We start from the raw sequence: 57,671 nt of genomic DNA on the forward strand, positions 1-57,671 counted from the left end.
TGGTATTGAGTTTTATGCCAAGCGCATTTAATGGCATATTTAAAGATGTACGTATTGCATTTACCCATCCTCTCTCTGGCCTTATTATAGCGGCAGCAGGTTTAAAGGCGGCTAACTTACTATCCAATTGCCCAATGATCAATTCTCTTTTGCGTTTATCCATAAACTAATTTAAGCATATAAGTTTAAATATAAAAATTATTTTAAATATATATGTTTATATTTTTTTAATAAATTCAACATATATGTTTAATTTATGGTAAGTATATGTCCGTTTCCCAACTTGGATAGACTTAAATAAAGTAGGAAATTCCAACGACCTCGTTATTAATATCCAAATCACTGATTGATATTGATGTCGGTCAGTTGTGATACAAATATCTTTGTATAACGGCGTTGATGGGCCATAGATTTCGGAGCATTACGGCCTATTTACCTATGCTGAGCGGTTTTTTCAACGTCAGTTTATAACTCCACAGCTAAGCAATAATCAAATTATAAGCCGAATGGAGGAAATATTAATTGATTTTTTCAAAGGTGATGAATTACAATCCAAATGTATGCCCTCAGTGAGCTAATTTGTAGATGCGATGCATTTATCACCGAATTATCTAAGGCGTCTGCTTAAAACACTTACAGGATAGAGCACCAAAGATCTTATCATTAGGAGAGTTGTCGATATAGCCAAAGAAAAGTTATCGACCACAGATCTGACCATCAATGAAATTGCTTATGCTTTAGAGTTTGATCTCCCGCAATCATTCACTAAGATGTTTAAAAGCAAAGCCAATCTATCACCCGTAACTTTCAGAGAATCTTTCAATTAAAAGATATAATGTTCAGTTTGTTGAAGCCGCACCTTCCTACACTCACTGAAACAGGGGATTTGGATTTAGCCCATAGCTTTACATGGATGACCTATGATGACGGAGGGCAATTTAGCCAAATGAAACTTGTATACAGCAGGGAGGGATTGGGTTTGAAAAGCGTAATGTTGAAGCATAAAATATTATTAAAGAAATAATGTTTAAATGAGATTTTTGCAAGAGGTAAGATTAGTTAAAGACATTTTAATTAATCTTTGCTCAAGTTTATCAGTACTGTTGGCCAAGCAATGTACAGATTGTCACAAATGGTTAAAAAGGAAATCATTTATCTTTAGGGGCTTTAAATATTGATTATTATATGAATGTAGGGGCAGAAAGTGGTTTTAGTGTAGATATTAAAGCATTAAATACCATCGCGTTGATGGCTGGGGTGGTGATGAAGTCCAAATTTATATTCCCATTTAGATATATCTTAATCTAAGTGTTGATGTAAATGCAAGTATAGAGGAAATTGGTTCGGCTTCCGCCGATGCACGTATATAAAAAGAAAAACAGAATTTGAATCTTTGTAAGGTGTTATTTAGAAATAATCTTGGAAAAAACTGGAAATGGGTATCTAGATGGAAAATCCAATCTATTTGACCCAGTATCGCCAAAATTGTAATAGCAAGATAGTTACATATAGCTAACATAAAAAAATTGAATCACCAGTTACAAAAGTAACTGGCTGGCTGTTAAGAGTGATAAGCGTCGCTGGAAAAGATTAAGAATTTCGGCGAGATTATGTAACAAGTGGAAATGTTCCACTCCGAACATCATGCTGTATTTACTAATCAAGTAGTGTCCAGGTTTTGCGTGCCTGAACTTGTTGCACAACCTGTTGCTCGGCAACAACAATGTTTTCCTTGCGCTGGCCGATATATTCTAAGCTGCTTAGCTTATTCCAAAGTGCAACCAGTACGTTCATAAACTCGCTGGACATCATCATGCTGGTATTAATTTGCTTATGGTCGTAAACGAGTTCGATTGTTTTGGCTAGCAGTTCTTCGAAATTACCAGGAGTAACGTCTTTCCATTCATAAAAATATTTTAACAGTTCTTCACGCTCCCGGGGATCAATAAATTTAACCGCCGTAAAAAACACATGAGCCAAGCTGGAGAAATATCCTACCAGAACAGCCGGGGATTCACGGTGAGCTATGTTTCGGTAAGAATAAAACAATCCTGCGATGTAGTCTGCAATTTTTTCTGAAATGGAGCGTATGTTTTTTCCCAGAGGCGTGATGTTGTCACGGCCACCAGTTTTATCGATAATTTTAAATGCGGATAACTGTAGTTCGTTCAACAGGACACTAAAAGACTCGTAGTATCTTATCAACGAGGGGTGACTAGTTATCGTAGCGCTAGGAGGTATATAACTGTTATTAATGGTTAGCCTTCCATTTTCGTAATAAACTTGTCCAATTGTTAAAAAAAAGCTGTCGACGGTTTGTGAACCAAGTTCACTTTCTGGCAGAATTGAAATTGAATAAGATTTGGCAAGTTCGGGGTACCTAATCGGACTTTCGTCAGGATTCGGCGTGCCCGAAGGTATGCGATTGTACGGGTTAACAACAAGCAGAATAAGATAATTTCTGGGTTCCGACTGCCCAAAATAATGATTGTGCACCAACGAATCCATGTTATCGGATTGTTCAATATCTATATGGCAACCTTCAGGGGTAACGGCATTGCAATACCTTATTCGTACTTCGATATGATTGGTAGCCTTTTCTGTAATTTCAATATCGTGCGAACTTTTATAACCGGCGAACGGTGGTAGGAATCCATAATTATTAGCATTGATATTCAGCGATACCGCATTTCTAACAAAATCCTGTATGTACAGATCGCTAACTGTAAAATGGTCGCTGGAAAGCTTCATGCCATTCACCCAATTGATGGGCTTATATCTAAGTGGCTTGATCATGGTAGATGTTTTTTAGGTATGATTTAGATAAAGATAGCACTTTCCCCAACTTCGTTAGGCTTATTTACGTTTTCTGAAACGCGTTTGGCATAAATAGTCATTTTTTCAGTGATGCCATTTTCAATAATATCGAGATCCGGATCTATAAAGATATTACGCTTGAAAAAAGAAGTTTTAATAAAGAAAATCCACTTGTAATTGTCCTGATCACTTCCTTTAAACTCAACCGGGCTCTTGGAAAATTTCAGGTTGTAATCATCGATAAACTTATGGAACCAAATGCCAAAATTCATGTTTTCAACTGCCTTTACCTTCACCTTTAACGGTTCCGGATCGCTACTTTTTCTATACAGTTCCAATTCCAAAACAAGTAATCTGTTGAAATCAACATGATCCATGTTAATGTCTAGCGGTGTTTCAGGATACTTCCAGATCTTGAATATTTCTGAAGGTATACCAAGCAGCGCCACGTATGCCCACCAGAAAATCAAGGGTACAAAAAAACATATAATGCTGCCCGCACCGTACCATCCGAAATTAACAGAACTTAACCAATTGAACGCCAACTGAAATAAATATACCGCAAGGATTGTTGATACTAATGTAGAAAAAAAGATGAAAACCTTGCGTTCAAGTAAATCATTCGCATAATATTTAGTGAGTAGGAAAACAAATAAGCTACCCATTAACAAATAGAGAATACAACAAATTATGTAGCCCCAGGGCAGGAAATTGAAATTTAGAAAGCCCAGAAAGCCCGGGATAGCTAAAATCAGTCCGGTGAGCAAAACGCTTACTATCAATCTTTTGTTGCCTAGAATCTGATTCTTTTTATTTAGGATTGATAAAACTGCGGTAGATACCAGAATGATCAGTGGGAATAAGAGGTAGCGGATAAAAAATGATTGAACGTCCATTAATTTTGTTGATGTGTGATATTGCAAATATAGTATCTTTAATACTTGATTATATTCCTTATTTTGTTCGAAAAATAAAATTTTATCTACAACAAAAATGCAAGCTTAAAGTTTAAATGAAAAAAGAAACTTTGATTAATAACGAACTATTTACAGACTACAAGGCAATAGCTAAGGCGGCCGATTTGATAGAGCGCTCGATAGTTGATGCCGACCAGATAGAGGTGGTTCCAATTGGGGCCGATAAACGGGCATTTGCGAAAGATATTGAATCGTCTACGTTTTATTATTCGGAAAACAGAAGACACGAACGCATACGGATTACCACCAATCGCGAAAGCTTATATGACATGCTTCCTGAAGGCCTTTTCCACAGGCCGCCTACCGGAAGTGCCGGAATGGATGAGGAATCTATGATTGATGATATCAGGGAAAGGCGAGAAGAAGAAAAACATGCAAGATTGTTTTTTACTCCTTTTGATACCGAAATTAACCGTGTTCGGGTGATGACGGAGCTTTATGAAAATAAGCTCGATAAAAAGACTACCTATTCCGAATTAAGCCGCATCTTTGAGTTTGGATGGAACGAATTTAATCTCCTGAACAAAGAACAGAGCATCATCTGGATGCACCTGTTGCCCGAAATACAGCAAAAAAGAAACGATATCGATTTTGCCGCAAAAGTGCTGACAGCGTTATTTAACGTTCCCATCGCCGTTAACAACGCCACAGCACAACTCACAGGGATTGATGTTTCAGATGATATGCAGATTAAACTTGGAGTGGGCGCTCTGGGTATTGATACCATCATAGGCAACAGCTTTGCTCCAGACCACGAATGTTTTCAAATAAGTGTTGGACCAACTGCTCCAGATGAACTGGTTGCATTTATGCCCGGCCAAAAGAACCGGGAAATTCTCGATATGGCACTGAGTTACCTGATGCCCGTTGATGCTGAAGTGGATGTAGAACTGGTAACAGCGCCCGATTTTCAGGAAACCCTTCTAAGCGAAACAGGAAGCAGCGCTTATTTAGGTTATACCGTTTACATTTAAGGATTTTCCTTCAGGTCTGATAGGCATATTCCGCGGCGTTCTTCAAAAACATACGGTAGTGTACATTCATGGCACTTCGCAATTTTAGCTTGGAAAGGGTAATACCTAATAATTCTTCCCAATCAGACTTTGTTAGCCTCGCGACTTCTGAAGGTTCGATCACAATATCTGTTGTTTTGATGAAACCACCTTTTGGTTTATTATCCAGCATGATGCCCTTAACCAGTGTTATGCTTTTTAGTTTGGGTCCAAGTTCGTAGTGGCAGAAATTAATGACATCTGCTTTGGTGATCACCTTATCTCCTGTGGTTAAGCCGTATTTGTAAGCCTGTACTCTGTTGGCTGCATTAAGCTTCGAACGGCCGCCTTTCGATTGACTTAATAGAAAAACGCTCTCCGGGTTGACCCTGTTGTTGCCATAAACCACTAAACGGCTGCCCGCATTGATATGGTTGGCCTCTTCTGCCTGCGTAACCCAAATATCTAAAAATAGAATATCGGCCTCATCAATAGGCTTAATGATAACATAGCTTGGCAGCTCTTTAATGTCTTTTAATGCAGAGCGACTTTTTTGCTCGATCAAGGCCATGTTTTGTTCCAAATTTTTAAGTGCCGTGCTTAAAAAATCTGGCCCATATGCCGAAAAGGCCGCTTTCTCATCTCTTAAAAGTTCAAAAAGATATTCTACAAGCTCTTTGGCATTTCTGGTATCAAAACGCTCGGTGCCCCCATATCGGATTGAAAACGAGCCGTCGCCTTTTTCGTTTTCATTGGTATAGGGAATCTCATTATAGCTTTTACCTTTATTGTCCTTCAGGTTTTCAACGGTAAGCATCTGGTCAAATCCCTCAGTTTTTATCGGCACCACATTGTTCATCGTTTTGAGGCGGTGTTTTATTTGGCTCAGTTTTTTATTGACCACTGGAAACGCATTGATATGAACGTGAAGTTCGTTGAGCATATCCTGATTGATTGCAGCAGGCAACACAACTTTCAACCATTTTATTTCGCTACCGATCCTGTTCAACTCCGCCTGTTGAAAGAGGTTTGAAAAATCTGATGGCATTTCTCTAGTTTCTTCGATGTTAAAGTTGTTAAGATCGCCAAGCGTTAGAAACCTGTTGCTGTAAAACTGCAGTACATCAGATTTGATTAGGTTGAGCAACTGCTTGTGGTAAAATGGTGCCTGGGTTTTTCCGGTTACCGGCTCGTCCATAAACCGCTCTGTGTATGATGTGAGCTCATTACCTTTATAATACCATTTGCCCAGCGCTAAAAGGTCGTATGCATTTTCCGGTACAGCATAATTTTTCCAGTCGAAAAATAAATTTAGTTTATTAAAGTCCATCCAGTCCTTTATCCCGCTAAAGCCGATGTAAAGAACATTTTGGGGTATGGAGAAGCCAGGCAAGCTATTAACAGCAGGCTGTTTGTTAAAACCTTCCACACTAAAGATGGTATTACCCGTGGCCATATATTTTACCGAGGCATTGAGCAGTTTCACTGTATGCAAGGGGCTGAAAAAAATATCTGTCTTCTTTGTCTGATCAGTTTCCAGTTGCACATCTTTTTTGAAAGAAAACTGGTGGTAAGGAGAAACGAGATCTTCCAGATCATTTGGGCGGGCATGGAGAATCGCATGGGCTGGTAAGGAGGAGGTTAAATGGTCGGGCGCCAGGATTCTGCTTATCTTATCAAAGATTCTGTTTTCTAGATTTTTTACGTCGTTGGCAACATTAAATAACTCGTTGCTTAAAGCCTCAATTATCAGTTTAACCAGAGGATCAAAATCGTTGCTATCTTTTATGTTCCAAAAATCCTCTGCATTTTTTAATATTCGGTTACGGATCTCATCCTTTGATGAATAAAAAACTGGTTTCATATGTACGCTATTTGGGGCGGTTAATTAGGTAGATAAGGGACTGAGAAATAAAGCTGTATTAAAAAAATATTTTTCACCCGTCGCTTTTATTAGCGCTCTTACGCTAATATCTACTTTTTTTTTGATCTCTGTTATCTTACGCATAGGGTAAACGTTTTCTACCTCGGCTATGTGAATATCTACAGACATATTGTATATGCGAAGCTCGTGGTCAGTAATGGACTTAAGAAGCGATTTGCGGAACTTTTCTTCCCAAATACTCTCGCTCACGATGAGCTCGAAATCCAGGTCCCATATCTCGCAACCGAAGTTTTGCTGGTAACGGTGTTCGCCGTATCTGGTGAAAATTATCAGTTCTATGTGGTTAGAAATCGATTTTCCAAGGTCTGTAGATTGAATCCCATTGCCCGAAAATAAAGAACTCAATCTGAAAGGTTTGTTGAAAAATTTATCAGACATAGATGTTTGGCTTAAAGTTTGTTAAAAGTAATTTAAATAAATCGTTTAAATAACCAAACAACGAATATTAAAAATTGTTACTGTAAAATGTTGATTTGATAGTGATGTGATTTTGGGGAGAGTGGCGGGCAGGTGAGTGTAGAATTAATTATTAGACCAGTAATATGTGAAATCCATAACAACCTATGAAACCCATTAACGCCCTTGAAATTAGAAAAGCTTATATCAAGTTTATCTCAAATTTTGTCTTTTTAACCCTTTTCTCTATACTCTGCATCTTCCTTTTCTTTGTCGCGGCAGATTTTGAATACGCCCTCCTGGATAAGAAAGTAAAAGAAGCTGAAAAACTTTCGTATTTACGAAAAGACATCAATACCAACTTTGACCTTATTTTGGTCCGTTTCAAGGAACTCGCACAATACCGCGACTATAATGCCAACGAAATGAGCAAGCAAGGCATTCTGCTCAATGATATCCAAACTTCCAACAACAGAATTAAAGACCTGATTTCGAAAAAACCAGAAGCCAGTGCCAGTTTTGACTTGTATGAGAAAATCAATAATAATGTTGGCGCAATGGCAGATTTGCAAGACTCACTCCTAAAGTCCAGAGGTGATATCCAAAGGTATAAAGAACAGATAAACGATTGTCAGCGTGCAAATCAGTCTGCGGCTAACAAGATTAGAAATGGCAGATACGGCAGGTAATTAAACAACATGATAAAACTAAGTATAAAAGAAAGACGCGAACAGTTTTTGTTTTTCGCAGCGCTGTTTATTTTCACTGTTGGGCTGCTAAGCTTTGGGATTTTTTACAATGACAAGTCACGCTACGAAATTTCCAAATCAGAGCTCGAGGTGAAAATCAACGAAAATGACGCTTTCGAAAATATGGTTAAAGAAACCATGCCAACCGTAGACACTACTTTCAAGCAGATTACTCGCTACAACCCAAATGTACAGGCCGTGTTTTTAAAAAACGACATTCAGCTTTCGTTGGGCTCAATCAGAGCGGCATTTGACCGTAAAGCATCTGATTCTCGATACAAGATATTTGTGCAGACTGCACAACTTTACGACCGACTGTTTTACGACAGGCAGGAACAAAACAGAAATATTTCAGATATTGAACTGCATAAAAGACAACTTGACGACTGCATAACCAACAGGCGACAACTGCAGCAAACCATCTCATCAAGATAAAATACCAAAACCATCCTAAAACCATCAAAAACGCTTAATATGTCCGAAACCAACACGAAGCAGATCAGCTCTAATTCACAGGGATACGTTATACTTTACATCCTGCTGGCTGTATTACTCTTAACAGGGCTTATTTTTTTATTCAAAAGCTCTTTCTTCGACAAACGTAAAATTGACGCAAGGATTCTCAAAGATGAAATTTATTTAAATGAGAGTCTAGTATTTACAGACAACACACCCAAGGCATCAAAATGGCTGTGGGAATTTGGTAATGGTGCTAAGGCCACTACAAAAACCGGCTCCTATCACTACACCAAGCCAGACACCTATATTGTGCGGTTGACTGTTGATGGAGAACTCCGCCAGGAGTTTCCAGTTACCGTAAGGGATACGGTGAAAGCGGCAGTCGTAGATAGTGTTTTGACCATTAGCGGGCCAACAGCCGGCCTGGTAAACGAGGAGATCAGACTTGAGGGAGATGGCGATGGAAAGGATTTTGAATGGTCTTTTGGAGAAACCGGACGTGTAGATGTAAAAGGAAAAACCGCCCTGTACACGTATCGTGCACCGGGAAAATATGTTGTGCGCCTGCGGTCTGATAAAAGCCGAAAGCCTGCTTATCTAACCGTTTTAATTACTGATCCGAATGCAGAGATTGTTGAAGATTTAGTTGCGCCGGGAGATGGAGAACGAAAAACTATCGATGACATCAGAGCCCGGTTACAGGCTATCGCCAACGGTGCAGATTTCAATTCCAATTACTACTACCTCATTAAAAAGTATATGTGCGGCAATGAGAAGGTTACCGTGAACGTAGAAATGAACGGAAAGAAAAAACAGACCGATATTTACTCCTATTGTATGGGACTCACCTTTGGCGGTGAAATAGCAGTAGATGAGGCACAGCTTTCAATTAAACCGAATTCTACCTGTGCAAGCCTTTTAAACATAAAACAGCACTCTGGTACTACACAGCCTGCTGAGGCAACCCAGGCAGACGCTCCTGCAAAGACAAGATAGATCAATACTGTATCCTAACGCTTAAGCTCATCCTATTCAATATGAAAAAATATTATTTCTTAACCATCATCCTTTTAGGAATATCAATGGCTAATGCCCAATCCCCTGCGTCGTTTGGTAAAAAGGTTAAATATATGCCAAAATCTTACGAGCGGCCCGCCAAAACAATAAATATCAATGAAAATACTTCCGGTAGCAGCCTACCCTGGATAGTTTTCTCAGACCGCGAAGACAACTACACTACCACTGCACCCGGTGGAAGTCTGATTATGAAAAAGATCAGTTTTATGGAGCCTTTCTATGTATCCAAAGAAGAAAACGGGTACCTGAAACTCATAAAGTACAAGGCGGGGATGATCAGAGGCCGTAAGATCAATGATAAAAAAAGCGCAATAAGCTACGGATGGATATCCAAATCAAAGTTGCTTCTGTGGCAGCGTGCTTTTTCCAACCAAAAAACAGGCTATGCAGAAAAAGCTATTGGAATTGTCAATGGCAAAAATCCCCTTACCGAGCCAAAATTTTATTTCGATACTACGGACTCGATTCTTGTCTACAGCACGCCTGAACTCAAAGACCGCCGCACCAAGGTAAGGCTCCACGAAATTGCCTATATCTATAAAAAATCAGAGGATGAAAAGAAATACCTGATAGGTTCAGAGGATCAGTTGTTTGCAGATTCTGCACGCAAAAGTGTTTATGGCTGGGTTTCGGCGGAAGCCATGCACAGCTGGGGCGACAGGTTGTACATCAGTTCCACTAAACCTGGCGACTATAGTCTTGAAGACTCAACTGCAGCAGCCATTTCAGTGGGTATAAGTAATGGAACCCCATTTATGGCTGACCCCTTGCTACCTGCAGGAAATGTGATTCTAAAAGGCTTTCCTGTTATTTCAGAAAATGAGAGCAATTATACGGTTGGCATTGCAACAGATGTTTTCAATAAAACAGACAATAAAATATTGACCATTAACGGCTCTGCATTTTCTTATCGTGATTATGTTGCCCTTCGAAAAAATAAGACAAAAGTTAATGTTGTCTTTGTTGTAGATGGCGGAAGCTCGATGAGCAAATACCTCTCCGGGATGACCAATACCATTGCATCTTTTGAAGGTATTTTGGATAATTTTGGGAAAGGTACCCAGGTTAGTTATGGAGGTGTGGTTTATCGCGGAGAAGATGGCTGCCCCATAAATGGTCTATTAACCAGTCCCATCCAAAATGACTACAGGCAGCTTATGAGTTTCTTATCAAATGAAGCAAAGAATACGGAAAAGTGTAACAGCGCAATTTCTGAGTCGCCGGTTTTCAGCGCAATGAAAGCAGGCTTAAGCTTATTTAAGGGAAAAAAGAATGAAACCAATCTTATTGTTCTGGTAGGCAGCACCGGAAATTCCGGAGGCACAAACAATTACCTGATTAATGAACTAAGCGAGCAGGTTGCACTTGCCGACGCTAGGATTCTGGCTTTGCAGGTATACAGTGATTACAATTCTGTTTTTAATGATTTTGTAATTCAGTCTCGTAAATTGGTTTCCGAATCTGCTATCCGATCTGCAGAGTACAGGAAGAATACGATGGTAAGGGGTGAGGGGCTCAAGAGTTTCCAACCGTATAATACAAGCCTTCAGGATTCGATTTCCTATTACCTGGATTACCCGAAGAACAGCCTGATTCAGGGAGGAGTCGTCTTCCCAACCAAGGGAACTGTAAATTCAAACGAAAGTATGACCATTGCATTAAAACGTTTTGTGCAAGAAACCAATTCAGACATTTACAACCAGATAAGTTCTTTAGACAGCGCATTCCGTTTAACGGGCATAGCACGTAGGAATCTGTCGAAAAACGTTGAGGACTTGCTGCCTCCGCCTGTGGGAATAGAGGTGGCAGACCGGATGCCGCACAATGAATTTAAATATTACAGTACCGCAACCCTTCCTGCAGACTTCGTCAATAAAAATCATTCGGCACTGCAATACGCCATTGTGCTGAACAATATGGAGTATAGGCAGATAACAGATGTGTTTTCAATGATGTTGGGCCAAAATCTACAAGCCGATCAAAGCTCCTTTAGGAGTAAATTGGTGAAAAACTATGTAAAAATGCCCAAACAGCTTTTAGGAATTAAGGTATCTTCCAGTGAAATCAAAGCGATGAGCCTGGCCAGTTATTTAAAGCTGGTTACTGGTTTGCCACTGAATAATGAGTTTTTGAACCAGTACAAAATAGGTGATTTGAACAAAACCTCAAGTATGCCATTAGCCCAATTTGAAAATTATATCAGATTACTCAATGAATCGGTTCAGCAAATCAAAAGGGCTACCCAAATTGAGCAACAGTTTGTTTCGAATGGCAAATTATATTATTACATCACCGAAAAGAACTTTAATCCGGCAGTGATGCCAAAAACCAATTAGATAATGGCAATCACAAATTTTAGCGAATCGGTAAAAACCGCATTGCGTATCGCCCAGTCATTAGCAAAAGAATATGGCAACCCGACATTTTCAGCGGCGCATTTACTCAAAGGGTTAATGCACAAAGACGTCGGACTGAGGTCTTTCATCACTTCAATAGGGAAGGATGAAGAATACATTAGCGAGTGGGCGGAAGTGAGGATTGACGAACAACCAAAATCAGCTAGTTATAATGACGTGGTAACGGGTGCACCAGAAATTCCAATCATTTTTGAAGAGGCAGATAACGTACGCATAAAGCTTGGTCTTGATTTGATTACACCTGTCTGCGTATTAACTGCGTTGGCGAAACCTGGTGTTGGTTTTCAGGTAGACCAGCTTAAGTCCTTTCCAATTAAAGAGAAGGAAATATTGGAGCTATATGTAAAAGATGAAGAAATTGCCAGGGCAGTTGCACCAGATTCGAACGCTGACCACTCGGAAAAAAAACCTACTAATAATGCACTCTTGAAATACTGTGTAGACAGGTTACAAATGGTTAGGGATGGCAAAACTGATTCGATAATTGGCCGGGACCGGGAAACAAGAATGATGATGGAAATTCTTTGCCGGAGAACAAAGCCAAACGTCATTCTTACTGGTGATGCCGGTGTGGGCAAAACTGCACTTGTCGATGGTTTTGCGATTGATATTGTAAACCAGTCTGTACCTGAAAGTCTAAAATCAGTCCAGCTATATGAGCTTGATCTAGGCTCGCTCATTGCAGGAGCCTCTTACAAAGGTGAGATAGAGGATCGGCTAAAGAATATTATTAAAGAGATTAAACAGTTCGAAAAGGCAGTGCTTTTTATCGATGAAATTCATACCCTGTTGGATAGTAAAGGCCCATTGGGCGCTGGAATTGGCAATCTGCTGAAACCCGAGCTTGCGCGTGGCGAAATAACGGTAATAGGTGCAACCACAATCGATGAGTATCGGAAGATTATTGAGCCAGAACAGGCTTTCAGCAGGCGTTTTGAAGTACTTCAAGTGAATGAACCAAATGAGGAGAGCACAATAAAAATGCTCCAAAAGCTGGCAGTGAAATACGAAGAACACCATGGTTTAGGCATCGAGCCAGATGCAATGGAAGAATGTGTACGGTTAGCCAAGCGCTATATGAAAGATAGAAGGCTTCCGGATTCTGCTTTCGACTTGCTTGACCGCACAATGGCAGCCATGAAGATGATGAATGATACTTCTGAGCTGGTAATATCAACTTTGGAGCAAGATTTGGAAGACTTGAGGGCAGATGAGGGAGTGCAAAATAAATACAAGGACTACAAATGGCTTTACTCCCTTTTGCAAAATAAACTTAGCCCTGTTCTGTTGGGAAGGTTAACCGATGAAACGCAAACAGATGCCTTTGAAACTGCTGAGGAATATCAGCAATATATTCAAAAGAGCCTTGCTGAGCTTAAAACTTTTGCGCTGGAGAAAAGCGAACGCATCACCAAGCAAGACATTGCATCAATAGTTGCCTACAAAACAGGCATTCCAATGGGCAAGCTTCAGGCAGGCGAGAAGGAAAAACTGCTCAACATGGAACAGTACCTAAAAAAACGGGTTGTTGGTCAGGATCAAGCACTGAAAGCAGTTTCTGATGCTATTTTAGAATCACGAAGTGGATTAAATAAAAAGGGGCAGCCCATCGGATCTTTTTTTCTGTTGGGACCTACAGGAACCGGCAAAACCGAGCTTGCAAAATCAATTGCAGAATTTTTGTTTAATGATGAAAAGGCGATGATCAGGTTTGACATGTCGGAGTTTAAAGAAGAACACAGCGCAGCGCTTTTGTACGGAGCCCCCCCGGGCTATGTCGGATATGAAGAAGGCGGACTTCTGGTGAACAAAATCAGGCAACAGCCATATTCGGTGTTGTTGTTTGATGAAATTGAAAAAGCACATCCATCAGTGTTCGATACTTTTCTGCAGATCCTTGATGAAGGCCACATGCATGACCGGTTAGGAAAGGAAGGTGATTTTAGCAACTCACTTATTCTTTTTACCTCGAACATTGGCAGTGAGTGGATCGCAGAACAGATAGGAAAAGGAATTATTCCTGCTTCAAATCAACTAATGGAGGTAATGGCAGGTCATTTCCGGCCAGAATTTTTGGCCAGAATCTCAGAAATTGTTCCATTCGCCCCGATAGATGAAAGTAACGTGGTACGGATCTTTGAAATCCAGCTGAACAGTTTGATCCAGTCTCTGAACAAACTTGGTATTGAATTTGAAATTTCAGAGGATGCTAAAAAGATGATTGCGCTTGACGGCTTTACACCGAAATACGGTGCAAGGCAGCTATCGGCCGTCATCAGAAATCTATTGAGAAGGCCAATATCCAAATACATAATTGCAGGCGAATTGAAGAAAGGTGCTACTGTAAAAGTAAGCAAACAACCTGCTGATAATCAGCTGATATGGGAAATTATCGAGCCTGAGATTGTATCAGCAGAACAAAAATTGAGTTAATGCGTTAAACTACTATATTTACAATAAAAAATAAATCATAACCCTAAATCGACATATTATGTTTAATTATGAAATTGGTGGAAATGAGCGAAAAATTGATACCTCAGAAGCTTTCGCAGAAATCGCCCACAACAAAACACTCTTCGTACAGAAGCTGACCGATAATGAGCCCATCAAACCGGAAAAGGTTGAGGGTTTGAAAACAGTAAAAGATGTATTCGAACATTACAAACCTAATGTAAAGGTTGCCTTCGAAAAGGATGATGGTTCTACCGTTGCGGAAACCATTAGCTTTAATGACCTGAGTGATTTTGGTGTTAAAAATATCATTGGTCAAAGCAATTACCTGACTAATGTAAACATTGAAAGGGAGATGTCGCTTAATGTTATTAAGCAACTTAAATCAAACAAAACTTTAAAAGCTACACTGGATGATGAAGAAACCAAGTCTGCATTCATCAGCGCCCTTAAGAATTTTGTAGACGAATTGGAGCAAAATAAATAATTAAACGCCTAGAAAAGATGTCAAACCCTCAAGAACTACAATCAGAACAAAATAATTCCTCAGCTGGCTTTAAACCGGCAGAGGGTAAAGCCATAGAAAAAACATCCCTGAAGGATAATCTGGAAAAGCTGGCAAGAGTTGGAGGTTTCGATTTGCTCGAATCCACCGTAGACGGCCTCCAAAACCTTAACCCGGAAAGAAAAGCCAGAAAGCAAATTTTTCTGACAGGTGATGAGAAAAAGAAGGACCGCGAAGAACTGAAAAAGAAAATTCAGCTTTGGATTGATGTACTGGAAGCTTCAACATCTGTTGCCGATATGGTGGAAAAAAGTACGCAAAAACTGAATTCTGCTGAAGAAAATCTGAACAAGAATATCGGTACTGCCTTGGAAAGAACCAGAGAACTTGAGCAGGCTTATCGCTCTGTACACTTGTTTTACAAGAACACAGAATCTGATAAGCTTAAAAACGTTGTGCTTTTGAACGCCTCTATGGATCAGATAAAGGATTTAGACAATCCGCGCTTTATTGAGTACGTGGATGATGAGCTGAAACAAAATTATGACCGTCTGGATCTTCGTAACAACTATTCCTTAATGGTTGTGCCGGGTTATATGGGATCAAACAAAGTGTTAGAGAGATGGGGTAAAATTGCGCACAGCAACAAAGCGATGCTGGTAACAGACTTTGCCGATCTGGATCAGCCAGATGACGTATTAGACTTATTTACCGCTGCGAATTTCACCGGAGCAGATGCATTCAGATCAAATGTTATCATGACCTGCAACTGGCTTGTTGGGCGCGGAAAAGTAGCAGAAGTAGGCGAAGAAGATGATTTAACTGTTCCCGGCTCGGCAGCTTTAGCTGGTAAAATGTACTACACCCTCATGTCGCAGGTTACCGCTGGTAAAAAACACGGAGCCATTAATGAGGTTGATGGGGTTAAGTTTGACCTTAAAAAGAGCGAGATTTCACATTTGGAAAGAGTAGGACTTGTACCAATGGTGAATGAATATGGAAAGGTAATGGCTTTTTCGGCCAAAACCCTTTTTAACGGCGACAACGTTGGTCTACAAACCTATTCAGTAGTTCGCGTATTTGATTACATCACAAAAGTGTTATTCGATTTTCTTAACAGAAGAGCATTTGAAAACTGGACATCGAAAACCGAACAGGATCTTAGGGGACAAATTGTTAAGTTTCTGGATGGTATTCAGGGTGCAGACCGCTTAATTGAGCGTTTCAAGATTATGAAATTTGAACGCGATGAACAGCAAAAAGACAGGATTCATCTGGACATTCATATCACGCCGTATTTTCCTGCAAAAAGCTTTGTAGTAAAGCTTGATGGGCATAAAGGTGAAGACGAAAGTACTACCTGGGCCTCGGAATACAACCAGCAATAAAAACCTAACCTCGTTCATAAATAAGAACCTGACCATGCCGGTCGGGTTTTTTTCGTTTATGATACGTCGAGTTAACAAAATCTTTATAATTTTGTAACACATCTCCCGCCTCAAATCTAACACCAAAGAATAATGAAGCAAGTACTTATCCTAAATGGGGATATAGATAAGACAATATCAACAGGATTTTTGATTAACGCCTACACAACGGGCGCAAAGAGTGCTGGCGCAATGGTGAGAGAGATTGCTATTATTGATCTTATTTTCAATGCAAATAAGCTTTTTAATAACAGGCAGATCGCTGAGCTTGAACCGGATTTGCAGAAAGCGCTGAGTGTCATCAGGCAGAGTAATCATATTGTCCTTTTCTGTCCGGTATATGTAGATCACATTCCTACGAAAATTAAGGGATTTTTTGACCGCCTTTTTATGCCCGATCAGATTTTTAACGCACAGCAGCAGAAAACAGACAATAACTTTAGCGGTAAATCAGCAAGGATTATCTCTATTCTTGATGAGGAAACATTCAAAGACTGGAAAGCAAGCAAAAAAACGACTTACCTGTCCATCAAGAAAAATACTTTTGAAAAGTGCCGCATTAGTCCGGTACTCACCAACACGATCGGGCAGCTTCACTCCCTTGATAATCATTACAGTAAAAAATGGGTTACCAAGATGGAAAAATTTGGCGTACAATTAATCTAGCCCTTTCGTCTGTTTAACTGAACTGGCAGTGTAGCATTATGCAACAAATTGCCCAGATTTCCCACACATTTCAAGTCATGTCAGTCAAGTTAGGCAACTGAGATAATTTTGTTACAGAGAATTAATTGCAAACTGACTATTCCAACATCCCATTCATTTTTATTTTTAGCTTGCTTTCCATGCCCGTAAACATAATGGGAGTAAACTTCTCCGCTTTATCTATTTGAATCTCATAGCATTTGGCTTGATATTTGGTTTAACTTCGACATGTAGCAGAGGCTACTCAAATCAATTTTTTAACCTTTAAATTTTAAAACTATGGCTTTCAAAGCTAGATTAAATTTTTCGGGCAAGGAGTACGATGTGCTTCACTGTGCCTATGCGTTAAACCGTGATGTAGATGCCAAGGGAAGACCTTCTTCCGGTGTTTATGGCGGAACTATCGATGTCGAAATCGAATCAACAGAGGACACTTCGATTATTGAGGCTATGGTAAACAACCAGTACAAGCCGATTACTGGAGTTCTTCTGATCAAAAAATCTGAGGAAGATGCCAAAATGAAAGAGGTCAGTTTCGAGGATGGCTACATTGTTAAATATTCCGAAGGAATTAACATTGTGGGTGATCATCCAATGACACTGAAATTTCAAATCTCTGCTAGAGAGTTGAAAGTAGGAAATGCAGTACACGTAAATGATTGGCCTAAAGCTTAACCATTTCACCGGATTTCTTATCTGTATTTATTCAGTACAGGAATCCTTCTGCGTAATTAAATCATTATTTCTTTCAATCATTTAAAAAAATTATCATGGCATTTAAAACCAGATTAACGTTGGGCTCAAAAGAATTTGATGTCCTTCAATGCAGCTTTTCATTAAACAGAGATGTTGACGCAAAAGGCCGTCCCTCATCAGGTGTTTACGGTGGTACAATTAACATTGAAATTGAATCAACTGAAGATACATCAGTTATTGAATCAATGGTGAATAATCAATACAAGCCACAGTCGGGAACGATTGTCTTCAAAAAAGGCGAAGAAGATGCCAAAATGAAAGAACTTACCTTTGAAGATGGTTATATTATCCAATATAATGAGGGCATTGCAGTTAATGACAATACACCAATGACGTTGAGCTTCGTAGTATCTGCACGTACGCTGAAACTAGGAAATGCGCACCATGAAAATGACTGGCCAAAAGGATAGTTATTTTCGGAATACATTTTAAGCTCCATGCGTCCGATTTAGCAGGTCGCATGGAGTTTTCAGTATTGAATTTAGAGACGATACTGCATTTATGACTTAGCGATTTAATTTTATACGAACTCAACATATTGAATTATTGAAGCCTTAAGGCAAATATTCTGATTACGCAAGATTTCCAGGACGCTCCATGATCACTTACTTAACCTTTACTAAGGAGAATTGGTTTAATGTCCTCTTTAATATTCCTGCGGATTGAATGTTTTTATTAATGGCAATTGCTATGATCAAGACTCAAAACCAATATGGAAAAAAAACTGATAGCAGAAATCAATATAGAGGATAAAGAGATTACGCATTTCGCCTCTTTTAGTCTTCACCAGGCCTTTAACGACCACCATTATTTTGAGCTGCGTTTCAATCATGATCAGATGGGCGCGCCCGGATTAATCAGTTTGGATGACAGCAGAGATTTTGTTGGCAAAACCTTTACGGCGTCTTTTGGTCATTCAGCTGAGGGCATGCAGAACTTCATTGGTCTGGTATCAAAAGTTGAACTCTCACAAAGCCATGGATACCATGGTATACTTATTGTTAGTGGCTATAGCCCCACAATATTAATTGACCGCGGCCCTGATTTGGGCTCCTATTTAGATAAAGAACTTAACGAAATTGTTAAGCTGGCCACTAAAGATACTCCGGCAAATGATTTGAAAGTTGTAGCCAACGCTTCAAGAACAACGCCAATTGATTATATCATCCAATACCGAGAAAGTGACTTTGGATTTCTCAACCGCTTATCGGCTGAATATCATGAATGGTTTTTCTATGATGGCAAACAGCTTAATTTTGGAAAACCAGAAGGGCAAAAGGAGATTGCGCTCTTTTATGGCAGGGATGTTCAGGAAATGCAATATGCTATGGAAATAGCGCCTATCAAAAACAAGAGATTTTCTTATAACCCTAAAAACAATGAAATGCTCGTTAGTGAGAGCACCGGAAAAGTTGAGGGAACACCTGACCTTACGCACGCCATCAAGGCTTCTAACCTTACCTACAGCAAAACCTTTAACCAGCCTGCTTTAATCCGGGTAGACAGTGGGGAAGATATAAAAAATCTTGTCGAGAATGAGGAGAAGGCAAATACCAGTGAATTGTTAAAGGTAACGGCAAAGGGCGACAATGCTGGGCTTAGTATTGGTAGTATCGCTGAGATTACCATGAGCCTTAGAAAGGAACTTTCCTTTACAGCCGAAAGTTTAGGCAAATTTCTAATCACAGACATCAGGCATTACATTGATGAAAATGGAAAATACCATAACACCTTTGAAGGGAAGATTTCTTCAACAGAACGTTTATTGGTAAGGAAACCGGATAAACCTCAGCCTGACATGCAGTTGGCAGATGTTATTGATAACAACGATCCTCAAGGGCAGGGCAGGATTAAAGTCCAGTTCAAATGGGAATGTATGACCAACGATGTGACAGAATGGTTGCGGGTCGTGAGTCCGAGTGCAGGGAACGGAGAGCGGGGAACTAACCGAGGATATTTCGCCGTACCGGAAATTGATGATCAGGTAATGGTTGCTTTTGAAGAAGGAAATGTTGCACGGCCGGTGGTTATCGGGAGTGTTTTTCACAGTTCTAGCGTGGATAGTAGCCCTCTAATTAAAAATAATCTCAAAAGTATTATTACCAGGAGCGGCCATTTGGTAGAGTTTGATGACGACCCTACCACACAGGGGATAAAAATTACCGATATGCATAACAACATCATTCATATCGATACTAAAGGAAACAATATTACCATTACTGCCCTTGAAAATATGCGACTTAACTGCAAGAACATGCAGATTAACGTGGAAGAGAATATGGATATCCAGGTTGGAAAAGATCAGAGTTCAAGTATTGGCAATAGCCAAAGTACCTCTGTAAGTAAAGACATTGCAATAACTGCGGGAAATAATTATTCGTTAAGTGCAACGGGCGATATTCAGGAAAATTCTGACAACCGAAAAGAAACGGTATCAAAAGACTTCATGCGGCAGTCAGAATCTTCCAACGAACTCGCTAGCGCCATAACTATGTTCAGCCAGTCGGAAAATATGACCCTGCAAAGTGGTAAGACCGTGGAGGTAAACAGTGCTGAAAAATCCAAGATGTTTTAAGTATGGCTATTCAGAAAACGAGCACAAACATGCGGATACGCGTCCGATCGGCCTATGAACTGGCTGTAGATGGAAGTATGCAAAAAGTGGCTAATAAGATCAATGTGGAGGCAAGGCGCGATAACCTCACCTTAGCCAGTAACAAAAAAGTCGTAGGGCAAGGCGGAAAATCGAGTTAATATGGCAAATGTAAAATTCGGAAACTACAGTCCAACTGAAGAACCCAAAGATTCTACGCAATATGTTTACTACACCCGGGAAGGTGAATATCTTGGCGGAATAGCAGGTAGTGCAAAAATTTTTACAACAACTAAGGAACAGTACGATCAGGCTGTAGCAGCTAAAGACTTTGAAGCCGTAAATGATGAGACGCAGTTGCTGAAGTATGATGAAAAGCCAATTACCCATTCAGACTTACGTTATATCGCCTACGTAGTTAGTCATGAATCTGGCGATGAGGATATAAAGGAATTAAGGTGTGTAGCTTTTGCAAGCTATAATCGTTCAGTGACCACGAAGAAAACCTGGAGGGCCTTGCTGGCATCTGGCTACTCCTCTGTGCCAAATAAAATCGAGCTACCAGATAGTAATGGAAATAAGTCTAAATTGGCCAGATACGCTGTAATTGACGTTCTGCGTGGGATTGAGGATTTGACCAATGGCGCGGAGTTTTGGGATGGTACAGACTTTCTTGCCTGGGGCAATTCTGAACAAAATCCTTACAACAAACTTGGGCAGAATAAATTTGATGAATATAATTTCATCGAAATACCAAAAGATATATACGATGACTTTGTGGCGGCCCAAGGCTCAACCACAACAACTTATGGCGATTCAGGCAATCACGATTTGAAAAAGGATGCCGGAACCCATGAACACATAAAAGTGAAAGATAAGAAGGGAAACGAGAAAGCGAAGATTCGTTATGCAATCCCGGCAGCCGATTTTACCGATCAGCAGTACTGGACGAGTGGTAGTTTCTACTATGAAACGGGGGCACAAAAAACAAATGGAATTTCGGCAACCATCACGGCCGGGAAAAGTATTTTCTGGAAAATTACACCAACACGTTTAACAGCAGCTGCACCTGCCACACCTTAAAATGATCAGAATCCTAAATATAACAACCATAAGCCTGCTTTTCGTTTCTAGCTGGGCCATGCAGATGAACAAAGATTCTGCTGTGGCCATCAACGGCACTTTATTAACCAAAACGGTAAAATCAACATCGTCTGCAGGGAGCGAAACCAGCACAAGCAAGATTCTGTATACATCATCCGCATCCGGAGATCAGTATTTCGCTTACACTTTTGCAAACGGGGCCATCTCCGATGCCATTGGCTACCGTTTGGCCAATACCCCAGCCGGTCTTAGTTTTATATCTGAGCGGTTATTTTCGGGCCAGCATGAAGCGGATAGCATACACATTGCTTTTGATGATGCGCAATGTGTTGTTCGGATCGGAAAAACTGACCAATACATGCTCTTTCCAGCCAGCTATAGCCAATTTAAACAAGAGGTAAATGTCAGGCACAAAGTCCTGAGTTTGGCAGGTTTGCTGGAAGATAATATCGGTGATTACCCAATAGAAGATTTGCTTCAGCTCATCATGGTTTCTTCAAAGGAAAAAACGAACTTCAAAACCAGGCAGGCACAGGTCAACACTTTAAGAAGCCAGTCCGATGATACCAGGGATAACTGGAGCTGTAGATATGCATATGATAAAGCTGGAAAAATGCTTTCCGTAAGAGCGTTCAATAAAGAAGAGGTGCGTTTTTCTAAAACCTTAACCTATAACCCAAAAAATTTAGTTCTTAAATCACACAGAAATATAGAAGACCGGCAGATTACCGAGCGGACAATGGTTATAGATTCACAGAAACCAGGAAAACTCAGGTGGACTGACAAAGTGATTGAAACGGGAAAAAATCTGGAGACTACGCTTGCGACAGAAATCTCAAAAAGAGAAACCAATTTCGTTCAAAAAGCCAGAATGTCTCAAATGGAGGTATTAAATTTATTTAAGACGAAATAATGGGTGCTATCGACTCTTCTACAAAACATAGGCCGCAGCAGGCGCTCCGGTTGAAGTGGCTTCCGGGAACGTCGCTACAGTACGGTGTGCGTATAGATTTTGGTTTGGAGGGAAGTGGTAATGAGGTAAAGTATCAAGTGCTTGTCACCCGTTTGAAACCTTCAACAGATAATGAGCAGCTCTTTCAAATAGAACGCATCGGTGATGTTTACGTAAATGAAATTATTCCTGACCTCATCGCAGATCGGTTGAGTTATGAAGCGGGAAAAGTTTTTTACCCCTTGGTCATTTCAGTGAACAATAATGGAGGTTTCGAATCGGTTTTTAATCATAGCGAAATTTTGAGCAGGTGGAAAAAAGTTAAGGCAGGCATACAACAAAATTTCGATGGCGATCTTGCAGAGGAGTACATGACAAACATGGAAAAGCTTTTGCTTATGCCTGTAACGATTACCAATGCCTTTGCCAGAAACGATTGGTTCATCAACACCTTTTTTAAACCGATTTACAAGGTTTATGAGGCGGATAAACTGGAAGCGATAAACTTTCCGATATTAAATGATCTCAACATTGAGGGCTATGATGTGAACGAAACAATAACTGAAGATGAATACAGCTTCGGATCAATTGAAATGAAACAACAAGGTGCTATCGCGGTGGATAACGTTGATCGACAAAAAGGATTATCCGGCACTTATGAAGGTCGGTACTTTTTGCATCCATTAACGAGGCACGTTGTTGGCATAGTGTCAGATTTCGCTGTTCAGCACTATTTAAGCAACCAGGTTAAGGTTAGAGTTTTTGTAATCCCCGAAAATGGTAAAAGTTTTGACCAGGATTTTGCTTCGGAGGCGCTGGAAAGTGAGACTACGACAGGGGAAGCCATTATACTCGATGGCCCCCGGGAAAAAAGCTTTTGGGAGCGTTTATTTAACAATTAATACTATGGCAGAAAAACATATCGTAGTACAGGGAGCGCAATGCATGTGCAAATTTGGATCTGCACCAGATAAACTAAAGGTTTTAACGCATAAGAAAGAATATGCAAATGATCAGGCAGCAAGTTCAAAACCAATAGTTACCACTGTTGATATTGGTGCTACTTTCGAAAAAAATACGTTCGGATCCTGTTCTAAAATGAACAACAGGCCCTGTAATGCTGTGGCTTCCAAGTGGTCGGGTTTTTACGAAAAAACTGTGCTGTCTAACGACGGAAAGATATTGCTGGAAGACAGTAAGGCAACCTGTCCAATCGGTGGACCTGATTGTATAGAAATTATTCACCACGGCCAAAAGTCCGAACCATCTAAACAGAATGTTGCAAATGCCAATAAAGATGTACAGGCGCAGCTTAATCCAATGTCAGATGCGCTCATGGCCACAGCAACAAACTTTGAAGGAACTGAGGTTGGTGTAAAATTATAATTTATGGCTAAGGGAATCAAAAAAATAGTCTGGACCGGCGAGGGTATAGTTTATAAAAAGGGCTCCATTCCCAATAAACTGCTGGTAACCTCGCCCGAAAAATTGGTCTGGTTCAAAGTGGGGGAATGGTTTGAGGGTACAAAGGAACAGGAAAAATCAAAGGATGTGAAATGGGCCATATTTAACAATAAGGGATACATAGACCATCAGAAAACAATTCCCGGCAACTATAAATACGGGTATAGAATTACAAGAGCACTTTGTGGCCCTTACACCTATTACATTGAAGCTTCCCTAACTGGAACGTTTGATGGTAAATCAGGGATACAGATGAGGGGCGAAACGCCTGCCCAAATCACCGATAGTTGCTGGTCTATAAATGAAGGCGGTGCTGATGTTAGAAAAACCTATCAGTTCTCTTACGGTGAAATCATTTGGTTGAAGCTTTTAACTGAAGGCCTGAACGGATACAAGAACGTTGAGGTGCGTGTATATAGAAAACTCCGTTCGGCGTTTGGCTTGCTGCCTGCAGACGATGAGGTAACCAGAAAAATATATCGTGTAGAGGTTATCCGTGGAGAGATCAACCTCAAAATTCCCAATACTTACTCGTGGCGTCAAAGCATGAAAGATGTATCTGGTGTAGAGGAATTTTATGTAAGGGTTGTGCATCCCATAACCGGAAAGTACATTGAAGATAACAAAAAGGACACTGCACATGCCCGTTTTTTGAGAATTAAAGACAAGACCGTATCGCAGGTTGTGGAGATGCCGCAGAACCGCACTCCGGTGACGATTTATGAGCCAGATAAGAACTCCGTGAGATTTGAGCTTTGTAAGTTTGAGCAGATAAACATTGTTGACGAAGGGAAAACCAATCTCGTTTTTGATAATGGAGCTGGAGTTAAGAATCTTCAGGACAGGAAGGAAAAAGTTGTTGAACCCATAGTTTTCAATTTTAACAGTACACAACTATCATCTGAAAGCCTGAGAAAGCTAAACAATATCCTCCAGTTTCTTTTGGAACACCGATACAGCATAATTCATCTAGATGGTTTTGCCTGTGTTATCGGAAAACAGAATTATAATAATTTGCTCTCAGAGAACAGAGCAAAAACGGTGAGGGAATTCTTTATCAAGGGCAAACTCGATCCTTTGCGAATGAAGGCTGCTGGTCATGGTGAGGTAAATCCAACCGATGACAAAATGGGTCGTGATAATGTTAAATACAGGGACGAGGAAAATTATAAAAGTAATCGAAGGGTTGATATCTCATTTGATTATTATGGCCACAATGCGGAGACCATTATTTACCAGACGATCGGTGGCCCTACAGCCAGAAATATCAAAATTGAACCAGTAAAATTTGAGACGAAGGCCTGTTTTGAACGTCCGCAGCATACAAAGAAAATCACACTAGACAATATCTATCTTAAAAGTGAGGATGTTGGCACGATAACGATACCTGCGATATCAACAATGAGCAAGGAACATCCCATGCCGTTGCACTACATTTGGCCAATGAACAATTTAACAGAGTTAGGGACATTCAGCTCTGCGAATGATTATACAATTCATTTTCATACCTGCAGATATTATTCTGTTAGAAACAAGCCAACAGTACTGGTAAAAGTTTACCCCGATGTAAAATGGAACCTGGACTTCATGTTAAACCTGACAAATGACCTAAGTGTTAAATGGCAGAATCTGTCACCAAAAGAACATAAGGAATTTCAGAGCAAAGCAGGTAAAGAGGGCGCAGAACGCCGGTGGAAACAAAAAGATGCGACCTTTAACTTCGGTTTGAAAGCGCAGTGGGACAAATCAGGAGAAGTTTACGGGCAGCAGGAAGAACTCAAAGCGGAATATGAGGGAAAGTTTAAAAAGCTTTACAACATTTTTTCTTCGTTTAACTCCTTGGCTGATGGGGTGACAGGTGCAACGAAAGGCGTGGTCAAAAAAAGTCTTTCAGGAGTGCCTGCCTCGTTTGTAGTAAAGCCACCTAATCTTTCCTTAACAGCAGAGTGGTTTCTCAAGAAAGTCAAAAATAGCCGTAACGTTCTTGAAGTAGGTACGGATGTTAAGATAACCCTAAACGCTAATCCTCTAATTGGACTTGAGGTTACCATCGACTTACTTGGTGCAATTATTGCCGGTGTAACCGGCGTAATCAGTGGTGGCAGTGCGGCCCCGGGTGTACTCAAGCTGTATAACCAGATCCAGGATAAGTTAAAGAAAGGAATCAATGTAGGAACCGACGAAGTAGGATTTAAATCCAGCGTTAACATTTATATGGATTTGATTATTACCAGTCAGATTGCAGTTAACTCAACCTTTAAATTCAATACCGTTGGAAAACCGTCAGACTCCAGATTGGAAGTATGTGCAGATGCCAGACTCAAAATTGAGCTGAAAGTGGGCGTTAAAGTTAAAGGCGAGGTTTCTTTGGTTATTGTGAAAGCTTTTGCATATTTCGAAGCGTCTGCATCCGGCGACGCATCAATCACATTCGGACACAAGATTGTATATGACGAAAAAGGATTATATTATAGGCCTATACTCGGATTTGATGGACTAAATGCAAAGTATGTCGTATCGATTTCGGTGGGCCTCGCTAAGAAGATTGTTATTGATAAAACAAAAATAAACGATGCAAAAGAAGATAAAGTCGTAATTGCACAAGGCGATTACCCCCAGGTCATACCGAAATTTGATGTTATTGAACATTTAGAAAAACTATTTGAAACCAGCGCCAATATCCCATTAATTAAAAATTAGAACATGAAACTTTTCTTATCAATCGTGATAGGTATGACTATCCTATCTTGTAAGTCACAAACAAAAACAGACCTGCTTTCCTTAAAACCCGACTCAGACATTTCGGCAATTGCGGCGCAAGATAAAGAGCTAAAGAAGGATATGGATCCTAACCTCGGCCTGGCATCCCTCACAACAAAGAAATTAGATGGTTATGCAATCGGAGATGTAAAACTCAGCACTTATGACTATCCCAACGGAAACGTTTCGGATTACAGTAGCCTTTCGATATTTGTAAACTCGAAAGAGACAACTAATTACCTCGGATTTAATTACAGTTCTGTTAATCAGGATGAAACGAAGGCGATTATTGCTTATCTAAAGAAAACTTTCCATACCTATCAGCAAAGCGATACCAAAGGAAGCGGAGAATCTTTTTTTTGGGATGTTCCAAAACTCAATGCTTGGATCTTTACCTACCAGGCCATCTCAACAGACAAAAATAGCAAAAACTTTTTCAGTACAAATTTCATTTTTGTAAAAAAAGGAACAAGAATGGAGAACAGTTCCGACGCAAAAGTAATGACGATAAAGGATTATTATAAGATGATGTATCCGGAGGTTATTAAGTAAAAACTGGATTTTAATACGTGACTGCACTCATTTGACGGAGCTTAAATTACTTAAATTCAATGCAAAAGGGATTACCTAGACAACCTCATTTTATATTAAGATGAAACAACCATATTATCAGCTGGATTTCAGCGCCCTGTTATGTAAATTCCAGATAAAGGTGAACGACATCGAAATTTTGTCACTAAATCTCGATGGCCAAGCCTCGACGGATATCCCCATTAATGCCGCGATATTCGGTAGTGGGAAGCAGGAAATCGAGGTGAAGGGCTACCCTTTAGAAGGAACGACTGTCCTTAACCGCGAGGCCTATATCCGCTATAAAATTGTAGAACAGGATGTGGAAAATGATCAGTTTTCAGTTGTTAATAGTTCCGAGAAATTTCAAACGCCACTGGCTAAGCAAGGCGAGCCATTTATCATTCACAAAACCACATTCAACGCCGAGGTTCCTTACCAGGTAGAAAATTGGGGAAGCCTTCAGAAACTTACCAACCTGAAATCAGACCTTTATCTACCCCTACAAAATACGTATAGGCACCTTATCGATAACTCAAGAAGATCCAATTACGAGGTTTTATTCTCGGCAATAAAGACTATTGAGACCCGAAATGCAAAAACGATGTATCTTGGACAAGACGACCTGCAGGCCCGGGTTAAGGCTATATCAGACGACCTTAATAATGGATTTGATGTTATGGATCTGGAAAATAAATGTAATGTCGAGTATGCCGGCGATGGCAAACTCGTCCGCCTGGTAAGAAGTGACGGAAATTCTGCACTGGCTTTTTCAAACTCGAAAACAAATGAACAATTGATACTGGATATCTGGTTCTGTTTGCCACATGGAAAGACAGGCTTTGCTGTATTTTAAACCATATTTCACAATTGTTCTATATGGATTCCATTGATAGGGACTTGGTCGGTTATTGTATTGGGATTTCCCATGACGATCTGATTTGATAGTCAAGGAGCCAGGTCGGATTATCATGGTTCGCAAGTGGAACGGTGGTTGCGGACAATATTTCCTTTGTAAACTTCAAACCAAAAATTGGCCAGGATTGTTGATTGTTTAATTATTTACGACATTTTATGAAAAAACTTATCTTATGCCTGCTCATTTCTTTGCAAGTAGCTGCTGCATTAGCACAAGAGGAGCAACTTATCCAAAAAGATTTTCAAACCATAATTGGTTACACCCGTAAAATGGAAATTGATAAGGTATTGGACATGACATACCCACCCTTATTTAAGGTCATGCCAAAGGTGCAAATGAGCGCAATGGCCAATGGAGCCTTAAGCGGCATGGGGATAAAGACCATTTTCGAAGAAGTGCCTATCGGGCTTACGCTTAGCCTAGTTACCAAGTTAGGTGCGGCAACAATTTGCTTGGGAAAATATAACCAAAGCATGATACTGGAATCGTCGCAAGCTGCCCTGCTCGACATGCTGGCCAAGGCCAAAATGAAAGACAACACGGTAGAGAGGGTTAACACAGACAAACTGAGAATTAAGGGTAAAAGCTATTTGTTGGCTATAAAAGACGCCAATACAGGCAACACCTGGAAATACATGAGATACGATGATGAGGATGCCGAGACGAATGCCAAGGTATTGTCAAAAGAAATATCTGTCGGCGCGACCAAGCTTAAACTTTCACTTAAATAAGTAAAATCAACCCAGTATTGTCTATAAAACGGGAATTATTTACCTACGATCATACTATTTTTAAAGACCTTGCTCCATTTTTCTACGAACAGCACGCCTAGGGCGGGTTGCTTTATAGCCACAAAATTGGAATACAAGGCCTGATTGCCCTGAATGATGTAATAGAGCTGCGACTCGGGCGTCTTGCTGTTGTTAAAATAAGGCGATTCGACACGGAACAATATCCACGGAGAGCCTGATTTGATACCTTTCTCAATTATTTTGAGCCTGGCTTTCGGCGCGTTACCGAGTGTTTGGTTATAGGTCGTGTTCATAGCCTTTTCTACAGAACCTGATGTCCTGCCCGTAATAGATAACATGGTGCCGATGATTGTCCAGTTATTAATTGATTCATTTCCAGGAATCAGTTCAACCATACGTGCGTTTCCACTTTTTTGTTCTGAACCAATTTTCCATTTGTACTCACCCGGCCAGGCAATCTTTAAGTTTTCCTGTGCATGGGTAAGCTTAGCTATACCTGTTAAAACTAAACAGATGAAGATGACTTGCTTGCTCATAATGCTGTGTTTTTATTGAGTAACATTTTTATTTGTATGCTCTTAATTTATCAAGATTAGGCTAGATATCGCCAATTAAATAATTATCAAGGGATAGAAATATAACACCATTAGGAATTTTTTGTTTTCCTGCAGACTGATTGGTAATAGCTGGGGTTGATCTTAGATCATTTTGAGTTTGCTTACTGCTGAATGACTCAATTTCAAACTTTCTGAATATGGGAATATCACCAACGACAATAACCTCATTGTTCATTTAAACCATAGTAGTCATTGGCGCATCAAGTAGAGGGCCATGCACCGGCGGGGGTCGTTGCCAGAGTTGAATGCTACTTGATCCTGGCTTCCAGGGTCAGGGATGCTGTGAACAATGCAGTTTAATATTGTCAAACCCTTGGAGCAATGACTCTAGGTATACATAAAGATATATGCGTGTATGCAAGAGGTACACCTAGGGCCAGCCATGCATTGGTTCCTATTGGGAAAATCGATTCTTGGTGAACAATGCAGGGTTGATGGCCAGTGGGCAAATTGAGGAATGCCGGTCGAGCTCAGCCATCAGGTAGTCAAGACCAATCTAATTGGGTATAAGAAGGCAGCACATGCGGTCATCCCGATCTTCAAGGAGCAGGAGTCTAGTGTGCTGATCAACAATATCCATTAACTTTTAACATTAGCGGAATACTATTCTTAGATTCAAAGCGATAGATTAGCGTACTATTGAGTTAATTGTAGGTAGCACCGCACAAGTTATGACATTCAGGAAATTAAACATTTTCTGGAGTCTAGCTGGTTCACGGAAGAGGTTCTTAGCCCAACTTATGATTTCACTGAATGATTAGATAGAAAAATGAGCGCTCTATATCAAAGGCGTTAAGGCCGTTTAGATTTGTTGTAATTCGACCTTTTGTATACCCCGCATAAGGACCGAAAGTTTTATAGCCTTTAGATTTGAGAAGTATTTGCAATTCGCCAATTGCAAATCAACGCAATATCTAAAAAATTTTTTGCTAAGCAATAACAAAAAAAAGCCACCCAATGGGCAGCTTCAACTTATCTGGTTAATACTTTTTATTTGGCTAAAACCATTGCATTTAGCTCCGCTTCCATAATGCTCTCAGAGGCATATGATTCTGATTTAAGATTGGCAAAGTCAGCTAATTTTACATTTTTCATGTTGCTTGCGATCATTGTACTTTGATCAGCAGTACCAATTAATTTTAATACCGCATCTTCCTTAACGACAGTATATAAACTGCCTGCTGTAGTTTTGATCTCAGCTGTAGCATTTTGACCCAAAAACAACTGAAGGTATTTTACATCGAAATTATTGCTGGTCACCACAACCGATTGACCATAAGCCTCGATTCTTTCCAAATCTTTTACGGTAATATTCAGGGTTACCTGACTGGTTTCTAATGAATTGATAAATAATGTTTTCCCATCTGTTGATACTGAGGTTTTTGCAGCGTCATAGTTGCTCATACCCTCTACATTTTGTTTGTCACCTTGTCTTAAGATGATTTTAACGTTACCGCTCACCCAGATCCTGTTGAATCTTGATAATGAAGAAGCTTTTGTTTCTGCTTTAACTGCCTCAGCGCCAAAAGTTGCCACCATTGATGAAGTTAATACTACTGCTGTTAATGCTGCTGCGAATATTGTTTTTGCTAAAGATTTCATATCGTTTATATTTTAGGTTTTTGCTATTGTTTGTTATTATGACGCAGCTGTCCATCAAACGTTTCAGGCAAAAATCCCGTAATATACCAGCGTCGGTAACCACTAGACCAACGCCTGTAATTTCTAGACGAACCGTTGCGAATTCTATAGCCAGACTTGCATAAATAAGTCCTATATCTAATGATTTGATGGCTGCCATATCATCGGCGGATAGTTCGAAGTCAAATAGGTTAAAATTTCCTTAATCTTTTATTTAGTGATTTTTAAATAGCACCGACCTCTCTTTGAATGAACCATCGCAAGACGACTTGGGCAATGCCCTTATTATATTTACCTGACAGTTCTGTTAAAAGTTCATGGATACAAGGGCGCCTCAAACGTCTTTAGGATATGCTGCTGAAAAATATGGAAACCCAAGGACAAGAAAATTATTATCAAGCTTATCTCTTAACTTCATTTAAAAGGCAACTAGTGTACCAATGGAAGCGGGAGAAAAAAATAGAAACAATAGCCAATTTTCCTGAAGATTTTGAATTGGATGAATCCGAAATGCTTGAAGCGGAAATCATAACCGCCCAGTTTTCTAAACTTCAAAGTGCCTCAAACTACTAACCCCTGCTCAAAGGGAAGTGGTGAATTGAGGTTTCTGCAAAAGAAATCGATGCAAGAAATTGCAGAATACAAGAATGCGAGCGTAAGAACGGTCTACAATCTGCTCCATAGGGGCATTACCCAGTTGCGCAAAGAAATTAATGAAAAAAACTTTCTTTGGCTGTGGTAAATTTCATTGGCTCTATACTCTGTATTAGAAAGAGCAGCCAAAATTATTCATTTGTATGAAATTTCATAAACGCTTTATGCCCGCTCATCGTTTGGCATCTTTACACGTTTATTCGGGGTAAATAGAAGTAGTTTAAAGATAATTTGGCCGTGCTCATTTTTTGCTTATAGAAATCTTTACTAAAAGGCCGTTCCCCTTTATTTTTTGCTTCTACTGAATTTGAATTGGTAAAATTAAAAATAATAAGATTAGAGTATTTTCCTTTTATTGGATTTAGTGATTAAATTTTGAGAAGGGTCATTCCTATTGCCTTTTTAAGGTTCACCTTTACCTGAACTTTTTTGGCGTAATCTTCCCACCGATTAACTACACTCTGTATCTCCGAAATAATTCCATCTGCTTTTCGGATGTTCATTTGTTTGGCAACCGTAATCAAATCAGCCCGCCCAATCTCATCTCTTTTTCCGTTTATACTCAGGCAATGCCTGCTCACCCAGACACTATCCGGGCGATAGGCATGGCATACATCGTATGCAGGAGATAAGCCCCATTGGCCATCTTTATCCATTAAAAATGCGAAATTCTTAGTGTGGTCATCGCAATTTCTAGCAATTACATTAAATACCATCCTTCTAAAAAGCTGTTCAGCATCTGGATATGGTAGGCCTAGAATCCGCATAGTCTGGAAAAGTTCCTCATAGCTAAATGAGTTGATGTCTTGAAAGTCACGGTGAGTCATTGCACACCAGGTCTGTACATGTATTTTACCTTTCCCCGGCATCCTATCAAAACGTCTGGTCATAAAATGGCCTCTTTCATGTTCTTCAAAAAGCATGCTTGGCATCATTTCAATGCCAGCATCTATTGCCATAAGGTAATAAGCCATTTCCACGTGACCGTAACCATAGGTTTCTCCAAACTGGCTATCATGAACACCATCAAATTTAATTAGCCAATGAAGAAAACCTTGTGGAGCATCTGCCTGCCCTGAGCGAACTTCTTTTGTTGTTTCATTATAGGCAATTAACGCTTTTGCCCTGGCGCCACCAGCAGAGGTTCCAATCTTCAAAATATCCAGTAAGGCCTTTTCTTTATCGGCAGTAAGTTCGCCACGAAAAGACTCCTTAGCGTTCAATATACTCCTTGCGATATCAATTAAGCTACTAATTTCGACTCTGGTAGATTTATCAGAGCTCCTGGGATTTACTGGTTCAAATTCAACTGCCCCCATTCCTCTATTTCCTACGAAGCTCAACATTTCGACAGGATGAAGACTGTTCATTTCTCTTCCATTTCTCACCAGCCATTCATTGATTAAGGTATTGCCGTATTTATCGGGAAGCGCATCTGCCAGTAAGCCAGGTAAACCCTTAAAAGTTGTCGTTCTTGATAGGTTGGAAAAAGCATAGATTACTTTCTCCTCCAAAGGCATCATTATTGGGGCAATGTCCAACCCCTGTCTAATAAAATTGGGATCATATTCAAAACTAGCCAACTCCAGATCGGCATCCCAGAGTACTGCACCTACTCTTTTATCCCATAAATTTACATATGCTGTAACCATTACCAATCTGATTTAGGTTTTACTTTTTCAAGCTTCGTTTTAGAGCGAACCCTCTTTATTTGTTTCTGTTCAGCCGCAGCTAGTTTTAAGGGACTTACTTGTGGTGTGATTTCCATGGTCTGCAAAAAATTTAGTTGCTTCAAGGATCTTAATACTTGTATAAAGGAAAGCATATTTACCGGTTGGCCTTTTTCAAGTTGTACCAGTGTGCTTCGGTTTATACCTGAGGCTTCTGCTATTTCTTTTTGCGTTTTCTGTTGAGCTATTCTAACAGACTTTATGTAAGCGCCAATTAGTTGAAGATAGTAGTTGTCGCTTTTAGCATATATAGATATGTCGTTCTTTTCCATCTTTAAATTTTTATTAATGCCTTAATGATGATTTATGCCAACAAATATAATGAAAAAATTGTAACTTGATTTAGGATAACGGTCTCCAATAATAAGCATATAGATGCCTAGTTGATTTAATTACGTAAATAGAGCTGAAAACACATACATTTACCCTAATTCTATTACAATTATCAAATATATTTACCCTAATTCTGTGACGGAAAAGTAATTAATTGACCCTAATTCCGATCCATAGATAAAATGCAGTCCCGATTGCCTGCTGGGCCTTGCCCAAACAGGTCGTAAAGCCGATCTCACATAACCCGGCGATTAAAAGCAGCAGCCAGCTCATGACCTATACACGTTGAGCAGCCTGATCTTCTACTGCAATAGCCTCGATTTCAATCAATGCGTCCGGCGAAAATAAAGAAGACACCTCCATTATAGTGTCAGCCGGATAAGGGGCTAAAAAATATTTCTTCCTGAGCGCAACGATCTTGTCAAAGTTTGACATGTCTGTTAGTATGATCGTAACTTTTATAACGTTTTTAAGGCTTGAGTTCCCGGCCTCTAATACTATTTTTAAATTACTGAAGTCTTTCTCCGCCTGGGCGTCAAAATCATTAAGGCCGATTAACTGGCCTGTTTCATCTACTGCCGTTTGGCCAGATATAAAGAGCAGGTGTCCTGCTTTATAGCCCTGGGAAAGATGAAACTTTTCGTAAGGATCCGGCGTAATCTTAATTGGAGTAATGATCATCATCTTTATTTAAGGATTAATAACTAACAGTGGGTGGCTTCTCTGTCGCTGAAGTAACCCATATCATACTCCCTAACAGAGGAGATGAGATGGGTAAAGCCGTTATTTGTTAAGGAAGGTTCTGTTTAATATCAAAGTACCTGCTAAATAACCAGCGTCTTAGCCCTTTGTTTTTGTTTCTGCCATCAGCGCTCCGGCAGCAGCTTTTAACAATTCAGGACTAATCCTTTGCTTAAAGTCAGGATTAATATATTCGAACTTTATCACACCCTTACTATCTAGTATAAAAACAGAGGGAACGGGCAATAGCTTATCCACGTTTTTGCCGTTAGATCCTTCAATTAGTGTTTTTCCATAATTCTTTGGCCCAACATAAGCAATCCCAAATTGTTTAGACACCGATAATTCACTGTCTGAAAGCAATGTATAGCTCAAATGTTCCTTACCCATGGTCTTAGACAAGTTTTCCGGGCTGTCAGTGCTGATTGCTATGATCTGGTAACCCATCTTCCCAAGGTCACCTTCAATAGCCTGCATTCCGGAAAGTTGTTTGCTACAGAAAGGGCACCATCCGCCACGATAAAAAACAACAATTGTAGGCTTACTTGCCATGGATTCATTCAAATTAAATGATTTTCCAGTTGCATCCGGCAGAATTACAGAAGGGATTGTTTCACCGATCAACAGCGGGCTGATATCGGCCGGGTTTGCCGGAACTCCGGGAACGGTTGCAGATACTTCCATCATTTTATTTTGATTAGGGCTCACGGCTGTCTGAGCTGCTGCGCCTGTTGTCAGGCCTACAGCTGCAAGAGCAATCGTCATAGTTTGGAAAAAACCGGGTTTTAAATTTCTCATTTTGAATCTGATGATATTATGTTTTGTGTTGGTCGCAAAAAAGCGGAACGCCTTACATTAATTTCTATATTTTTTTAGCACCTCTACCGCAACTTAAATGATACCTTTTTTCTAACCGATTCATGATCGCTATCTTAGCATAATATCATCTTGAAATGAATACTACCCTTACCATTGGAATGGCGCAAATCGCGCCTGTTTTCTTAAACCGGGAGGCAACTACCGAAAAAATGCTCGGCTATATCGCAGAAGCCGCCAGTCAGCATTGCGACCTTGTGGTTTTTGGAGAAGCATTGCTTCCCGGGTATCCATTTTGGGTAGAGTTAACAGGAGGTGCGATCTTTAATTCACCAGTGCAAAAGGAGCTATATGCTTATTATGCCTACCAGGCAGTATCGGTGAGCTCAGGCGACCTGGACGTGTTCTGCAGGATGGCAAAAGAAAGAAAAATCATGATCGTCTTTGGCTTTATTGAAAGGACGCCCGACACGGGCAATCATACCCTGCACTGCTCCCTGGTAAATATCGGCACCAATGGAGAAATTCAGTATATCCACCGTAAACTGATGCCTACATATGAAGAAAGACTAGTTTGGGCAGGCGGAGATGGCCACGGCCTTCAGGTGAGCAAATTTGGAACCTTCACAATTGGCGCCTTAAATTGCTGGGAGAACTGGATGCCATTGGTTCGTTCTGCTCTTTATGCCCAGGGCGAGGACTTGCACGTGGCGCTTTGGCCGGGCAATGTGCGAAATACCTCTGAAATTACCCGGTTTATTGCCCTTGAATCCAGGTCTTTTGTCGTATCTGTTGGCGGGTTGCTAGAGCAAAAAGACATCAGTAGTTCCCTTCCCTATGCGGACCGGATGATCTCTGGAAGCAGTGAATGGCTGGCCGATGGTGGTTCTTGTATTGCAGGTCCTGACGGCACCTGGATTGTTGCACCTGTAGCAAAGACAGAAGGACTCATCATCGCAACCATCGATCATCACCGCGTAATGGAAGAGCGGCAGAACTTTGATCCTTCGGGGCATTATTCCCGGCCAGATGTCCTGCAGCTCTCAGTCAATAGAAAGCGCATAACTTCGGCCACGTTCAAGGAGGAATAATCGCTTTTATTCCCTTTCTATAGTTATTATTTTAGATCTGTAAGGATTGCTGGCTTTTCCGACCAAACCAGTATTGCGTCCAAACAGAGCGCAGCTATACTTTATAAATTCAAATGAAAAGGTCGTTAATTATCATAATCAGTTTAATATGGTTTTCTGTTTCAGCAGTTGCGCAGATTGAAAAGCCGGTTACATGGAGCTTTTCTTCAGAAAAAATCAATAATCAGGAAGCGTATCTGGTAATTAAAGCAGTCATCCAACCCGGATGGCATGTCTATTCGCAGTTCATCCCCCAGGGCGGCCCCATTCCTACCTCTTTTAAATTCAGTACCAATAAAGATTACACCCTGACAGGCAAGGTGTCTGAAAGCCCGAAGCCAAGCTCTGCTGTAGATAGAAATTTTAATATGGAGATTTCCTGGCATGAAAAACAGGTCGTCTTCAAGCAGCGGATAAAGGTGAACAAACCAACGGTAATCAGTGGCTCGGTGGAATTCATGGTTTGTAACGATCATAAATGTTTGCCGCCAACCGAAGAAGAATTTAAGATTACCGTAGGTGATCAGGCCCTGGTCTCATCAGCAGACCAGTCTGCCGGTAAAGAAATTGATAATACCATAAAGACAGCTAAGGTGCAGGTTAATCAGCAACCTACCGGACAAGATGCGGGCAACAGCTCTTATTTGGCGATATTTATCGCCGGGTTCCTGGGTGGGCTTGCCGCTTTTTTTATGCCGTGTATCTATCCCATGATTCCATTAACTGTTTCCTTTTTTACCAAGCAGGCCGGCTCCAGGCGGCAGGGGATCCAAAAGGCATTTTTATACGGAATATCCATCATCAGCATTTATGTGGCCCTGGGCCTGTTGATTACTTTAAGCTTCGGGGCATCCGCCCTAAACGAAGCAGCCAGCAGCGCTACCTTCAACCTGATTTTCTTCGCTGTTTTAGTGTTATTTGCTTTATCATTTTTGGGGGCTTTTGAAATTACGCTTCCTTCTGCCCTGGTTAACAAGATGGATGAAAAGTCGAACAAGGGCGGAATAATCGGCTTGTTTTTTATGGCCTTTACTTTAGCGCTTGTATCCTTCTCATGTACCGGGCCCATTATCGGCACCTTACTGGTAGACGCAGTATCCAAAGGATCATACCTGGGCCCGGCTATGGGCATGCTCGGGTTCTCTTCTGCCCTGGCCATCCCGTTCACCCTGTTTGCGATCTTCCCTTCATGGCTTAAAGAGCTCCCTAAATCTGGTGGATGGCTGAATACCGTGAAAGTCTCCCTAGGATTCCTGGAAATGGTGCTTGCCTTTAAATACCTTTCCAATGTAGATCTAGCTTATCACTGGGGATTTTTAAACAGAGATGTGTTTTTGGGGATCTGGATCATCATATTCGCCTTTCTTGGATTTTATCTATTGGGCAAAATACGGTTTTCACACGATTCGGATACACCGTTCATTTCACTGGGCCGCTTGTTTGCCAGCATGCTTGCATTTATTTTTACTGTTTATATGATTCCTGGTTTATGGGGAGCGACATTGCCTGCCATAAGCGGGTGGCTTCCTCCAAAAACCGATCAGGCCTTTGATTTGACCCGACTAGGTTCAGGAACCGATTCAAAAGAAACTCCGGACAAAAAATATGCTTCACTTTTCCATGCCCCACTTGGGCTGGATGCATTTTATGATTATGAGCCAGGGCTTACAGAATCAAAAAAGCTCAATAAACCGATATTACTTGACTTTACCGGCTGGAGCTGTACCAATTGCCGTAAAATGGAGGCAAGCGTCTGGGCCGATCCTAAAGTACTGGAACGGCTAAAGAAAGATTATATACTGGTGTCTCTATATGTCGATGATAAGACTGACCTTGACCCTCATGATATTTATGTTTCAAAATTCAGCGGAAAAAAAATAAAAACACTGGGACAAAAATGGAGTGATTTCCAGGCAACCACCTTCGGAACAAATTCCCAGCCGTATTATGTTATTGTGAATAGTTTAGGAACCCAGTTAACCAAACCACAGGCCTTTAACCTGGATATATCAAACTATATCCTGTTTCTTGACGAAGGGAAATCTGCCTACCACAACTTGTAAAATTTTAAACCTATTATAAATAATATAAAATGAAAAACACGAGCTATAATTTTATTTTTGCCGTCTGGTTGATCGGCTCATTGATTTCAGTGCAAACGGTGCAAGCAGCACTAAAAACCGATCCGATAAAAAAAGTTAAAAGTACCAAGATTAATTTTATTGAAAACTCCTGGACTGCTGCTTTAAAAAAGGCACGTACCGAACACAAATATATTTTTGTTGATGCTTATGCGAGCTGGTGCGGGCCCTGTAAGCAACTTAAAAACACCACATTTAATGATAAAGAAGCAGCTGCGTTTTTCAATAAAAACTTTGTGAACCTTTCCATAGATATGGAAAAAGGCGAAGGGGTAAACCTTGCAGATCAATGGGGCGTTCAGGAGTATCCCACCCTAATGATATTTGATTCAAGCGGCAAGAAGGTCCTGACCAGTACCGGATTTTTACAGCCGCAAGACCTGATTAAATTTGGACAGCAGGCGCTTAAGAAATCAAAATCCTAGTGGGTTTAAACTGTTTAATAAGTTCTGTTATGGATTATAGACTTTATTCTGTATATTAAATTATGCTTGAAGTTGTTGAACTTAGCTCTTTTTATAAAAATTTAGATCAATCTGATCAAGGTAACGATAGTGAGTGCGGTCATTTTAATATCTTTAAGATTGAAGACCTTGTACTTCCTAAATACAGAAAAGCATCGTACACCAGGCGTAGTTTTTATAAAATCACGCTGGTAAGCGGACAAAGTATGATTCACTATACCGATCGGGATATAGAAGTTGATGGAAGCGCTATCGTTTTTACAAATCCTTCCATTCAATACCACTGGGAGACGATCAGCGAAAGACAAACAGGTTACATGTGCATCTTTACAGACACCTTTTTTCGCAAATTTGGGAACATTAAGGATTACTCTGTATTTCAATCTAAAGATGAAGCTGTTTTACCTTTATTACCGGAGCAAGTCTTAACATATGAATCGCTTTTCGAAAAGATGTGTACCGAGCTGGAGGGAAATTATAAATTTAAATATGACCTGCTGCAATGTCTGCTGATGGAAGTGATACATGAGGCACAAAAAACAGTTCCTTTAATGGAAAGTCCGTTATCTAACTCTAATGCCGCCGAACGAATTGCCACCACATTTACTGAACTGATGGAGCGCCAGTTTCCGATTGAATTAACTTACCAGGTTATTAAGTTTAATTCTCCTGCCGCTTTCGCAGCTCAGCTCAACATTCATGTAAATCACCTGAATAAAGCACTCAAGGCAATAAAAGGATTTACAACCTCACAGCTGATCAATGAAAGAATTTTACAAGAAGCAAAGATCTTATTGAAGGGCACAAACTGGACTATCGCGCAAATTGCATTTAGTTTGGGATTCGGAGAAGCCAATCATTTCTCCGCTTTCTTTAAGAGCATGGCGAAAATCACGGCAAAAACCTACCGGAAACTGAGTAAAGATTGATATTTATAGTTTTCGATTTCAATTTAGTAAGCATACCGAATAATACGCAGATACCTTTGTCCCTTAATCTTAATAACAATGTGGACAAAGAAAGACATGCCGGATTTAACCGGCAAAACAGCCATCGTGACCGGCGCAAATACCGGTCTAGGATTTGAAACTGCACTTGCGCTATATGAGGCAGGCGCGCATGTTATACTGGCTTGCAGGAATGAAAAGAACGCTCAGCAAACAAAGTCCAAACTGGAATCGCAGGCAAGTAAAGGAACCCTTGAAATCGGCATTATCGATCTATCCAGCCTTAAGGCTGTTAAACAATTTGCGGATACATTTCTTAGGCAGCATGACCAGCTGCATATCTTGATCAATAATGCAGGTGTAGCAAATACTCCGGAGTCCAAGACCGCAGAGGATTATGAGCTCCAATTCGGCGTAAACTTTCTGGCCCATTTTGCGCTGACCGGTTACTTGTTTCCGGTAATTGAAGCAACTAAGGGCTCGCGTGTAATTACAGTAAGCAGCATGGGATACGAGCATGCCACCATAGATTTTGAAAACTTAAAATTACAAAAAGGATATAATGCTTTGCGGGAATACCGCCAGAGTAAACTAGCTAACCTTTTATTTTCTTTAGAACTGCAACGAAGAATCACAAAAATGGGCTACCAGGTGCTGTCAGTTGCAGCGCAACCTGGCGCAAATGATACAGATTTATTAAGACATTCATCAGCGGAGGAAATGTTAGCAGGAAAAGAACGTATCGGACAGTTTATGGAGCCTGCACAAGGTGCATTATCTGCTTTGTATGCTGCAGTATCTGATAAGGCAAAGGGCGGAAACATGTACGAACCTGATCAGGGATTTCGCGGTTATCCGGTGCTGGCAACTTTAAAGGAAAACGCCTTGGATAAAGCCGTTGCAAATAAGCTTTGGGGCTTAGCATAACAGATCACAGCGGTTCACTATCCTGACTGATACGCTGTTTAAGATACGCTTACTACTAAAAACAGTGACCGACAACGAGCCGGTCACTGTTATATAACTTGCTTATTACTTAAGAGTTACTTTAATGATCCCTGAAATCTCGGGCAAAGTAGTGAATTTGTTAGGATTGGGTACCGGTGCAATAACCTGGCTTTCTTTCAATGGTGTGCCCGCGAGATTGAACTGCGTGATACCCGCACCAGGAAACTGGTTGGTCGCGGTACCATTATCAAAAAGTTTAATGGAAGTCGATATATCGCCTTTTTGAAAAGGATCAACGCCATTATCTGCTGAAGAAAAGAACCAGTCATTCGAAAATCCATACATGGTTGCTATAGCCAGGCGGTCGCCCTTGCCGACGGTCAATTGTTGAGATACCTGGCCTCCTTGTTGACCATTTATTACCGGAAGCAGTACCCTTGTTGTAGGGGCAGGCAAAACATAAACCGCTTTAATACCTGGTTTGCCTTTCAAAAAGGAAGCTAATGTATCCGCATTCCCTTGTTGGGCAAGTAATTTTAATCCCTGCGCGCGATCAAGTTCGCCATCCTTATAAATTGGATTGTCTATGCCATTATAAACTACCACCAATATTGGTGACAAGGGGGTAAAGATCCCTGTAATTGATTTTGCGTAAGTGCTTAGCAAAGTGTTATCACCAGCTTCAGCAATACCCGTTAGGCCATTAGCTGTTGGCTGTCCACTGGTGTACAAAGGATTAGGGGCTAGTAAGGTGCCGCCTACAATGTAAGATACAGCCCAAACTCCGGGACTGAGCGGTGTCTCGTTTGGTGTACCACCTGAAGTGTTTTGAATGGTAAGGGTAAATACCGAGTTTCCGTCATACTTCAAAGTTGCCTTTACAAGTTTGGCTGCAGCAAGGTAGGTATTGCCCTGAGCATCAGTCCCGTTTACTTCAGTAATGTTCTTAAGCTCCGCCGTGCCCGGATGATTTACACCTGCACCAGGAACCTGATTGACCCGGGTACCATTATCCCAAAGCTTGATTTGTGAAGAAACATCCCCCTCAATAGGGGTTCCTTTGTCGTCATAGACCTGAATTCCCGGGCTTGAAGGAGCAAAAAATAAATCGTTAGACCAGCCATACATTGTAGCAAAAGTCAGGGCTTCGCCTTTGGCGGCGGAAAACGTAATAGTTGTAGATTGTCCCGGCAAAATTACCGCTAGCGTTCCAGTACCCTGAAATGTGCCTGACTCTACAAGCGGCTGGGATTTTAAAACGTTTTCTACGGTTATTGTAGTTTGCTGATTATCATCGGTTGTTGCCGAATCATCGTTATCCTTTTTGCATGCAGCAGCTAGAATGGGGATTAGGAGTACAAAGCTCCAGGTCTTTAGTTTACCTAGTATTTTCATAATGATGTTTTTGATTTTGTCGCGATTACCACCTATTACTTACAAAACTTTTTAAATCATTTTCAAGTGTAGAAACGGATTATTTTACTGGAAAAAATATGAGCATTATTCAAACCGGGACCCTGTACACTGGTTTGTCGCAAAAAATGACCAAAGAACAGGTTGGCCAATTTAAAAATATACAGATCATCATTTGCGGTAAGCAATGTTTGAAAGTATCGTTGTGACAATGATAAGACCTGTAAATATCTCTGAGTGCTAATTAGACTTTCACAATTACTAAATGGGTTAGAAACCTATACATCAGCCTGACTTTATGGCCAATAAAGTCAGATCATGTATTTAAACCTATTGGAGATTAACCTATATTAGATTTTAGTTTTGGTTGTGAGTATCATCTTGTCACCCCTGTTTTTTGCTATCACTAGTAATGCAATTGCAAGAAAGGCGAGATCTTTTACTACAAAAAAGTCGGTTACCGGCACTCCTTCACTGATTTTCCAGATTCCGGGTGTGGTGACTAGGAAGCTCAATGTAGTAACAAATATAATTAAGGTTAAGATTCCTGCTATAAAACCTATTTTGCGGCTCCAAAAAGACGCAATTAAAAGTGCTCCGGTTGTTATCTCGTATACTCCTATAATGTTCGATACGGTTTGTACAGAGAACAGGCTATACATCCAGTTCATCAAGAAGCTGTTTGAAACATAATTTTTAATTGCTGCTGCTTCTCCTGGTGTAAATTTGAAAATTCCAATCCAAAGGAATACTATAATTGTAGCGATTACGCCAATTCTATAGCCTAATTTTTCTAAAATCATGATGTTTATGTCTATTTTAATATTTACTTAAATCTGTGATGCCTATTTTAGGGTTAATGCTTCAATCAATTATAGGCCGGAATAATAGTCATACCCCTGTTCAGCCCAATAATCTTTTGGACGCTGATTGCTGAAAGATATCGTTCCAATTCGCTTTAAATTCTTTATGCCGTATTTTACCGGTACAATAAGACGTAGCGGGGCGCCATGTTCCAGACTAATAGGTTGATCATTCATTTCGTAGGCTAAAATTGTCTGCGGGTGCAGGGCACTTTCTGCTTCCAGCCCAATGTAGTACTCTCCATTAGGCGTTTCCATTCCAATGTATGGCATTTTTGCATGGTCAGTTAATCCGAAATGTTCAATAAAGTCGCTGAATTTAACTCCGGCCCAATGCTGGATCTGATCCCATCCTTCCACACACTTAAAGTCATAAATGATCTCTGTTTTAGGGAGCGCTTTAATTTCATCAATACTGATCTTTGTCACCTGGCCATTTCCTTTCCTTACGGCCAATGCCCAGCTTGCCGGATCAAAATCTTTATCATCAATTCCAATGTCGCTATTTACCCTAACCTTTTTAGCTGCCATTTCTTTGGGATAGGTTTTAACAAGGTGGTTATTGCTGAAAAAATTACGAAAGAACAGCTCCGTTTTATTTAAAGCTCTTCGTAGAGGTTTCCTTGCGCCCGCGGTTATACCGGATGTTTCTTCTGGGGACTTATACAGCCACCTCCACCCACCGTAAGCTGCTCCGCCGGCAGCAAAGAATGTGCTAAATGATATAAAGTTGCGTCTGTTGATCTTCTGATCTACAGTTAACTCTTTTTTTACCTTTTTTACTTTCTTTTCCATTTCTTTTAAAGCTTTTTTGTATCAGGTGTTTTAATTTCGGGCATATCGATTATCGGATCCTTAAGTGTCTCAGGTTCTTCAGTAACCTCAAGCCCTGAAACCACTGAACGGAAGTTATTCCAGCCGGCCATAACAACTTGGAAGACGTGGATAAGAAAGAAAAACATATATCCAACTGTTAAAGCAAAATGCAGGATACGCGCCAGATGGTACCCTCCGAAAAGCCACGTGATCCAATAAAATTGAACCGGTTTATAAATTGCGAGCCCGGTTATGACCGAACCTAAGCCCATTACAATAATCGCGGTATAGGCAATCCGCTGGGCTGCATTATATTTGTCCTGGGGAGGTATTCCCTTTCTAATGTGGAGGTCATAGAGTAAAACCAGCCAGGCATCCCGAAAAGAATTACGCTGAGGTACCAGGTACCTCCACTGGCCAGATATGATGGTATAAAGCACATACAGGATGCCGTTTAAGGTAAAAAACCACATAAATAAGAAATGAAAAGCCATCCCTTCCGCTAGTCTATGCGGAATATGTAAAAAGGTATAAAACCATTCGGGAAAAAAGCTGAAAAAGGTGTAACCAAAAAGCGTGATACTATATTCATCATTTGCCCAATAAATCAGCATCCCGCTCCAGATCATTATGGTTAAAATTGGAAAGTTAATCCAGTGTGTCCATCGCATGAGCAGTGGGTGCTTTTCTTTGATTATTTTCATATGCGGTTAATTCTTTTAAGGTTATTGATTATTCCTTACTACTTAGATTTTTGGCTCACTCCACTATTTTTGCTTGAAATACCAGAGGGTGACCTGGCAGCGCCAATGATCTCTCCGGTGTTGTTTTTTTGCAGCAAGGCGATAATTTCGACATTGCCCCTCACTTCGGCAGGAATGCTGATGGATGCCTCTCCTGTATGTTTGTCTCTGATTTCTATAGTTTGAATATTTTTAACAATCTGTACATGTGATAATTGTCTTCCAGCGTTTTCACCGCGCAGAACTTTGCTGACCGCATTCTTTTGGATTAGCGCTAATACCAGCGAGGTATTATCTGGAATTCCGTCAATTTGATAGCGAAAGTCAATCTTTTCACCCAACTTTTTAATGTTAGAAAGGACGATCCTGGCAGGTGACTGTATGCTGAGGGACTTTTTGATAGCAGTACGCAATGTCCCTTCTTCTGAGCCTACAAATTCACTCTTACCGTTTACTATGGCCTGTGGCGTATAAACAGAGGATAATTTCAGCCAAATGCTATAATTATTTTGGCGTTTGGAAAAAGCAGCGCTGCTAAATTGGTCTTTCCACCCCAACCTGTTCCAGTAATCAACATGATAGCTTAAGATATAGATATCCTTTCCCCTGCTTTCTTTTTCGATTTTAGAAATAAGTTCATCGGCGGGAGGGCAACTTGAACAGCCCTCTGATGTAAAAAGCTCAATTACAGCGAAACTAGTAGCAAGTTTATCCTTGGAACCTGGTTTATTTATAAAAGAGTATGATCCCAATGCGATAAGTAGCATCCCGGTGATGATCGAGGATTTTTTTGACGGAGCCATATGTATGAATTTTCTGTTTCTGTCGTAAAAAGTTATAAGTCCTTACAAAAATTTCTATTTTTTTGTAAGGAAATCGCAAACTGACCGACTAAATGATGAGAAAGAAACTTATTAAGTTTACCAATGCAGATAAAATAATTTATAATACAAGCCTCCTATGCACCAAGACGAAACCGAAAGCAAAAAGAATAATATTGATCCCCACAATTGGGTAGGTGCGCACGCGGATTACCTGTATAACTTTGCGATTACCCGCTTAAATGACTCCGAACTTGCCAGGGATATTGTTCAAGAGACGTTTCTGGGTGCTCTTGAGAAAGTCAGTAGTTTCCATGGTCGCAGCACTGAACGGACCTGGCTTACTGCCATATTAAAGTACAAGATCATTGACGTATATCGCAAACGGTCATCAGGAGCGGAAACGATCCAGTTACTTCCGGATGAGGGTACAGAGGATGGCTTTTTTAACACAAACGATGGGCATTGGAAAGAAGCGCAGCAACCCAGGCCATTTGGATTGGACGATCATGACCCCTTGATCAGTAAGGAGTTTAATCAAATCCTGCAAAGATGCATGGCTAAACTGCCGGCGTTATGGTTTTCTGTTTTCTCAATGAAACACATTGATGATATGGAAACGGACATTATCTGCTCTGAATTAAACGTGACGGCATCAAATTGCTGGGTAATAATACATCGGGCGAAAGTGAACTTAAGAGCTTGCTTACAAAAAAATTGGATATGAATTGAAAAGTAATGATGGAAATGGAAGAAAACGAAATAACAAAAATTGCTTATAACTGTAGAAAGGCTACTTTTCTAATTGAAAAAAAGCAGATCAGTACAATAACCTTGCGCGAAAAACTGGAACTAAAAATTCACCTGGCCGGCTGTTCGGTATGCATGCTCTACGAAAAGCAAAGCCGCCTTATTAATAACATGGTAAAAGATCTATTCTCCTCCCCTGATTCGCGGGAGATTAGACTGGATGAAAGTTTTAAAAAAGAATTGCAGGCACAGATCGAAAAAAAATTGAACAATAACTAGAAGCTATTGCAAAACTTTACGATCATTGATTTACAGCTAGTGTGCTAATTCCAGTTTAGTTGCTTCACTTATCGAGAAAGTATTGACAAAAAATTTATTTTTTGTAAGGATAGTCTGGTTCATTCGTCTAATATGAAAAATAAAACTTATTAAAAACTTAATTATGAAAACTCAAAATTTCGTATCAGCATCTCGAAAAGTAATTGCAGCTTTTGCAATTGTAGCCTTGTTTACATTTTCTGCAAGTGCACAAACTGACACTTCAAAAATGAAGAGCAAACCTTCGCAATCAAAAATGGCACATGGCAAAATGGGCAAAGATAAGATGGCCAAAGGTAAAATGAATAATAGTAAAATGTCAGGAAAGATGGATCCTGGTAAAAAGGGAAAGATGTCAGACACTAAAATGAAAAAAGACACCACTAAAATGTAATCAACAGCGTTTGGTTTTTAAAGGGGGGCGCTAAGCCCCTTTTTGTTTATATTTAAAAAATTCGATCAATCAAAATGTATTAGGAGATAGAATTGAACATCTCATGAATTATTTGCCTCTTTGACACCTGGCATGATTTGAAAACTGATATTGCATGAATATATGCAAAGGCTGATGATGACTTAAAAGGAAATGGATATAACGCACCTTATTGACAAGGATTTTCACACAGTTTCAGTTTTAGAAGACACACGAGATGCTAAAAAATGGTTTCTAGTGCATCAATACATGGCTGTTATTGACGAGAATTCAATCATAATTGGAATTATTACGCAAAATGACCTGCTAAAAAACCCTGAGAGTAGACAACTACTTGATGTAAATTTTTTTAAGCCTATCGTTGAGCTCACACAAACTTTGTCTGAAGTATTTGCTCTTATGAAACAGTCGCAATCGGACTTTCTACCAGTCAATCATAACGATAAGTTCATTGGAATTATAACTCTTTTGAATTTAACCCAAGGATTCGAGCTTGCAATAAAGAATAACCATCAAAATTATCAAAAAGTGATTCATGATCTAAGAAATCCCATTGACAATATGCAGGGACTTGTAAGCGTGTTAGATCTTTCATCAACAGATGATTATTAAAATAAAAACATTCTTATTCAGATGTGTAATCAATCCTGCAGACAAGCTTTCTCTAGGTGAGCAGAAAATAATTACAGATTGGGCCAGCGCAGTACTGGATAGTCTGGAAAAAACAGATAACAAATGAAAAAGATAATATTATTTATTTTGGCAGTCTGCACTTTGCAGATGGCCAATGCCCAACATGACCAGCATGGAACAGCATCTACCGCTGTTAAAAGTGAAGAGATCTATACCTGCCCCATGCATCCGGAAATACAACAGGGGAAACCGGGTAAATGCCCAAAATGCGGAATGCCGCTGGTAAAGAAAAAAAACCTGCCACCGTTAAAAAAACGCCCCCTAAAAAGTCTTCGACTTCAAAAAAACCAGTTCCTCCTACTAAGCAGGCAACTGATAAGATGGAAATGGACAACAGCAAGGCTGTCGATAATAAATCGACCGATGTGAAAAGTACAACCTATACCTGCCCGATGCACCCAGAGATCCGTCAGGATGCTCCGGGCAAATGTCCAAAATGCGGCATGAAGCTCATTCCAGAAAAACCTAAGACCGAGAAAAACGACCATGATGGAATGGATATGGGCAAGGGTACACAAAAAGTGGGTATGGAAGGGATGGATATGGGAGATACTGATGCGACAATGGCAAATATCAAAAAAGCAAAGATTAACCTTGGCCCGATCAGAACAATTACAAATAATGCTAAACCAAGAACCGTTAGGTATGACCTTACATTGCGGATACAACGGTAACATTTGGAAAGAAACCCAAACGTGCGATTGCAGTTAATGGACAGATACCAATGCCGACCTTGACCTTTACAGAAGGGGATACTGCTGAGATCTATGTACACAATAATTTGGACGAAGAAACCTCATTGCACTGGCATGGCCTTTTTCTTCCCAACAAGGAAGACGGTGTTCCATTTTTAACCCAAATGCCAATTAAACCGCATTCTACTTATGTATATAGGTTTCCAATCTTTCAACATGGCACCCACTGGTACCATAGCCATAGCAAGCTTCAGGAACAGATCGGAATGTATGGTTCATTTATAATGAACAAGCGTAATAAAGAATGGGATATTCCAACATTGCCAATTGTAATAAGCGAATGGACAGATATGAAGCCAGAAGAAGTCCATCGCAGTCTAAAGAATGCAACCGACTGGTTTGCCATCCAAAAAGGTGCTACACAAAGTTATGCCGAGGCTATCCGATCTGGAGAGTTTAAGACCAAGGTTAACAACGAATGGAAACGGATGAATGCGATGGATGTGAGCGACGTCTACTATGATGCTTTTTTGATCAATGGAAAGAACCAGAACCTTCAATCCCAATTCAAGGCTGGAGATAAGGTGAGGTTGCGCATAGCGAATGGCGGAGCATCCGATTATTTTTGGCTTACCTATTCGGGCGGAAAGATTACGGTGGTAGCTACCGACGGAAATGATGTAGAACCTGTAGAAGTTGACAGGCTGATCATTGCCGTGTCAGAAACCTATGATGTAGTAGTGACCATTCCAGAAAACAAAAGTTATGAATTTTTGGTGACTCCGGAAGACAGGACAAAATCTGCATCCCTCTGGCTGGGCAAGGGCGAAAAAGTTCCCGCTAAGCCACTTCCGAAACTCAAGTATTTCGCAGGGATGAAAATGATGAACGACATGATGGACATGCAGGGCAACATGATCGAGATGGATGGCATGAAGATGCAGAACCAGATCATGGATATGAATACGGTGATGTATCCTGAAATTACTGGTGAGGAAACCCCTAAAAAAGGCTCAAAAGCCGTAGACAAAAGCATGGCGGAAATGGGGGCTACCAGCTCGGATATTGTTACACTTAACTACGATATGTTGAGAGATCCGAAAAAAACCACTTTACCAAAAGGACCTTGGAAAGAAATTAAGTTTGAGCTCACTGGGAACATGAACAGGTATGTTTGGAGCCTTGATAATAAAACAGTCTCCGAAACTGATAAGATACTGATCAAAAAGGGTGAAAACGTTAGGATTATTCTCTACAATAATAGCCTGATGCGACACCCGATGCACTTGCATGGCCATGACTTTAGGGTAGTGAATGCACAGGGAGATCATGCCGTTATGAAGAATGTTCTTGATATCATGCCTATGGAAAGGGATACCATCGAATTTGCGGCGACAGAACCAGGGGGGGATTGGTTTTTCCACTGCCATATCCTTTACCACATGACGAGTGGAATGGGCAGGGTTTTTAGTTATGAAAATTCACCTGCGAACCCAGAAATCCCAAATCCAAGACTTGCACAGCGCAAATTGTTCAGCGACGATAGGGAATTCCATTTGATGGGAAACATTGGATTAGAAAGCAACGGTAGCGATGGGGAAGTGATGTTGGCGAATACGCAATATCGTTTCTCGACTGAATTCAGGTTGGGACTAAAGTCGGAACATGGAAATGAGGTAGAAGCTTACTTCGGTCGCTATATTGGAAAAATGCAGTGTTTTATGCCTTTCATTGGATTTGATTATCACTACAACAGTATGGGCAATATGGCTGGGAAAAATATGTTTGGGCAGCTCAGCAATCAGATGAACAGAAAGGCGGCTGTGATCGGTGCGCAATACATTCTTCCAATGTTGGTTACTGCCGAAGCCCGATTGGACAGTAAGGGTAAGTTTCGTTTTCAATTGATGCGTGAAGATATGCCATTGAGCAAAAGATTAAGGCTAAATATTATGGGAAACACGGATAAGGAATACATGGCTGGACTTAGATACATTGTAACTAAATACTTTTCATTTTCTACCCATTATGATAGCGATATGGGTTATGGAGGAGGAATCACATTGACGTACTAATTTATTTTAGGGGAGTAAGAAATGGCCTTTTTCCAATATATAATTTAGTGATACACATCATTTTAGTAGTTGATGAGGGTCAATAGGTCAGATTGTATCTAAGCGTACATTCGTAGGTAAATTATAGAAATCATGAAAAAAACTCGTTTTTTATTCTCCTTAATGTTAATGGCATTAACGGTTTTTACAGGCAATGTCTTCGGTCAGTCCAAAACAGAAAAAGTGCAAGTTGAAAAAATATCCATCAATAAGAAAGGCGAAATCCACGACCACGGCTGGAACAAACTTGGCTACATTACCAAGGACATCTCGTTTCGATAGGAGAAATCGGGCACCAAGGTATATGACTTTTTTAGACACCAGCATAAAAATCATCCCGGTCTTCTTGTCCAAATAAAAAATTCACCTGCGTAATCCAGCAATCTTTGTCGAAGTTAAAATCTAAAGCCTTATTCTAATTATGATTTGGTGATTTATCTTATGGATGTTTGTTTAAATTGGCTCTGTTATGAGATGTTTGGTTGTGCAAATAAATTTGACTACATAGGACTGTGATTCGTTTAATTGATGTTTACCTTCTGGTTTTTTCTTGATTATAAATATGCTTCTACTAATCAGAAAAATGTATGTAAGGTTTTACTTAGCATTAAAATAATTTAAAGTATCAGCTTGTTGCGATCTGTATGCCAGAAACCTGGGTCGTGCTCCACCCACGAATGCAGAATGTAACTGCCTTTTCTCTGACTTAAACTAGAGTATCACCAATGAACAAACAATCTAATAAGAATTGTTCTTTTCAAGATACGGTTGGCGCCTTAATATTAATCCAGACAAAAAAGTGGTCAACATCGGCTTGGCCGTATTTCATATCACATCTGTCTGGATAATTTAGTAATAGCCTGGTCCTAATATTCTCCATTCCCTTATTAAATCCTTGTGGCTGGTTGCCTTTCATAATGCGATTATAAGTAGAGATCCTAAGTGATTGTTTATCTACCGCTATATCTATCTTGGCAGGATCGTCCTTGATATGGATGTCCCCATGCTTGAACAAGTTCTCCACTAGAGTGAGCAGCACCAACGGAATGAGCCTGGATTCCCCAGCGCCATTCTGGTAGGTAAACTGAACAAAGGCCCTTTCCTTAAATCTTAACTGATAAAGCCTGATCAAAGACTCTACTTGCGTAATTTCCAGTGACATCTGCGGTTCTTGATCATTCTGATCCGAATTGACCGCAAATCGAATGAGCTCGGATAGATCAATGACAGCCTGAGCCGCTCGTGCGTCTGTTCGAAGCACGCTATCATGAATGAACCCAAGTATATTAAAGATGAAATGGGGATTGATCTGCGCCTTAAGATAAGCGTTTGTTGCTTCGTGCAGGGCAACCTCCAGTTCCTTGTTCCGCAGTGATCCCTCATGTTCTTTCTCCTTAGATTGCTCCTTTTCCAGTCGCTCTCTCTTATAGCGGATAAACATGAAAAGAAAAAAGGATAATCCGATAAACTGCAAAACCCGCCATAATGTTTGCAGAAAATATGGAAGATCAACAAAACCGAAGAGCTGACCAGCTTGAGGTCCAATAAGCACCGCGTCTACCAAGACCTTTAATGAGATGAACAAAACGATTTCCATAATCAGGTAGCTACTGAGTATAGCTACATGCAACCGCGATCTATCGTAACCGCTCTTTAGCACTATGAAAGTATTGAGATAAAATAAGATAATGTTTAGGGAATAATGAAATAAATAGGCTTCGGGTTTGCCAAACCTCCCGGATGCAAATCCGATTAGTAAAACCTCACAAAAAATGTAAAGCGACCATCCGATCAGGTGAATCTTATTGGCAATGGCCCAGTTTTGAATTTTTTTAGTCATCTCAGGATATGCTTTAGTGTACGCTCAGGTGGTTCTGGTGTACTATTTTTTTTTGTCAGTACGATGGTGATAGTTTTCATAAAAAAAAGGAATATGAAACAGAAACCATCAAAGCTGATTAAGAGAACAGTGTTCGTTTTCAGGCCAAATCAAAGCTCGCGTGGAGCTTCCACCGATCCGACCGCAACCAGTGTGACCATTATTGCCACCGAGACGATTCGGACGACAAAGTAGCAATTACCACTGATCAAGACTACCGGCCGGATCTTATCAGATTTTTTTCAGCGTACTTCATCACTGCTTCCTTATATTCGTTACCAATTGGGATGATATTATTGTCTGAAATCTTAATACTATTGCCTAGCACATGTTGGATCTTGTCCAAATTGATGATATAGCTTCTATGGACCCTCATTAATTTGGTGTTAGCCAGCTCCCGCTCTGCATTGCCCATCGTATTTTTCATATCATGCGTAATGCCTCCACTGACATTTAGTCTTACATAGTTTTTTAGCGCCTGGATAAATAGTATGTCTTCGATGTACAGTTTAAGTATTCTGTTTTTTTCCGCCAACCGAATAAATAAGATATCCTTTTCCTGATAAATTGATTTGGAAAGCCTCTTTTCAATTAGACGGCGAATTGAATTAATGAATTTTACGCTGCCAATAGGCTTAACAAGGTAATCATCTGCATGGATTCCAAATGCATCGATCGCATACTGTGAATGGGCGGTTGTGAACACGATTAGATTGGTGTAATCCCGAAGCATACTTGCAAGCTCTATACCTGAAAGGCCTGGCATATCTATGTCAATGAAAAGGATATCGATCCTGTCGGATAGCTTTATCTCAGCAAGTGCCTGTATCGGATCGGTAAAGCTTTTAACAAGTTTTAATCCTGGGATTTGTTTGATATGCTCTGTTAGTGTGGCAATAGCATAGTCCTCATCATCAATGATGGCGCATTTGTAGTTTTCCATAAATATAATTATTGATCAGCATTTAATATATCAATGATAGGTAGGTTAACCACAATAGCATGGTTTGGTTGGTACTACCGAATCACTTACTTCTTTCTGTCGCTTTTATACTGATTACTTTGTCCTCAACTTTCTTGCCGACGACTCCGCGTTCATTTATTCTCGAAACTTTTTCGTAGGTAATTTCGATCATGTCGTTCTCAGGAACACTCGGAGGCATAATTTCTTTTATTGAATCTAAACTGAGAGCTTTTGCAATTAGTCTCAAATGCCGAAGGCTATATTTTTCTGGCTGTCCCAGTGCTTCGGCTTTTCCAACAAAACTTTGACTTAGTGTCATAAGTTCGCTTAGCTCCCGCTGTGATATACCTCTCTCCTCACGTAATTTCTTCACATTTAAGATCACATTGTAGTCAATTTCTGAAATAATTACTTTAAGACTAGGCATTTAATTTAAAATTTATGCTCCGTCTATTTGGAGCGTTAATTATTTTTTAGTATACTTGTATTAATTATTGCGACAATCATAAAAGGGGAAAACAATTCCTCCTTTTTAACGATGTCTCTCGTTCGAAAATCGCCAGTTTACCCTCGAGAGTACCGTGAGTTCGCCATTTCTATTGGATATTTCTATCTTTGTGATATTATATTCAATAGGGCGATTCTCATGTTAGTCTTCTGAGGGAACAGAATCCGCAAGGAATTCTGTCGGTGTCTGGCGATACCACGAACAGAAGCATTGAGATCGCCTTATTGTTTACAATAAAGCAGTCAAAGCTTTTGTGAGATGATTTCGTTTTATAAACCTTTATAAAGCCGAATATGGAAACAAAAACATTAACCGCGAAGATTCAATGCCTGTACCGCATTTATATCCGGTTTGCTCAACAGTTATTAATAAAGAACGTCTTCTGCACACCAGAATAAGTGTTCGCTATTACTAATTGACATGTATGGATAAAGCCTGAAATACGAGAAGACAATAGGCTTTCGCAGAAAAGGGCTGGTGCCAATTCGTCATGTCTTAAAAATTCCATTAAGTATTCAAATCAACAAGCCATTATAGCTGCCGTTTTTTGGTATTTAGCGATTCCTTAAAATTAACGTTTTTTATGGCAAGTTCAAAATAATGATGCTTGGTGGTTGGAGTGCGGCTATAATGCGTACAGGATCGCGGTTAATTTTTAATTCGAAGAGCATGAATCTTATTAGTTCAACAACTTCCTGTCCATTTGATAGGCTTTATGCGCTAAAGCCAAAAAATCCTGTATAAGCTGTTGGTAGCGGGCGGGTTGGCCTTTTTTGGTCGAAAAAAGATAGGTTCTTTAATGATGTACTCGCCCTTGCTTATTCTTTAAATTCGATCAGGGTCTAACCAGCCATATATACGCAAACTAACTAACTTACAATGAAAAAAATAAGATATTTTATTGTCAGGGCCCTGCCATGCCTTTTTTTTAAGCTGGCGCAAAAGCCCGACAACATTCCAAAATTGCTTTTCGAGCTATCGTTCGGAAAAGACAAACAGTTCATGCAATCCAGGGAACCGGACAGCAACCAGCTGGCTGAACTTTGCAAAGATGAGCTAAGACTACAAAAGTTAAAGCGAAAGATGGGGCTTTGCTGTCTAATTATCGCCATAATGTTTATAATCCCCTGTATTCCCAATGAAGCTCATTCTCAGGAAAGCTCTGGCCTGGTAAAAGGGAAGGTTTTGGATGAAAGCAAAAGGGCTATACCCAGCGCAACCGTCAGGGTGCTAGGAAAGAAAATTTTTATCTTATCAGACATTCAGGGGAATTTTTTACTGCAGAATGTTTCTCGAGGCGATACACTGTTGTTGTCATGCGTAGGTTTTAAAGATGCAAAGTTTGGCGTCGGCAATGGCGATGATCTGGGTGAGCTTGTTCTCGTACAAGATAACACACAACTGATGGATGTTGAGATTGTGAGCACCGGTTACCAGCAAGTACCAAGGGAACGTGCCACGGGCAGCTTTGTGCAACTGGATACCAAGCTATTGAATAGGAGGGTGAGCACAAATATTCTCGACAGGTTAGAGGGTGTAACAAGCGGACTTAGCTTTAATAGGAATACAATCTCCTCAAATGGAAGCAATCCCTCATCGTTGAGCGTGAGGGGAAGAAGTACGATTTTTGCGAATCCAAATCCGTTGATCGTGGTCGATAATTTTCCTTTCAGTGGCGACATCTCTGCCATTAATCCGAATGATATTGCTTCTATTACGGTACTTAAAGATGCAGCCGCAGCATCTATTTGGGGTGCACTCTCGGGTAATGGCGTGATTGTGATCACCACCAAAAAGGGGACTATGGGAACCGCTCCAAAAGTGGATTTTAGTGCCAACCTGACCATAGGTGAACGTCCGGATCTTTATAAGGCGCCACGGTTGAGTGCTTCGAGTTTTATCGAGGTGGAAAAATTTCTTTTTGATAAAGGGTACTATAATTCAAGAATTACCAGTTCTACCCATCCTGTGCTTTCCCCAGTAGTTGAGATTCTTTTACGCCGGAGAAGCGGACAGATTTCATCATTGGATTCTGCCAAACTAATCGGCGATTATGCGGGCAATGATACCAGGAGTGACCTCGCTGAATATTATTACCGTAATGTTGTTAACCAACAGTATTCCCTCAGTGTATCAGGAGGGGCAGACAGTCATTCTTATTACCTCGGCGCCGGACTGGATCGCAATCTGACAAGTTTGGAACGCAACAGTTTCGACCGAATAAACATAAATGGGTCGAATACCTTTTTGTTTGCCAAAAAAAGGCTGGAGTGGACAACCGCATTTTATTATACGCGAAATCATACAGAGAATAACGGCTTGAGTGCGACTTTAGGCTATCCCTACCTGAAGCTCAAAAATGCTGATGGTAGCAATGCAAGTATTCCCTACCAATACCGTAAGCCATATGTTGATACCCTAGGAAATGGTAAATTACTGGACTGGAGCTATCGGCCCTTGGATGAGCTTGCTCAAAATGACAATGTAACCTCGCTCACAGAGTACCGTTTGAATACTTTGCTCAAGTACACGATCCTTAGGGGTTTTGATGCCTCAGTGCAATACCAGTACAATGAGGGTAACGGCATCCTTAGGACGCTTTATAACCAGGACAGGTTCTACACAAGGGACTATATCAATCGATTTACACAAATTTCCTCGGGTGGTGTTTATACGAGGCTGGTGCCCTTAGGAGCGATTCTTGATAATCGCAACAACCTTTCGGTATCCCAAAACCTAAGGGGACAGTTTGCATTCAATCAAAAATTCGGCAAACAACATGATCTAAGCGCTATCCTTGGCATGGAGGCTAGGGAGGTAAGTGGAAACTCTGCCTCAAACAGGCTTTATGGATATTCAGAGGTAGGAGCGGCCGGGGCCGTAAACTACCTTGGAACTTTCGTCATGCTTCCTACAAATTCAACCGGTATGATCGAATCGGGCCTCTCCCAGCTGCAAACCAGTAATAGGTTCGTATCTACCTTTGCAAATGCGGCCTATACCTATGCTGACCGTTATACCTTATCCGCGAGTGCAAGAAAGGATGAGTCCAATGTATTTGGGGCGACAACCAACCAGAAAGGAATACCATTATGGTCTGTTGGGGCAAGCTGGCAAATCAGTAGTGAGCCATTTTATCAGTTTGAGGAAATACCTTATCTGCGTTTTCGCATCACAAGGGGGTATCAGGGAAATGTTGACAATAGCCTTTCTCCGCAGGTCACGGTTACCACAAACCCAATATCGTTGAACACTGCGGGAAGTCCATACTCGGTACTTTCAAATCCGCCTAATCCCGAACTCCGTTGGGAGAGGATAGGTATGATCAATCTAGGCCTGGACTTTAGGTTCCGGGAGAACAGGGTTCAGGGAACATTTGAATTCTTTAGTAAGAATGGCAGGGATCTCATCGGGATAAGCACAATAGATCCGACTACAGGGGTGCAGACATTTAAGGGCAACTCGGCAAACATGAACGTACGTGGACTTGACGTGACCTTAAACACCAGGAACCTAGTTGGGAAATTCAATTGGTCATCTGTGTTGTTGTTTAGCATAGCCCGGGACAGGGTCACAAAGTACCTATTGAGCCCACCTACAATTAGCGCCGCGCTTACTGGAGGCATAAGCCCCATAGAAGGCAATCCACTATATTCAATATACGCGTTGGAATGGGCCGGTCTAAACACCAGCGGCAACCCGCAGGTATTGC

The 57,671-nt window shown here is 40.5% G+C and carries 57 protein-coding genes (2 of these 57 cut by a window edge); 37 read left to right on the forward strand and 20 right to left on the reverse strand.

Annotated elements, in window-relative coordinates:
- Positions 1 to 163, reverse strand: partial view of a helix-turn-helix domain-containing protein gene (locus EZ449_RS13865; protein ID WP_131559778.1) — the start only. 302 nt of this gene lie to the left of the window's left edge; the window shows 163 of its 465 coding nt (coding positions 1–163); it begins with the start codon at positions 161 to 163; the stop codon falls past the left edge of the window.
- A gap of 499 nt (positions 164 to 662) precedes the next feature.
- Here EZ449_RS13865 and EZ449_RS23505 point away from each other — a divergent pair, with 499 nt between their 5' ends.
- Entirely contained in the window at positions 663 to 827 is a 165-nt protein-coding gene (locus EZ449_RS23505; RefSeq protein WP_225872330.1) for a helix-turn-helix domain-containing protein, read from the forward strand.
- Between the two features lie 829 nt (positions 828 to 1,656).
- On the opposite strand, the gene EZ449_RS13875 is transcribed toward EZ449_RS23505, so the two are convergent.
- Complete coding sequence (locus EZ449_RS13875) at positions 1,657 to 2,796, reverse strand: hypothetical protein (protein ID WP_131559780.1); 1,140 nt, start codon at positions 2,794 to 2,796, stop codon at positions 1,657 to 1,659.
- Between the two features lie 23 nt (positions 2,797 to 2,819).
- Positions 2,820 to 3,713, reverse strand: a complete 894-nt coding sequence (locus EZ449_RS13880) for a TssN family type VI secretion system protein (RefSeq protein WP_131559782.1) — start codon at positions 3,711 to 3,713, stop codon at positions 2,820 to 2,822.
- Positions 3,714 to 3,829: 116 nt separating this feature from the next.
- Between EZ449_RS13880 and EZ449_RS13885 the strand changes: the two genes are divergently transcribed.
- The gene (locus EZ449_RS13885) at positions 3,830 to 4,768 is read left to right on the forward strand and encodes a type VI secretion system baseplate subunit TssG (protein ID WP_131559785.1); all 939 of its coding nucleotides are present in this window, start codon (positions 3,830 to 3,832) and stop codon (positions 4,766 to 4,768) included.
- Positions 4,769 to 4,778: 10 nt separating this feature from the next.
- On the opposite strand, the gene EZ449_RS13890 is transcribed toward EZ449_RS13885, so the two are convergent.
- Both EZ449_RS13890 and EZ449_RS13895 read right to left on the reverse strand, forming a co-directional pair.
- Complete coding sequence (locus EZ449_RS13890; RefSeq protein ID WP_131559787.1) at positions 4,779 to 6,650, reverse strand: type VI secretion system baseplate subunit TssF; 1,872 nt, start codon at positions 6,648 to 6,650, stop codon at positions 4,779 to 4,781.
- Positions 6,651 to 6,674: 24 nt separating this feature from the next.
- A complete protein-coding gene (locus EZ449_RS13895) occupies positions 6,675 to 7,109 on the reverse strand; it encodes a GPW/gp25 family protein (RefSeq protein ID WP_131559790.1) in 435 nt (144 codons plus the stop codon).
- Between the two features lie 185 nt (positions 7,110 to 7,294).
- Between EZ449_RS13895 and tssO (EZ449_RS13900) the strand changes: the two genes are divergently transcribed.
- From tssO (EZ449_RS13900) to EZ449_RS13990, 20 genes are all read left to right on the forward strand, one after another.
- The gene (gene tssO / locus EZ449_RS13900; RefSeq protein ID WP_131559792.1) at positions 7,295 to 7,816 is read left to right on the forward strand and encodes a type VI secretion system TssO; all 522 of its coding nucleotides are present in this window, start codon (positions 7,295 to 7,297) and stop codon (positions 7,814 to 7,816) included.
- A gap of 9 nt (positions 7,817 to 7,825) precedes the next feature.
- Entirely contained in the window at positions 7,826 to 8,311 is a 486-nt protein-coding gene (gene tssO, locus EZ449_RS13905; RefSeq protein ID WP_131559795.1) for a type VI secretion system TssO, read from the forward strand.
- A 39-nt stretch (positions 8,312 to 8,350) separates the two neighbouring features.
- Positions 8,351 to 9,331 (forward strand): PKD domain-containing protein, encoded by a 981-nt coding sequence (locus EZ449_RS13910; protein WP_131559797.1) that lies wholly within the window; start codon positions 8,351 to 8,353, stop codon positions 9,329 to 9,331.
- Between the two features lie 41 nt (positions 9,332 to 9,372).
- Positions 9,373 to 11,748, forward strand: coding sequence for a type VI secretion system protein TssR domain-containing protein (gene tssR / locus EZ449_RS13915; protein ID WP_131559799.1), 2,376 nt, complete (start codon positions 9,373 to 9,375; stop codon positions 11,746 to 11,748).
- 3 nt (positions 11,749 to 11,751) lie between these two features.
- Complete coding sequence (locus EZ449_RS13920; RefSeq protein WP_131559801.1) at positions 11,752 to 14,262, forward strand: ATP-dependent Clp protease ATP-binding subunit; 2,511 nt, start codon at positions 11,752 to 11,754, stop codon at positions 14,260 to 14,262.
- Positions 14,263 to 14,320: 58 nt separating this feature from the next.
- Positions 14,321 to 14,767 (forward strand): hypothetical protein, encoded by a 447-nt coding sequence (locus EZ449_RS13925; protein WP_131559803.1) that lies wholly within the window; start codon positions 14,321 to 14,323, stop codon positions 14,765 to 14,767.
- A gap of 17 nt (positions 14,768 to 14,784) precedes the next feature.
- On the forward strand, positions 14,785 to 16,173 hold the full coding sequence (locus EZ449_RS13930) for a DUF5458 family protein (protein ID WP_131559805.1): 1,389 nt from the start codon (positions 14,785 to 14,787) through the stop codon (positions 16,171 to 16,173).
- Positions 16,174 to 16,305: 132 nt separating this feature from the next.
- A complete protein-coding gene (locus tag EZ449_RS13935; protein ID WP_131559807.1) occupies positions 16,306 to 16,878 on the forward strand; it encodes an NAD(P)H-dependent oxidoreductase in 573 nt (190 codons plus the stop codon).
- Positions 16,879 to 17,196: 318 nt separating this feature from the next.
- Positions 17,197 to 17,592: a type VI secretion system tube protein TssD gene (tssD, locus tag EZ449_RS13940; protein WP_131559809.1), complete on the forward strand. Its 396-nt coding sequence runs from the start codon at positions 17,197 to 17,199 to the stop codon at positions 17,590 to 17,592.
- 95 nt (positions 17,593 to 17,687) lie between these two features.
- Complete coding sequence (gene tssD / locus EZ449_RS13945; RefSeq protein WP_131559811.1) at positions 17,688 to 18,083, forward strand: type VI secretion system tube protein TssD; 396 nt, start codon at positions 17,688 to 17,690, stop codon at positions 18,081 to 18,083.
- A 302-nt stretch (positions 18,084 to 18,385) separates the two neighbouring features.
- Positions 18,386 to 20,248, forward strand: a complete 1,863-nt coding sequence (locus EZ449_RS13950; protein ID WP_131559813.1) for a type VI secretion system Vgr family protein — start codon at positions 18,386 to 18,388, stop codon at positions 20,246 to 20,248.
- A gap of 29 nt (positions 20,249 to 20,277) precedes the next feature.
- The gene (locus tag EZ449_RS22690) at positions 20,278 to 20,427 is read left to right on the forward strand and encodes a hypothetical protein (protein ID WP_165499762.1); all 150 of its coding nucleotides are present in this window, start codon (positions 20,278 to 20,280) and stop codon (positions 20,425 to 20,427) included.
- A gap of 1 nt (position 20,428) precedes the next feature.
- Positions 20,429 to 21,349 (forward strand): hypothetical protein, encoded by a 921-nt coding sequence (locus EZ449_RS13955; protein WP_131559815.1) that lies wholly within the window; start codon positions 20,429 to 20,431, stop codon positions 21,347 to 21,349.
- A gap of 1 nt (position 21,350) precedes the next feature.
- Positions 21,351 to 22,283 (forward strand): hypothetical protein, encoded by a 933-nt coding sequence (locus tag EZ449_RS13960; protein ID WP_131559817.1) that lies wholly within the window; start codon positions 21,351 to 21,353, stop codon positions 22,281 to 22,283.
- Positions 22,283 to 23,224 (forward strand): hypothetical protein, encoded by a 942-nt coding sequence (locus tag EZ449_RS13965; protein WP_131559819.1) that lies wholly within the window; start codon positions 22,283 to 22,285, stop codon positions 23,222 to 23,224. The genes EZ449_RS13960 and EZ449_RS13965 overlap by 1 nt, the downstream gene beginning before the upstream one ends.
- A gap of 4 nt (positions 23,225 to 23,228) precedes the next feature.
- Positions 23,229 to 23,708, forward strand: coding sequence for a DUF4280 domain-containing protein (locus EZ449_RS13970; RefSeq protein ID WP_131559821.1), 480 nt, complete (start codon positions 23,229 to 23,231; stop codon positions 23,706 to 23,708).
- Positions 23,709 to 23,711: 3 nt separating this feature from the next.
- Positions 23,712 to 26,486, forward strand: a complete 2,775-nt coding sequence (locus tag EZ449_RS13975) for an OmpA family protein (protein WP_131559823.1) — start codon at positions 23,712 to 23,714, stop codon at positions 26,484 to 26,486.
- Between the two features lie 3 nt (positions 26,487 to 26,489).
- Complete coding sequence (locus EZ449_RS13980) at positions 26,490 to 27,098, forward strand: hypothetical protein (RefSeq protein WP_131559825.1); 609 nt, start codon at positions 26,490 to 26,492, stop codon at positions 27,096 to 27,098.
- Positions 27,099 to 27,198: 100 nt separating this feature from the next.
- Positions 27,199 to 27,972, forward strand: a complete 774-nt coding sequence (locus tag EZ449_RS13985) for a hypothetical protein (protein WP_131559827.1) — start codon at positions 27,199 to 27,201, stop codon at positions 27,970 to 27,972.
- A 218-nt stretch (positions 27,973 to 28,190) separates the two neighbouring features.
- Complete coding sequence (locus EZ449_RS13990) at positions 28,191 to 28,766, forward strand: hypothetical protein (RefSeq protein WP_131559829.1); 576 nt, start codon at positions 28,191 to 28,193, stop codon at positions 28,764 to 28,766.
- Between the two features lie 35 nt (positions 28,767 to 28,801).
- Here EZ449_RS13990 and EZ449_RS13995 read toward each other — a convergent pair whose 3' ends face one another.
- From EZ449_RS13995 to EZ449_RS14005, 3 genes are all read right to left on the reverse strand, one after another.
- On the reverse strand, positions 28,802 to 29,323 hold the full coding sequence (locus tag EZ449_RS13995) for a hypothetical protein (RefSeq protein WP_131559831.1): 522 nt from the start codon (positions 29,321 to 29,323) through the stop codon (positions 28,802 to 28,804).
- A gap of 61 nt (positions 29,324 to 29,384) precedes the next feature.
- Positions 29,385 to 29,579, reverse strand: a complete 195-nt coding sequence (locus EZ449_RS14000; protein WP_131559834.1) for a hypothetical protein — start codon at positions 29,577 to 29,579, stop codon at positions 29,385 to 29,387.
- 815 nt (positions 29,580 to 30,394) lie between these two features.
- Entirely contained in the window at positions 30,395 to 31,006 is a 612-nt protein-coding gene (locus tag EZ449_RS14005; protein WP_131559837.1) for a GIN domain-containing protein, read from the reverse strand.
- A 405-nt stretch (positions 31,007 to 31,411) separates the two neighbouring features.
- Between EZ449_RS14005 and EZ449_RS14010 the strand changes: the two genes are divergently transcribed.
- A complete protein-coding gene (locus tag EZ449_RS14010) occupies positions 31,412 to 31,618 on the forward strand; it encodes a hypothetical protein (RefSeq protein ID WP_165499763.1) in 207 nt (68 codons plus the stop codon).
- Entirely contained in the window at positions 31,602 to 31,787 is a 186-nt protein-coding gene (locus tag EZ449_RS23510) for an RNA polymerase sigma factor (RefSeq protein WP_131559841.1), read from the forward strand. The genes EZ449_RS14010 and EZ449_RS23510 overlap by 17 nt, the downstream gene beginning before the upstream one ends.
- Before the next feature lie 280 nt (positions 31,788 to 32,067).
- On the opposite strand, the gene EZ449_RS14020 is transcribed toward EZ449_RS23510, so the two are convergent.
- From EZ449_RS14020 to EZ449_RS14035, 4 genes are all read right to left on the reverse strand, one after another.
- The gene (locus tag EZ449_RS14020) at positions 32,068 to 33,351 is read right to left on the reverse strand and encodes a type II toxin-antitoxin system HipA family toxin (protein ID WP_131559843.1); all 1,284 of its coding nucleotides are present in this window, start codon (positions 33,349 to 33,351) and stop codon (positions 32,068 to 32,070) included.
- The gene (locus tag EZ449_RS14025; RefSeq protein ID WP_131559845.1) at positions 33,351 to 33,701 is read right to left on the reverse strand and encodes a helix-turn-helix domain-containing protein; all 351 of its coding nucleotides are present in this window, start codon (positions 33,699 to 33,701) and stop codon (positions 33,351 to 33,353) included. The genes EZ449_RS14020 and EZ449_RS14025 overlap by 1 nt, the downstream gene beginning before the upstream one ends.
- Before the next feature lie 337 nt (positions 33,702 to 34,038).
- Positions 34,039 to 34,446: a RidA family protein gene (locus EZ449_RS14030; RefSeq protein ID WP_205943003.1), complete on the reverse strand. Its 408-nt coding sequence runs from the start codon at positions 34,444 to 34,446 to the stop codon at positions 34,039 to 34,041.
- 156 nt (positions 34,447 to 34,602) lie between these two features.
- Complete coding sequence (locus EZ449_RS14035; protein WP_131559847.1) at positions 34,603 to 35,301, reverse strand: peroxiredoxin-like family protein; 699 nt, start codon at positions 35,299 to 35,301, stop codon at positions 34,603 to 34,605.
- A gap of 155 nt (positions 35,302 to 35,456) precedes the next feature.
- On the opposite strand from EZ449_RS14035, the gene EZ449_RS14040 reads away from it, so the two are divergent.
- The 5 genes from EZ449_RS14040 to EZ449_RS14060 all read left to right on the forward strand — a co-directional run bounded on the left by EZ449_RS14040 (position 35,457) and on the right by EZ449_RS14060 (position 40,928).
- Positions 35,457 to 36,410 (forward strand): carbon-nitrogen hydrolase family protein, encoded by a 954-nt coding sequence (locus EZ449_RS14040; protein ID WP_131559849.1) that lies wholly within the window; start codon positions 35,457 to 35,459, stop codon positions 36,408 to 36,410.
- A gap of 113 nt (positions 36,411 to 36,523) precedes the next feature.
- On the forward strand, positions 36,524 to 38,512 hold the full coding sequence (locus EZ449_RS14045) for a protein-disulfide reductase DsbD family protein (protein WP_131559851.1): 1,989 nt from the start codon (positions 36,524 to 36,526) through the stop codon (positions 38,510 to 38,512).
- A gap of 29 nt (positions 38,513 to 38,541) precedes the next feature.
- Complete coding sequence (locus EZ449_RS14050) at positions 38,542 to 39,015, forward strand: thioredoxin family protein (protein ID WP_131559854.1); 474 nt, start codon at positions 38,542 to 38,544, stop codon at positions 39,013 to 39,015.
- 62 nt (positions 39,016 to 39,077) lie between these two features.
- Positions 39,078 to 39,983 (forward strand): helix-turn-helix domain-containing protein, encoded by a 906-nt coding sequence (locus EZ449_RS14055; protein WP_131559856.1) that lies wholly within the window; start codon positions 39,078 to 39,080, stop codon positions 39,981 to 39,983.
- Positions 39,984 to 40,061: 78 nt separating this feature from the next.
- Complete coding sequence (locus EZ449_RS14060; protein ID WP_131559858.1) at positions 40,062 to 40,928, forward strand: oxidoreductase; 867 nt, start codon at positions 40,062 to 40,064, stop codon at positions 40,926 to 40,928.
- A 105-nt stretch (positions 40,929 to 41,033) separates the two neighbouring features.
- On the opposite strand, the gene EZ449_RS14065 is transcribed toward EZ449_RS14060, so the two are convergent.
- The 5 genes from EZ449_RS14065 to EZ449_RS14085 form a co-directional block, all read right to left on the reverse strand.
- Positions 41,034 to 42,344 carry a spondin domain-containing protein gene (locus tag EZ449_RS14065; RefSeq protein ID WP_131559860.1) on the reverse strand — a complete coding sequence of 437 codons (1,311 nt, stop codon included), beginning with the start codon at positions 42,342 to 42,344 and terminating at the stop codon, positions 41,034 to 41,036.
- Positions 42,345 to 42,712: 368 nt separating this feature from the next.
- Entirely contained in the window at positions 42,713 to 43,165 is a 453-nt protein-coding gene (locus EZ449_RS14070; protein WP_131559862.1) for a DUF417 family protein, read from the reverse strand.
- A gap of 69 nt (positions 43,166 to 43,234) precedes the next feature.
- Positions 43,235 to 44,020, reverse strand: a complete 786-nt coding sequence (locus EZ449_RS14075) for a molybdopterin-dependent oxidoreductase (RefSeq protein ID WP_131559865.1) — start codon at positions 44,018 to 44,020, stop codon at positions 43,235 to 43,237.
- A gap of 5 nt (positions 44,021 to 44,025) precedes the next feature.
- Positions 44,026 to 44,745 carry a cytochrome b/b6 domain-containing protein gene (locus EZ449_RS14080; protein WP_131559867.1) on the reverse strand — a complete coding sequence of 240 codons (720 nt, stop codon included), beginning with the start codon at positions 44,743 to 44,745 and terminating at the stop codon, positions 44,026 to 44,028.
- Between the two features lie 38 nt (positions 44,746 to 44,783).
- Positions 44,784 to 45,587, reverse strand: coding sequence for a DUF1223 domain-containing protein (locus EZ449_RS14085; RefSeq protein ID WP_131559869.1), 804 nt, complete (start codon positions 45,585 to 45,587; stop codon positions 44,784 to 44,786).
- Positions 45,588 to 45,744: 157 nt separating this feature from the next.
- Here EZ449_RS14085 and EZ449_RS14090 point away from each other — a divergent pair, with 157 nt between their 5' ends.
- The 7 genes from EZ449_RS14090 (at position 45,745) to EZ449_RS14115 (ending at position 50,890) form a co-directional block, all read left to right on the forward strand.
- On the forward strand, positions 45,745 to 46,332 hold the full coding sequence (locus EZ449_RS14090; RefSeq protein WP_131559871.1) for a sigma-70 family RNA polymerase sigma factor: 588 nt from the start codon (positions 45,745 to 45,747) through the stop codon (positions 46,330 to 46,332).
- Between the two features lie 20 nt (positions 46,333 to 46,352).
- The gene (locus tag EZ449_RS14095) at positions 46,353 to 46,634 is read left to right on the forward strand and encodes a hypothetical protein (RefSeq protein ID WP_225872323.1); all 282 of its coding nucleotides are present in this window, start codon (positions 46,353 to 46,355) and stop codon (positions 46,632 to 46,634) included.
- A 163-nt stretch (positions 46,635 to 46,797) separates the two neighbouring features.
- Positions 46,798 to 47,067, forward strand: a complete 270-nt coding sequence (locus EZ449_RS14100; protein ID WP_131559877.1) for a hypothetical protein — start codon at positions 46,798 to 46,800, stop codon at positions 47,065 to 47,067.
- 192 nt (positions 47,068 to 47,259) lie between these two features.
- Positions 47,260 to 47,718, forward strand: a complete 459-nt coding sequence (locus EZ449_RS14105; RefSeq protein WP_131559879.1) for a CBS domain-containing protein — start codon at positions 47,260 to 47,262, stop codon at positions 47,716 to 47,718.
- Between the two features lie 287 nt (positions 47,719 to 48,005).
- Positions 48,006 to 48,473, forward strand: a complete 468-nt coding sequence (locus tag EZ449_RS23120) for a heavy metal-binding domain-containing protein (RefSeq protein WP_225872324.1) — start codon at positions 48,006 to 48,008, stop codon at positions 48,471 to 48,473.
- Between the two features lie 44 nt (positions 48,474 to 48,517).
- Positions 48,518 to 50,569 carry a multicopper oxidase family protein gene (locus EZ449_RS14110; RefSeq protein WP_262711137.1) on the forward strand — a complete coding sequence of 684 codons (2,052 nt, stop codon included), beginning with the start codon at positions 48,518 to 48,520 and terminating at the stop codon, positions 50,567 to 50,569.
- A gap of 132 nt (positions 50,570 to 50,701) precedes the next feature.
- Entirely contained in the window at positions 50,702 to 50,890 is a 189-nt protein-coding gene (locus EZ449_RS14115) for a hypothetical protein (protein ID WP_131559881.1), read from the forward strand.
- A gap of 475 nt (positions 50,891 to 51,365) precedes the next feature.
- Here EZ449_RS14115 and EZ449_RS14120 read toward each other — a convergent pair whose 3' ends face one another.
- The 3 genes from EZ449_RS14120 to EZ449_RS14130 form a co-directional block, all read right to left on the reverse strand.
- A complete protein-coding gene (locus tag EZ449_RS14120) occupies positions 51,366 to 52,448 on the reverse strand; it encodes a sensor histidine kinase (RefSeq protein ID WP_131559884.1) in 1,083 nt (360 codons plus the stop codon).
- A 253-nt stretch (positions 52,449 to 52,701) separates the two neighbouring features.
- On the reverse strand, positions 52,702 to 53,430 hold the full coding sequence (locus EZ449_RS14125; RefSeq protein WP_131559886.1) for a LytR/AlgR family response regulator transcription factor: 729 nt from the start codon (positions 53,428 to 53,430) through the stop codon (positions 52,702 to 52,704).
- An 82-nt stretch (positions 53,431 to 53,512) separates the two neighbouring features.
- The gene (locus tag EZ449_RS14130; RefSeq protein WP_131559888.1) at positions 53,513 to 53,878 is read right to left on the reverse strand and encodes a helix-turn-helix domain-containing protein; all 366 of its coding nucleotides are present in this window, start codon (positions 53,876 to 53,878) and stop codon (positions 53,513 to 53,515) included.
- A 1,164-nt stretch (positions 53,879 to 55,042) separates the two neighbouring features.
- Between EZ449_RS14130 and EZ449_RS14135 the strand changes: the two genes are divergently transcribed.
- A protein-coding gene (locus tag EZ449_RS14135) for a SusC/RagA family TonB-linked outer membrane protein (protein ID WP_165499764.1) crosses the window boundary here: on the forward strand, positions 55,043 to 57,671 show its 5' portion. It continues 572 nt past the right edge of the window; 2,629 of the gene's 3,201 nt are visible here — the first part of the coding sequence; the start codon lies at positions 55,043 to 55,045; its stop codon lies off the right edge, out of view.

The organism is Pedobacter frigidisoli (assembly GCF_004331675.1).
GTDB classification, from domain to species: domain Bacteria; phylum Bacteroidota; class Bacteroidia; order Sphingobacteriales; family Sphingobacteriaceae; genus Pedobacter; species Pedobacter frigidisoli.

Coding starts and splice junctions, on each gene's coding strand:
- EZ449_RS14020 (WP_131559843.1), bottom strand. CDS start 33,351: ATGGTTACAGCATATGTAAATTTATGGGATAAAAGAGTAGGTGCAGTA.
- EZ449_RS14045 (WP_131559851.1), top strand. CDS start 36,524: ATGAAAAGGTCGTTAATTATCATAATCAGTTTAATATGGTTTTCTGTT.
- EZ449_RS13910 (WP_131559797.1), top strand. CDS start 8,351: ATGTCCGAAACCAACACGAAGCAGATCAGCTCTAATTCACAGGGATAC.
- EZ449_RS14065 (WP_131559860.1), bottom strand. CDS start 42,344: ATGAAAATACTAGGTAAACTAAAGACCTGGAGCTTTGTACTCCTAATC.
- EZ449_RS14025 (WP_131559845.1), bottom strand. CDS start 33,701: ATGGAAAAGAACGACATATCTATATATGCTAAAAGCGACAACTACTAT.
- EZ449_RS14115 (WP_131559881.1), top strand. CDS start 50,702: ATGAAAAAAACTCGTTTTTTATTCTCCTTAATGTTAATGGCATTAACG.
- EZ449_RS13925 (WP_131559803.1), top strand. CDS start 14,321: ATGTTTAATTATGAAATTGGTGGAAATGAGCGAAAAATTGATACCTCA.
- EZ449_RS14075 (WP_131559865.1), bottom strand. CDS start 44,020: ATGGAAAAGAAAGTAAAAAAGGTAAAAAAAGAGTTAACTGTAGATCAG.
- EZ449_RS13965 (WP_131559819.1), top strand. CDS start 22,283: ATGGGTGCTATCGACTCTTCTACAAAACATAGGCCGCAGCAGGCGCTC.
- tssD (WP_131559811.1), top strand. CDS start 17,688: ATGGCATTTAAAACCAGATTAACGTTGGGCTCAAAAGAATTTGATGTC.
- EZ449_RS13975 (WP_131559823.1), top strand. CDS start 23,712: ATGGCTAAGGGAATCAAAAAAATAGTCTGGACCGGCGAGGGTATAGTT.
- EZ449_RS13920 (WP_131559801.1), top strand. CDS start 11,752: ATGGCAATCACAAATTTTAGCGAATCGGTAAAAACCGCATTGCGTATC.
- EZ449_RS13890 (WP_131559787.1), bottom strand. CDS start 6,650: ATGAAACCAGTTTTTTATTCATCAAAGGATGAGATCCGTAACCGAATA.
- tssD (WP_131559809.1), top strand. CDS start 17,197: ATGGCTTTCAAAGCTAGATTAAATTTTTCGGGCAAGGAGTACGATGTG.
- EZ449_RS14080 (WP_131559867.1), bottom strand. CDS start 44,745: ATGAAAATAATCAAAGAAAAGCACCCACTGCTCATGCGATGGACACAC.
- EZ449_RS13970 (WP_131559821.1), top strand. CDS start 23,229: ATGGCAGAAAAACATATCGTAGTACAGGGAGCGCAATGCATGTGCAAA.
- EZ449_RS14100 (WP_131559877.1), top strand. CDS start 46,798: ATGAAAACTCAAAATTTCGTATCAGCATCTCGAAAAGTAATTGCAGCT.
- EZ449_RS13990 (WP_131559829.1), top strand. CDS start 28,191: ATGAAAAAACTTATCTTATGCCTGCTCATTTCTTTGCAAGTAGCTGCT.
- EZ449_RS13880 (WP_131559782.1), bottom strand. CDS start 3,713: ATGGACGTTCAATCATTTTTTATCCGCTACCTCTTATTCCCACTGATC.
- EZ449_RS14060 (WP_131559858.1), top strand. CDS start 40,062: ATGTGGACAAAGAAAGACATGCCGGATTTAACCGGCAAAACAGCCATC.
- EZ449_RS13895 (WP_131559790.1), bottom strand. CDS start 7,109: ATGTCTGATAAATTTTTCAACAAACCTTTCAGATTGAGTTCTTTATTT.
- EZ449_RS14130 (WP_131559888.1), bottom strand. CDS start 53,878: ATGCCTAGTCTTAAAGTAATTATTTCAGAAATTGACTACAATGTGATC.
- EZ449_RS14085 (WP_131559869.1), bottom strand. CDS start 45,587: ATGGCTCCGTCAAAAAAATCCTCGATCATCACCGGGATGCTACTTATC.
- EZ449_RS14105 (WP_131559879.1), top strand. CDS start 47,260: ATGGATATAACGCACCTTATTGACAAGGATTTTCACACAGTTTCAGTT.
- EZ449_RS22690 (WP_165499762.1), top strand. CDS start 20,278: ATGCGGATACGCGTCCGATCGGCCTATGAACTGGCTGTAGATGGAAGT.
- EZ449_RS14000 (WP_131559834.1), bottom strand. CDS start 29,579: ATGAACAATGAGGTTATTGTCGTTGGTGATATTCCCATATTCAGAAAG.
- EZ449_RS13980 (WP_131559825.1), top strand. CDS start 26,490: ATGAAACTTTTCTTATCAATCGTGATAGGTATGACTATCCTATCTTGT.
- tssO (WP_131559792.1), top strand. CDS start 7,295: ATGAAACCCATTAACGCCCTTGAAATTAGAAAAGCTTATATCAAGTTT.
- EZ449_RS13960 (WP_131559817.1), top strand. CDS start 21,351: ATGATCAGAATCCTAAATATAACAACCATAAGCCTGCTTTTCGTTTCT.
- EZ449_RS23120 (WP_225872324.1), top strand. CDS start 48,006: ATGCGGAATGCCGCTGGTAAAGAAAAAAAACCTGCCACCGTTAAAAAA.
- EZ449_RS14040 (WP_131559849.1), top strand. CDS start 35,457: ATGAATACTACCCTTACCATTGGAATGGCGCAAATCGCGCCTGTTTTC.
- EZ449_RS13995 (WP_131559831.1), bottom strand. CDS start 29,323: ATGAGCAAGCAAGTCATCTTCATCTGTTTAGTTTTAACAGGTATAGCT.
- EZ449_RS14030 (WP_205943003.1), bottom strand. CDS start 34,446: ATGATGATCATTACTCCAATTAAGATTACGCCGGATCCTTACGAAAAG.
- EZ449_RS14055 (WP_131559856.1), top strand. CDS start 39,078: ATGCTTGAAGTTGTTGAACTTAGCTCTTTTTATAAAAATTTAGATCAA.
- EZ449_RS13985 (WP_131559827.1), top strand. CDS start 27,199: ATGAAACAACCATATTATCAGCTGGATTTCAGCGCCCTGTTATGTAAA.
- EZ449_RS13950 (WP_131559813.1), top strand. CDS start 18,386: ATGGAAAAAAAACTGATAGCAGAAATCAATATAGAGGATAAAGAGATT.
- EZ449_RS14035 (WP_131559847.1), bottom strand. CDS start 35,301: ATGAGAAATTTAAAACCCGGTTTTTTCCAAACTATGACGATTGCTCTT.
- EZ449_RS13885 (WP_131559785.1), top strand. CDS start 3,830: ATGAAAAAAGAAACTTTGATTAATAACGAACTATTTACAGACTACAAG.
- EZ449_RS13875 (WP_131559780.1), bottom strand. CDS start 2,796: ATGATCAAGCCACTTAGATATAAGCCCATCAATTGGGTGAATGGCATG.
- tssR (WP_131559799.1), top strand. CDS start 9,373: ATGAAAAAATATTATTTCTTAACCATCATCCTTTTAGGAATATCAATG.
- EZ449_RS13955 (WP_131559815.1), top strand. CDS start 20,429: ATGGCAAATGTAAAATTCGGAAACTACAGTCCAACTGAAGAACCCAAA.
- EZ449_RS14050 (WP_131559854.1), top strand. CDS start 38,542: ATGAAAAACACGAGCTATAATTTTATTTTTGCCGTCTGGTTGATCGGC.
- EZ449_RS13930 (WP_131559805.1), top strand. CDS start 14,785: ATGTCAAACCCTCAAGAACTACAATCAGAACAAAATAATTCCTCAGCT.
- EZ449_RS13935 (WP_131559807.1), top strand. CDS start 16,306: ATGAAGCAAGTACTTATCCTAAATGGGGATATAGATAAGACAATATCA.
- tssO (WP_131559795.1), top strand. CDS start 7,826: ATGATAAAACTAAGTATAAAAGAAAGACGCGAACAGTTTTTGTTTTTC.
- EZ449_RS14125 (WP_131559886.1), bottom strand. CDS start 53,430: ATGGAAAACTACAAATGCGCCATCATTGATGATGAGGACTATGCTATT.
- EZ449_RS14095 (WP_225872323.1), top strand. CDS start 46,353: ATGGAAGAAAACGAAATAACAAAAATTGCTTATAACTGTAGAAAGGCT.
- EZ449_RS14005 (WP_131559837.1), bottom strand. CDS start 31,006: ATGAAATCTTTAGCAAAAACAATATTCGCAGCAGCATTAACAGCAGTA.
- EZ449_RS14090 (WP_131559871.1), top strand. CDS start 45,745: ATGCACCAAGACGAAACCGAAAGCAAAAAGAATAATATTGATCCCCAC.
- EZ449_RS14010 (WP_165499763.1), top strand. CDS start 31,412: ATGGAAACCCAAGGACAAGAAAATTATTATCAAGCTTATCTCTTAACT.
- EZ449_RS14120 (WP_131559884.1), bottom strand. CDS start 52,448: ATGACTAAAAAAATTCAAAACTGGGCCATTGCCAATAAGATTCACCTG.
- EZ449_RS14070 (WP_131559862.1), bottom strand. CDS start 43,165: ATGATTTTAGAAAAATTAGGCTATAGAATTGGCGTAATCGCTACAATT.